At 71.9% G+C, this 56,277-nt stretch carries 50 protein-coding genes, 4 tRNA genes and 2 pseudogenes (1 of these 56 only partly in view); 23 read left to right on the top strand and 33 right to left on the bottom strand.

Annotated features, from left to right (window positions below):
• The 3 genes from ACIRJP_RS30735 to ACIRJP_RS30725 form a co-directional block, all read left to right on the top strand.
• Positions 1–583 carry the end of a helix-turn-helix domain-containing protein gene (locus ACIRJP_RS30735; protein ID WP_404181044.1) on the top strand. The gene continues 653 nt to the left of window position 1, outside the view, so only the last 583 of its 1,236 coding nucleotides appear in the window; the start codon falls outside the window, past its left edge; it ends in the stop codon at positions 581–583.
• 9 nt (positions 584–592) lie between these two features.
• A complete protein-coding gene (gene orn, locus ACIRJP_RS30730) occupies positions 593–1,195 on the top strand; it encodes an oligoribonuclease (protein ID WP_351260684.1) in 603 nt (200 codons plus the stop codon).
• A gap of 126 nt (positions 1,196–1,321) precedes the next feature.
• A tRNA-His gene (locus ACIRJP_RS30725) sits at positions 1,322–1,394 on the top strand.
• 114 nt (positions 1,395–1,508) lie between these two features.
• Here ACIRJP_RS30725 and ACIRJP_RS30720 read toward each other — a convergent pair.
• The 8 genes and pseudogenes from ACIRJP_RS30720 to ACIRJP_RS30685 all read right to left on the bottom strand — a co-directional run bounded on the left by ACIRJP_RS30720 (position 1,509) and on the right by ACIRJP_RS30685 (position 10,056).
• Positions 1,509–2,540, bottom strand: coding sequence for a LacI family DNA-binding transcriptional regulator (locus ACIRJP_RS30720; protein WP_404181042.1), 1,032 nt, complete (start codon positions 2,538–2,540; stop codon positions 1,509–1,511).
• 103 nt (positions 2,541–2,643) lie between these two features.
• Positions 2,644–4,107 (bottom strand): GH1 family beta-glucosidase, encoded by a 1,464-nt coding sequence (locus tag ACIRJP_RS30715; protein ID WP_404181039.1) that lies wholly within the window; start codon positions 4,105–4,107, stop codon positions 2,644–2,646.
• A 95-nt stretch (positions 4,108–4,202) separates the two neighbouring features.
• On the bottom strand, positions 4,203–5,126 hold the full coding sequence (locus ACIRJP_RS30710) for a carbohydrate ABC transporter permease (RefSeq protein ID WP_404181036.1): 924 nt from the start codon (positions 5,124–5,126) through the stop codon (positions 4,203–4,205).
• Positions 5,127–5,141: 15 nt separating this feature from the next.
• Complete coding sequence (locus ACIRJP_RS30705; protein WP_404181033.1) at positions 5,142–6,140, bottom strand: carbohydrate ABC transporter permease; 999 nt, start codon at positions 6,138–6,140, stop codon at positions 5,142–5,144.
• A 173-nt stretch (positions 6,141–6,313) separates the two neighbouring features.
• Positions 6,314–7,642 (bottom strand): extracellular solute-binding protein, encoded by a 1,329-nt coding sequence (locus ACIRJP_RS30700; protein ID WP_404181030.1) that lies wholly within the window; start codon positions 7,640–7,642, stop codon positions 6,314–6,316.
• 590 nt (positions 7,643–8,232) lie between these two features.
• Positions 8,233–8,528: pseudogene (locus ACIRJP_RS30695) on the bottom strand (FadR/GntR family transcriptional regulator); the annotation flags it as partial.
• 17 nt (positions 8,529–8,545) lie between these two features.
• A complete protein-coding gene (locus tag ACIRJP_RS30690; protein WP_404181027.1) occupies positions 8,546–9,493 on the bottom strand; it encodes a spermidine synthase in 948 nt (315 codons plus the stop codon).
• A 119-nt stretch (positions 9,494–9,612) separates the two neighbouring features.
• Entirely contained in the window at positions 9,613–10,056 is a 444-nt protein-coding gene (locus ACIRJP_RS30685) for a hypothetical protein (RefSeq protein ID WP_404181024.1), read from the bottom strand.
• Between the two features lie 243 nt (positions 10,057–10,299).
• Here ACIRJP_RS30685 and ACIRJP_RS30680 point away from each other — a divergent pair, with 243 nt between their 5' ends.
• A complete protein-coding gene (locus ACIRJP_RS30680; RefSeq protein WP_404181021.1) occupies positions 10,300–11,652 on the top strand; it encodes a tetratricopeptide repeat protein in 1,353 nt (450 codons plus the stop codon).
• A 3-nt stretch (positions 11,653–11,655) separates the two neighbouring features.
• On the opposite strand, the gene ACIRJP_RS30675 is transcribed toward ACIRJP_RS30680, so the two are convergent.
• The gene (locus tag ACIRJP_RS30675) at positions 11,656–12,252 is read right to left on the bottom strand and encodes a histidine phosphatase family protein (RefSeq protein WP_404181018.1); all 597 of its coding nucleotides are present in this window, start codon (positions 12,250–12,252) and stop codon (positions 11,656–11,658) included.
• 245 nt (positions 12,253–12,497) lie between these two features.
• On the opposite strand from ACIRJP_RS30675, the gene ACIRJP_RS30670 reads away from it, so the two are divergent.
• From ACIRJP_RS30670 to ACIRJP_RS30640, 7 genes are all read left to right on the top strand, one after another.
• Positions 12,498–13,478 carry a phosphatase PAP2 family protein gene (locus tag ACIRJP_RS30670; protein ID WP_404181015.1) on the top strand — a complete coding sequence of 327 codons (981 nt, stop codon included), beginning with the start codon at positions 12,498–12,500 and terminating at the stop codon, positions 13,476–13,478.
• A complete protein-coding gene (locus ACIRJP_RS30665) occupies positions 13,363–14,550 on the top strand; it encodes a hypothetical protein (protein WP_404181013.1) in 1,188 nt (395 codons plus the stop codon). The genes ACIRJP_RS30670 and ACIRJP_RS30665 overlap by 116 nt, the downstream gene beginning before the upstream one ends.
• On the top strand, positions 14,541–16,151 hold the full coding sequence (locus ACIRJP_RS30660; protein WP_404181010.1) for a hypothetical protein: 1,611 nt from the start codon (positions 14,541–14,543) through the stop codon (positions 16,149–16,151). The genes ACIRJP_RS30665 and ACIRJP_RS30660 overlap by 10 nt, the downstream gene beginning before the upstream one ends.
• Positions 16,148–17,482, top strand: coding sequence for an AAA domain-containing protein (locus tag ACIRJP_RS30655; protein WP_404181007.1), 1,335 nt, complete (start codon positions 16,148–16,150; stop codon positions 17,480–17,482). The genes ACIRJP_RS30660 and ACIRJP_RS30655 overlap by 4 nt, the downstream gene beginning before the upstream one ends.
• Positions 17,483–17,606: 124 nt before the next feature.
• Positions 17,607–17,948, top strand: coding sequence for a hypothetical protein (locus tag ACIRJP_RS30650; protein WP_266732767.1), 342 nt, complete (start codon positions 17,607–17,609; stop codon positions 17,946–17,948).
• 131 nt (positions 17,949–18,079) lie between these two features.
• Positions 18,080–18,808 carry a hypothetical protein gene (locus tag ACIRJP_RS30645; RefSeq protein WP_404181004.1) on the top strand — a complete coding sequence of 243 codons (729 nt, stop codon included), beginning with the start codon at positions 18,080–18,082 and terminating at the stop codon, positions 18,806–18,808.
• Positions 18,799–18,872: transfer RNA gene (locus ACIRJP_RS30640), tRNA-Lys, on the top strand. The genes ACIRJP_RS30645 and ACIRJP_RS30640 overlap by 10 nt, the downstream gene beginning before the upstream one ends.
• A 62-nt stretch (positions 18,873–18,934) precedes the next feature.
• Here ACIRJP_RS30640 and ACIRJP_RS30635 read toward each other — a convergent pair.
• Complete coding sequence (locus ACIRJP_RS30635) at positions 18,935–20,149, bottom strand: M6 family metalloprotease domain-containing protein (protein WP_404181123.1); 1,215 nt, start codon at positions 20,147–20,149, stop codon at positions 18,935–18,937.
• 409 nt (positions 20,150–20,558) lie between these two features.
• Between ACIRJP_RS30635 and ACIRJP_RS30630 the strand changes: the two genes are divergently transcribed.
• Positions 20,559–22,427, top strand: a complete 1,869-nt coding sequence (locus tag ACIRJP_RS30630) for a putative bifunctional diguanylate cyclase/phosphodiesterase (RefSeq protein WP_404181001.1) — start codon at positions 20,559–20,561, stop codon at positions 22,425–22,427.
• 16 nt (positions 22,428–22,443) lie between these two features.
• On the opposite strand, the gene ACIRJP_RS30625 is transcribed toward ACIRJP_RS30630, so the two are convergent.
• Both ACIRJP_RS30625 and ACIRJP_RS30620 read right to left on the bottom strand, forming a co-directional pair.
• Complete coding sequence (locus ACIRJP_RS30625) at positions 22,444–23,547, bottom strand: LLM class flavin-dependent oxidoreductase (protein WP_404180998.1); 1,104 nt, start codon at positions 23,545–23,547, stop codon at positions 22,444–22,446.
• A 109-nt stretch (positions 23,548–23,656) separates the two neighbouring features.
• Entirely contained in the window at positions 23,657–24,460 is an 804-nt protein-coding gene (locus ACIRJP_RS30620) for a decarboxylase (protein WP_404180995.1), read from the bottom strand.
• Between the two features lie 210 nt (positions 24,461–24,670).
• Here ACIRJP_RS30620 and ACIRJP_RS30615 point away from each other — a divergent pair, with 210 nt between their 5' ends.
• The 8 genes from ACIRJP_RS30615 (at position 24,671) to ACIRJP_RS30580 (ending at position 31,715) form a co-directional block, all read left to right on the top strand.
• The gene (locus tag ACIRJP_RS30615) at positions 24,671–25,630 is read left to right on the top strand and encodes a D-2-hydroxyacid dehydrogenase (protein ID WP_404180992.1); all 960 of its coding nucleotides are present in this window, start codon (positions 24,671–24,673) and stop codon (positions 25,628–25,630) included.
• A 167-nt stretch (positions 25,631–25,797) separates the two neighbouring features.
• Complete coding sequence (gene ehuB, locus ACIRJP_RS30610; RefSeq protein ID WP_404180989.1) at positions 25,798–26,700, top strand: ectoine/hydroxyectoine ABC transporter substrate-binding protein EhuB; 903 nt, start codon at positions 25,798–25,800, stop codon at positions 26,698–26,700.
• A 34-nt stretch (positions 26,701–26,734) separates the two neighbouring features.
• The gene (gene ehuC, locus ACIRJP_RS30605) at positions 26,735–27,475 is read left to right on the top strand and encodes an ectoine/hydroxyectoine ABC transporter permease subunit EhuC (protein ID WP_404180986.1); all 741 of its coding nucleotides are present in this window, start codon (positions 26,735–26,737) and stop codon (positions 27,473–27,475) included.
• Positions 27,472–28,116 carry an ectoine/hydroxyectoine ABC transporter permease subunit EhuD gene (gene ehuD, locus ACIRJP_RS30600; RefSeq protein ID WP_404180983.1) on the top strand — a complete coding sequence of 215 codons (645 nt, stop codon included), beginning with the start codon at positions 27,472–27,474 and terminating at the stop codon, positions 28,114–28,116. Before ehuC ends, ehuD begins: the two co-directional genes overlap by 4 nt.
• Positions 28,106–28,975 carry an ectoine/hydroxyectoine ABC transporter ATP-binding protein EhuA gene (ehuA, locus tag ACIRJP_RS30595; RefSeq protein ID WP_404180980.1) on the top strand — a complete coding sequence of 290 codons (870 nt, stop codon included), beginning with the start codon at positions 28,106–28,108 and terminating at the stop codon, positions 28,973–28,975. Before ehuD ends, ehuA begins: the two co-directional genes overlap by 11 nt.
• A gap of 166 nt (positions 28,976–29,141) precedes the next feature.
• Positions 29,142–29,900 (top strand): IclR family transcriptional regulator, encoded by a 759-nt coding sequence (locus ACIRJP_RS30590; protein WP_404180977.1) that lies wholly within the window; start codon positions 29,142–29,144, stop codon positions 29,898–29,900.
• A 74-nt stretch (positions 29,901–29,974) separates the two neighbouring features.
• Positions 29,975–30,048, top strand: a tRNA-Lys gene (locus ACIRJP_RS30585).
• Between the two features lie 131 nt (positions 30,049–30,179).
• A complete protein-coding gene (locus ACIRJP_RS30580; protein WP_404180974.1) occupies positions 30,180–31,715 on the top strand; it encodes an MFS transporter in 1,536 nt (511 codons plus the stop codon).
• 25 nt (positions 31,716–31,740) lie between these two features.
• On the opposite strand, the gene ACIRJP_RS30575 is transcribed toward ACIRJP_RS30580, so the two are convergent.
• The 4 genes from ACIRJP_RS30575 to ACIRJP_RS30560 form a co-directional block, all read right to left on the bottom strand.
• A complete protein-coding gene (locus ACIRJP_RS30575) occupies positions 31,741–33,471 on the bottom strand; it encodes an AMP-binding protein (RefSeq protein WP_404180971.1) in 1,731 nt (576 codons plus the stop codon).
• Positions 33,472–33,497: 26 nt separating this feature from the next.
• A complete protein-coding gene (locus tag ACIRJP_RS30570; protein ID WP_404180968.1) occupies positions 33,498–34,088 on the bottom strand; it encodes a lytic polysaccharide monooxygenase in 591 nt (196 codons plus the stop codon).
• A 155-nt stretch (positions 34,089–34,243) separates the two neighbouring features.
• Entirely contained in the window at positions 34,244–35,815 is a 1,572-nt protein-coding gene (locus ACIRJP_RS30565; RefSeq protein WP_404180965.1) for an SPFH domain-containing protein, read from the bottom strand.
• Positions 35,816–35,840: 25 nt separating this feature from the next.
• Entirely contained in the window at positions 35,841–37,196 is a 1,356-nt protein-coding gene (locus ACIRJP_RS30560; RefSeq protein ID WP_404180962.1) for a peptidoglycan-binding protein, read from the bottom strand.
• Between the two features lie 184 nt (positions 37,197–37,380).
• Here ACIRJP_RS30560 and ACIRJP_RS30555 point away from each other — a divergent pair.
• Together ACIRJP_RS30555 and ACIRJP_RS30550 are read left to right on the top strand one after the other, a co-directional pair.
• A tRNA-Lys gene (locus ACIRJP_RS30555) sits at positions 37,381–37,454 on the top strand.
• 486 nt (positions 37,455–37,940) lie between these two features.
• Positions 37,941–38,535, top strand: a pseudogene (locus ACIRJP_RS30550) (glycosyl transferase); the annotation flags it as partial.
• Between the two features lie 272 nt (positions 38,536–38,807).
• Here ACIRJP_RS30550 and ACIRJP_RS30545 read toward each other — a convergent pair.
• From ACIRJP_RS30545 to ACIRJP_RS30490, 12 genes are all read right to left on the bottom strand, one after another.
• Positions 38,808–39,488, bottom strand: coding sequence for a class F sortase (locus ACIRJP_RS30545; RefSeq protein WP_404180959.1), 681 nt, complete (start codon positions 39,486–39,488; stop codon positions 38,808–38,810).
• Position 39,489: 1 nt separating this feature from the next.
• Positions 39,490–40,098 (bottom strand): hypothetical protein, encoded by a 609-nt coding sequence (locus tag ACIRJP_RS30540; protein ID WP_404180956.1) that lies wholly within the window; start codon positions 40,096–40,098, stop codon positions 39,490–39,492.
• A gap of 127 nt (positions 40,099–40,225) precedes the next feature.
• Positions 40,226–41,014 (bottom strand): HAD-IIA family hydrolase, encoded by a 789-nt coding sequence (locus ACIRJP_RS30535; protein WP_404180953.1) that lies wholly within the window; start codon positions 41,012–41,014, stop codon positions 40,226–40,228.
• A 323-nt stretch (positions 41,015–41,337) separates the two neighbouring features.
• Positions 41,338–42,399 carry a 2-aminoethylphosphonate ABC transporter substrate-binding protein gene (locus ACIRJP_RS30530; RefSeq protein ID WP_404180950.1) on the bottom strand — a complete coding sequence of 354 codons (1,062 nt, stop codon included), beginning with the start codon at positions 42,397–42,399 and terminating at the stop codon, positions 41,338–41,340.
• A gap of 67 nt (positions 42,400–42,466) precedes the next feature.
• The gene (locus ACIRJP_RS30525; protein WP_404180947.1) at positions 42,467–43,264 is read right to left on the bottom strand and encodes an ABC transporter permease; all 798 of its coding nucleotides are present in this window, start codon (positions 43,262–43,264) and stop codon (positions 42,467–42,469) included.
• The gene (locus ACIRJP_RS30520; protein WP_404180944.1) at positions 43,251–44,192 is read right to left on the bottom strand and encodes a 2-aminoethylphosphonate ABC transporter permease subunit; all 942 of its coding nucleotides are present in this window, start codon (positions 44,190–44,192) and stop codon (positions 43,251–43,253) included. Before ACIRJP_RS30520 ends, ACIRJP_RS30525 begins: the two co-directional genes overlap by 14 nt.
• Entirely contained in the window at positions 44,185–45,285 is a 1,101-nt protein-coding gene (locus tag ACIRJP_RS30515; protein ID WP_404180941.1) for an ABC transporter ATP-binding protein, read from the bottom strand. Before ACIRJP_RS30515 ends, ACIRJP_RS30520 begins: the two co-directional genes overlap by 8 nt.
• Positions 45,282–45,989 (bottom strand): phosphonatase-like hydrolase, encoded by a 708-nt coding sequence (locus tag ACIRJP_RS30510; RefSeq protein ID WP_404180938.1) that lies wholly within the window; start codon positions 45,987–45,989, stop codon positions 45,282–45,284. The genes ACIRJP_RS30515 and ACIRJP_RS30510 overlap by 4 nt, the downstream gene beginning before the upstream one ends.
• On the bottom strand, positions 45,986–47,110 hold the full coding sequence (locus ACIRJP_RS30505) for a TIGR03364 family FAD-dependent oxidoreductase (protein ID WP_404180935.1): 1,125 nt from the start codon (positions 47,108–47,110) through the stop codon (positions 45,986–45,988). The genes ACIRJP_RS30510 and ACIRJP_RS30505 overlap by 4 nt, the downstream gene beginning before the upstream one ends.
• 157 nt (positions 47,111–47,267) lie before the next feature.
• The gene (locus ACIRJP_RS30500; protein WP_404180932.1) at positions 47,268–48,038 is read right to left on the bottom strand and encodes a GntR family transcriptional regulator; all 771 of its coding nucleotides are present in this window, start codon (positions 48,036–48,038) and stop codon (positions 47,268–47,270) included.
• Positions 48,039–48,185: 147 nt separating this feature from the next.
• Positions 48,186–49,382, bottom strand: coding sequence for a hypothetical protein (locus ACIRJP_RS30495; protein WP_404180929.1), 1,197 nt, complete (start codon positions 49,380–49,382; stop codon positions 48,186–48,188).
• Between the two features lie 230 nt (positions 49,383–49,612).
• Positions 49,613–50,722, bottom strand: a complete 1,110-nt coding sequence (locus ACIRJP_RS30490) for an ROK family protein (protein WP_404180926.1) — start codon at positions 50,720–50,722, stop codon at positions 49,613–49,615.
• Positions 50,723–50,787: 65 nt separating this feature from the next.
• On the opposite strand from ACIRJP_RS30490, the gene ACIRJP_RS30485 reads away from it, so the two are divergent.
• Positions 50,788–51,915 carry a Gfo/Idh/MocA family oxidoreductase gene (locus tag ACIRJP_RS30485; RefSeq protein ID WP_404181120.1) on the top strand — a complete coding sequence of 376 codons (1,128 nt, stop codon included), beginning with the start codon at positions 50,788–50,790 and terminating at the stop codon, positions 51,913–51,915.
• Positions 51,916–52,068: 153 nt separating this feature from the next.
• On the opposite strand, the gene ACIRJP_RS30480 is transcribed toward ACIRJP_RS30485, so the two are convergent.
• The 5 genes from ACIRJP_RS30480 to ACIRJP_RS30460 form a co-directional block, all read right to left on the bottom strand.
• A complete protein-coding gene (locus tag ACIRJP_RS30480) occupies positions 52,069–52,929 on the bottom strand; it encodes a fumarylacetoacetate hydrolase family protein (RefSeq protein WP_404180923.1) in 861 nt (286 codons plus the stop codon).
• 136 nt (positions 52,930–53,065) lie between these two features.
• The gene (locus tag ACIRJP_RS30475) at positions 53,066–53,836 is read right to left on the bottom strand and encodes a YidC/Oxa1 family membrane protein insertase (RefSeq protein WP_404180920.1); all 771 of its coding nucleotides are present in this window, start codon (positions 53,834–53,836) and stop codon (positions 53,066–53,068) included.
• A 114-nt stretch (positions 53,837–53,950) separates the two neighbouring features.
• Positions 53,951–54,283, bottom strand: coding sequence for a DUF6412 domain-containing protein (locus tag ACIRJP_RS30470; RefSeq protein ID WP_404180917.1), 333 nt, complete (start codon positions 54,281–54,283; stop codon positions 53,951–53,953).
• Positions 54,284–54,448: 165 nt separating this feature from the next.
• Positions 54,449–55,984: a sodium:solute symporter gene (locus tag ACIRJP_RS30465; protein WP_404180914.1), complete on the bottom strand. Its 1,536-nt coding sequence runs from the start codon at positions 55,982–55,984 to the stop codon at positions 54,449–54,451.
• The gene (locus ACIRJP_RS30460) at positions 55,981–56,124 is read right to left on the bottom strand and encodes a DUF3311 domain-containing protein (protein ID WP_404181117.1); all 144 of its coding nucleotides are present in this window, start codon (positions 56,122–56,124) and stop codon (positions 55,981–55,983) included. The genes ACIRJP_RS30465 and ACIRJP_RS30460 overlap by 4 nt, the downstream gene beginning before the upstream one ends.
• Positions 56,125–56,277 lie beyond the last annotated feature (153 nt).

The raw sequence follows: 56,277 nt of genomic DNA, 5'->3' as shown, positions 1-56,277 counted from the left end.
CTACCTCGACAGGTCTTTACCGGAGGAGATCGGCTCCGACCCTCTCGCAGAGGTCGTGGCCTGGGCGCTGGAGCACCTCCACGAGCAGTTCGACGTGGAGACGCTGGCCGCGCGCGCCTACATGAGCAGGCGGACCTTCGACCGCAGGTTCCGTTCGCTCACCGGCAGCGCACCGCTCCAGTGGCTGATCACCCAGCGGGTGCTGCAGGCGCAGCGGCTGCTGGAGACGTCCGAGTACTCGGTCGACGAGGTGGCGGGCCGCTGCGGCTTCCGCTCACCGGTCGCGCTGCGCGGACACTTCCGGCGTCAGCTGGGCTCCTCCCCCGCCGCGTACCGGGCCGCCTACCGGGCCCGCCGTCCGCAGGGCGGTGGCCCGGAGCCCGTGGCCGCGGTGACCGAGCCCGTGGTGCCCAGCCAGGGCAACCCGGTGATCCGGCGCGCCACGGCCGCGGCCGCACCGCCGGGTACGCATGTCGTCACGGCGCCACCGGCCGGCCCGGTCCAGCCGGAGCAGGGGAAACCCGGCCCCGACGCGTACACGACCGGACGACCGACCCTGCCGGGGCAACGGAGTGCCCCGTAGGGTGGGGCCATGAACGATCGCATGGTGTGGATCGACTGCGAGATGACCGGGCTCTCGTTGACGGAAGACGCACTCATCGAGGTGGCCGCGCTGGTCACCGACTCGGAGCTGAACGTGCTCGGCGAAGGGGTGGACATCGTGATCCGCCCGCCGGACGCGGCCCTGGAGACCATGCCCGAGGTGGTGCGGCAGATGCACACCGCCTCGGGCCTCCTCGACGAGCTGGCCGGGGGCACCACCCTGGCCGACGCCGAGGCCCAGGTGCTGAACTACGTCCGCGAACACGTCAAGGAGCCCGGCAAGGCCCCGCTCTGCGGGAACTCGGTCTCCACCGACCGCGGGTTCCTGGCGCGGGACATGTCGGCCCTGGAGGGCTACCTCCACTACCGGATCGTCGATGTCTCCTCGATCAAGGAGCTGGCGCGCCGCTGGTACCCGCGGGCGTACTTCAACAGTCCGGCCAAGAACGGCAACCACCGGGCGCTCGCGGACATCCGTGACTCCATCACGGAGCTGCGTTACTACCGCGAGGCGGTCTTCGTGCCGCAGCCCGGCCCGGACTCGGAGCGCGCGAAGGCCATTGCGGCGCGCGTCGCACCGCCCGCACCGTAGGACCCTGTGAAGCCGCTGGTCATAGCCCTTTCGGGGGTTGGGACCGGCGGCTGAACAACTGGGGCGCGAGCACCCTCTCGGACCCTGTACACTTTTTCTCGGCCGGTCAGAAAAAGACCGGACATGGTGGGTATAGCTCAGATGGTAGAGCACCTGGTTGTGGTCCAGGATGTCGCGGGTTCGAGTCCCGTTACTCACCCTGAGGGGAAGGGCCCCGGTCTTCGGACCGGGGCCCTTCTCGTTTCTGAGTCCCCCTCAGCCGCCACCTCGATCACCACCCCGGCCGCCCTCGCGGGCGACCGTGTGACGGTCGTCACGAGGAGTCGCGGACGACCAGTTCGGTGGGGAGCACGATCTGCGGGCGTTCCTGGGTCTCGCTCGCGATCTCCTTGAGCAGGACGCGGGCCATCGTGCGGCCCATCTCCTCGATCGGCTGGCGCACGCTGGTGAGGGCCGGGTCCATGTGGCGGGCCACCGCCGAGTCGTCGAAGCCGATGAGGGCCACATCGTCCGGGATGCGGCGGCCGGCCTCGCGCAGGACCTGGCGGGCGCCCGCGGCCATGACGTCGGAGGCGGCGAAGACCGCGTCGACGTCGGGGCGGCGGGCCAGCAGCTCGCGCATGGCCCGTGCGCCGCCCTCCTCGGAGAAGTCGGCGGGGGCGATCAGCCGCTCGTCCGGTTCGAGACCCGCCTCCCGGACCGCGGCGCGGTAGCCGTCGAGGCGGCGCTGCGCACCGTGGACGTCCCGGGGCCCGGTGATCGTGGCGATGGCGCGCCGTCCCCGGGTCACGAGATGGGCGACCGCCGCGCGGGCTCCCCCGAAGTTGTCGGAGTCGACCGCGGCGAGCGTTTCCAAGGCCGACCTGCGGCCGCCCATCACGGCCGGCATGCCGAGCTGCTCCAGCAGGTCCGGCAGCGGGTCGTCGGCGTGGACGGAGACCATCAGCACACCGTCGACGCGGTGCGCGGTCAGGTACTGGGCCAGCCGGCGGCGCTCGCGGTCGCTGCCGACGAGGGTGAGCAGCAGTTGCATGTCGGTGTCGGCGAGCGCCGCGCCGACACCTCGGACGATGTCGGAGAAGTACGGCTCGGCGAAGAAGCGGGTCTCCGATTCGGGCACCACCAGGGCGATGGCGTCCGTGCGGTTCGCGGCGAGCGCGCGGGCCGCGCGGTTGGGTACGTAGCCCAGCTCGGCGACGGCCGCCTCCACCGCCTCGCGGGTCTGCGCGCTGACCCGTGGTGAGCCGTTGATGACCCGCGAGGCCGTGCCGCGCCCCACTCCTGCCCGTGCCGCGACTTCTTCGAGCGTGGGCCGGCCACCGCTCCGTACTCGCGCTGCCGTCATGGCTGCCTCCCGTTCGCGGTCAATTTCTCACAGCCGGGTGGCCTGGCCAAGTCCTGGTATCGGCGCCTCCGGCAGCCCGTACGGGACGGGCAGCCGCTCCGCATCACCCTTCTGGGAGCGCTCCCATCCTACGCTGGCGGCGGATGACGCCGGCGTACCAGTGGGCGCTCGCCTTGGGGATGCGGCGCTGGGTGGCGTAGTCGACGTAGACGGCGCCGAAGCGCTTGGAGTATCCGTAGCCCCACTCGAAGTTGTCCATCAGGGACCAGAGGAAGTAGCCGCGTACGTCCGCCCCGGCGGCGATCGACCGCCGCACGGCGTCCAGGTGTCCGCGCAGGTACTCGATCCGCTCGGGGTCCTCCACCCTGCCCTCGGGCGAGACGTAGTCGTCGAAGGCCGCGCCGTTCTCGGTGACCATCAGCGGCAGGCCGGGGTTGTCCCGGGCCACGTCCATGAGGAGCTCGTACAGCCCGTCGGGGTCGATCGCCCAGTTCATGGCGGTGCGCTCACGGCCCTCGGCCAGGTGGAAGGCGACGTGTTCGGAGCCGGGCCACGGGGAGTGGTCGCTGTTGCCGTGGCCGTCGTCGCGCGCGTCGCCGGCGCCGTCGGCGGGCGTGGAGACCAGCGTCGGTGTGTAGTAGTTGACGCCCAGGACGTCGACCGGGCGGGAGATGACCGCCGGGTCGCCGTCGTGGACCAGCTCCGACCAGTCGACCAGGTGCTCGGTGTCGGCGATCAGGTCCTCGGGGTACGCGCCGTGCAGCATCGGGCCGGTGAAGATCCGGTTGCCGACCGCGTCGATCCGGCGGGCGGCGTCCGCGTCGGCGGCGCTGCCGGTCAGCGGGCGGACGTGGTGGAGGTTGAGGGTGACCGAGATCCGCGCGGTGGCGGGGAGGCGGTCGCGCAGGACCCCGGTCGCCCGGCCGTGGGCGAGGTTGAGGTGGTGGGCGGCACGCAGCGCGGCGGCGGGCTCGGTGCGGCCGGGGGCGTGCACGCCGGAGCCGTAGCCGAGGAAGGCCGAGCACCACGGCTCGTTGAGGGTGGTCCAGGTGCTGACGCGGTCGCCGAGGGCCCCGGCCATGATGTCGGCGTAGTCGGCGAAGCGTTCGGCGGTCACGCGCTCGGGCCAGCCGCCCGCGTCCTCCAACTCCTGGGGCAGGTCCCAGTGGTAGAGGGTGGCGACGGGTGCGATGCCCGCTTCGAGGAGTTCGTCGACGAGCCTGCGGTAGAAGTCCAGGCCGCGTTCGACGGCGGGGCCGCGGCCGGTGGGCTGCACCCGGGGCCAGGAGACGGAGAAGCGGTAGGCCGTCAGGCCGAGCCGTTTCATGAGCGCCACGTCGTCGCGGTAGCGGTGGTAGTGGTCGGCGGCGATGTCTCCGGTGTCGCCGTTGCGGACCTTGCCCGGGGTGCGGCTGAAGGTGTCCCAGATGGAAGGGGTCCGGCCGTCCTCGGACGCGGCGCCCTCGACCTGGTAGGCGGCGGTGGCCGCCCCCCAGACGAAGCCGCTGGGGAATTCCGCCGCTTCGGATGCGGCCTTCGGGGCGGTGTCGGGTCGTACGGCAGTCATGCGGGAGCGCTCCCAGGGTGGATGGGCGGGGGGGAAGGAACGGGAGGGGCGGAGAGATGCGGGTGGTGCGGCTTCGGCCCTTGGCGGCGGCGGTGTCAGCCCTTGACGGCGCCGGACATGATCCCGCCGACGATCCGCTTGCCGAAGACCACGAAGACCACGAGCAGCGGCAGGGTGCTGATCAGCGCACCCGCCATCACGATGCTCTGGTCGGGCACGTAGGAGGCGCTCAGCTGGCCGAGGGCCACCTGGAGCGTGGGGTTCTCCTGGTTCAGGGCGAGGTACGGCCAGAAGAAGTCGTTCCACGCCTGTACGAAGGTGAGCATGCCGAGCACCATCATGGCCGGGCGGGCCACGGGGAGCACGATGCTCCACACGACACGGAGGTTGTTCGCTCCGTCGACCTTGCCCGCCTCGATGAGTTCGTAGGGCAGCGCCTCGCTGAGGTACTGCCGCATGAAGAACACTCCGAACGCGCTCACCAGCGTCGGGAAGATCACCGACTTCAGCTGACCGCCCCATCCGATGTCGGACATCATCATGAACAGCGGTACGACGCTGAGTTGGGGCGGGATCGTGAGCGTGGCGACGACTGCGGTCATCAGTGCGCCGCGGCCCCTGAAGCGCATCTTGGCGAAGGCGTAGCCGGCCAGGGCGCAGAAGAAGAGCGTCGCCGCAGTGATGCTCGCGGAGACGATGAGCGTGTTCCAGATGGCCTTGCCGAGATGGGCCTGTTCCCAGGCCGCTCGGAGGTTGTCGAACAGGTTGCCGCCGGGGACGAACGGCGGGGTGGTGTCCAGTATTTCGTCCTGGCTACGGGACGCGGCGACGAGTGTCCAGTACAGCGGGAAGAGGGAGCCGATGCCGACGACGGCGAGGGCGAAGTAGGCGAAGGGGCCGGCGTGGTGCTGGCGGCCCGCGCCCTGCTTGAACCTGCCGCGCCGAGGAGGAGTGCCGGGGGCGGCGGCCTTGGACACGCGGCGGCTGTCCGGGGCGGTGACGGTGCTGGTCGTGGTCATGGGTATCGCTCCCGGTCAGGCCGAGGTCTTGCGCACGGAGCGCCCGACGAGCCAGTTGATCGCGGCAATGAGCAGCAGCAGCGCGAGCATGGCCCAGGCGACCGCGGCGGCCGGACCGAGGTGTCCGAGCTTCCAGCCGTAGTTGTAGAGGTAGACGCTGAGCGTCTCGTACTGGTGCTCGTTGCCCCCCTGCGCTCCAATGGTGCCGCCCTCCAGGAGCAGCGGCTCGCCGAACAGCTGCATCGACCCGATGGTCGAGATGACGATCGTGAAGAGGATCGTCGGCCGCAGCGCCGGGATCGTCACCTTGCGGAACTGCTGCCAGCGCGAGGCGCCGTCGAGCGAGGCGGCCTCGTAGAGGTCGGACGGGACGGCCTGCATCGCGGCCAGGTAGATCAGGGCGTTGTAGCCGGTCCAGCGCCAGATCACGATGACCGAGATGGCGATCTTGGACGACCAGTGGCCATTGGCCCAGTTGGTGTCGCCGAGACCGATGAAGTCCAGGGCCCAGTTCAGCAGGCCGCCGTCGGCGCGGAAGACGAGGGCGAAGACCAGGGCGGCGGAGGCCACGGAGGTGGCGTACGGGGTGAGGATCACCGTCCGCCAGAAGGTGCTGGCGCGCAGCTTGTAGTTCAGCAGGTGGGCCAGGCCCAGCGCCACCAGCAGCTGCGGGACGGTGGAGATCACCCCGATGACGAAGGTGTTGCCGACGGCCGTCCAGAACTCCGGGTCCTGGAGGATCCTGCTGAAGTTCTCCCAGCCGACCCATTCCATCCGGTCGAGGCTGATCATCTCCACCCGGTGCAGGGCGATCCAGCCGGTGTAGAGGAGGGGGTAGAGCCCGAAGGCGCCGAAGACGAGGAAGAAGGGTGCGATGTAGGCGTAGGGGGACGCCTTGTCGTCGAAGCGCCACAGCCGGCTGCTCCATGCCTGGCGGCCGGGGGACATGGGCTTCGGGACGCGACGGTCCGGCTTCGAGCCGGGTGCGCCCCGGGCGGGGATCGAGGTTGCCACAGGTGGGAGTCCTTCCCTGGGGTGTGCCGACACCGCAGGGGCAGGCCGGAGTTCTGGTCAGGTCCGGCGGTGGTGTCGGAGTCCGTGCGCGGGGCCGGCGGGGAGGTGCGGCCCCGGTGCGGGTGGGCCGGGACGCGGATGTGGGGTCCCGGCCGCCCGCATCGATGGGGAGTTCAGCCGATCACCTTGTCGATGGCCTCCGTGGCGGCCTTCCAGGCGTCGTCCGGCTCGGTGCCCCGCTGCTCCATGTTGTTGATCTGGGTGGAGATGCTGTCCTTGATGATGCCGTCCTTCGGGCCAAGCACGGCCGCGGGGATGATCTGGGCCTCCGCGGCGTAGATCTCACCGATGGGGGCGTTGTTGAAGTACGCGAGCTCGGCGCTCTTCACCTCGGGGAGCTCGTAGGCACCCTTGTTCGACGGGAAGACACCGACGGCCTTGAACACGGCGGCCTGCTGCTCGGGGGCGGTCAGCCACTTGACGAGCTTCTTCGCCTCCTCGACGTTCTTTCCCTTGGCGGGCACGGCGAGGAAGGAGCCGCCCCAGTTGGCCGCGGTCTCGCCCGGGGTGCGGGCGATGTCCCACTTGCCCTTGAACTCGTCACCGGCGTACGTGGCGATCTGCGCGGCCATCCACGCGGGGCAGGCGACCGTGGCGACCGTGCCCTTGCGCAGTGCGGCCTTCCACGGGTCCTGGAACTGGGCCAGGCCGGCGGTCAGATCCTTCGCGGCGGCCTCGGCGGCGAGGTTCCAGCCCGCCTTGACGCCGGCGCTGTCCTTGTAGATCGCCTTGCCGTCCTTGGCGTAGTACTGCTCCTCGTTGGAGGAGACCACGCTGTTGTACATGGCGCTGGCGGAGTCCATGTAGAAGGTGCCCTTGGGGGCCTTCTTCTTGTACTCCTCGCCGAGCTTCAGGTAGTCGTCCCAGCCCCCGGCGACCTTGGCGGCGACCTCCTCGCGGTCGGCCGGGAGACCGGCCTGCTCGAACAGGTCGCGGCGGTAGCAGAGCGACATCGGGCCGATGTCGGTGCCAGCGCCGATGACCTTGCCGTCGTCGGTGGTGGCCTGCAGCGCCTTCCAGTTGACCCACTGGCCGGAGTCGATGGCCCCGGCCAGGTCGGCGAAGGCGTCCGCCTTGGTGTCTACGAGCTCCTTCACCCGGCCGACCTCGATGCCCTGGATGTCGGCCAGCCCGCTGCCCGTGTTGAGCTGCTGGAGGAACTTCGGGTAGTAGACCTGCTCGTCGGCGGTGACGTTCTCCTTGACCGTGACGTTCGGGTGCAGTTCGTGGTATTTGGCGAAGAGTCCGGCCTCCTTGTACCCGAACTGCCCGAAGTCGGCGACGGTCAGCGTGATGTTCCCGTTCGCGTCGGGGCCGGTGCTGCCCGACTGGTCCGAGTCGCTGCTGCAGCCGGTCAGCAACAGGGCCGAGGCCGTCAGGCCCGTGGTGGCCAGGACCGCGGCTCTGCGGCTCCGGCCGGTGACGGTGCGGGTGATGCGCATTCCACTACTCCTTGTTCCGGGGTGGGACGTTCCGGGGTGACGTCCTGGGGAGGTGTTCCGGGGGCGAGGCGTTCCTGGGCGGTGCGTCTCTGGGCGGGGCGTTCCGGATGTGTTCCGGTGTGTTCCGAGTGAGGGGGAGGGCGCGCGCGGTGCCGTTCGGGCGGGAGGGCCGTTCAGCGTGGGAGCGCTCCCATGCATCGATGTCGGAAGGTTCCTGCCTCGAAGGGGTGGGTGTCAAGAGTTGAAGACGCTTCCGTTGCCCGAGCGTGTCCGGCAAGTCACGGGACCGTGTCCTGCCGAGGGCTTGCCACAACCCGTATGCGCCGCCCGGGATTTCATGCTGTCCGGGGAATGCGCAGGTCGGAGCCATGCCGGGCAGGACGCACCGCGCGCCGGCCGCGCCGGACCCCGCGTCCGCGCCGGCCACCGGCAGCGGTTCCCGTCATCCGTGGTTCACACCGGCCCGCCCGCCGGAAGGTGAACGGGGCGCCAGGCGGCGGGGCGGCCGCGGGCACGTCCGCCTTCTCTCTCCGAAGCCGCTCTCCGGCGACCTTCGGAATCGGCCCACGCCCTGCAGGGACGGCCCGCGCCTACGCCCGCCGCAGCCCTCTGGAGTCGGCCCGCGCCTGCCCCTCCCGCAGCCGGGCCAGCGTGGATTCGAGTTCTGTCTGCGCGGCCCGGCCCGCCGATTCCGCGTCCCCGGCCACCACGGCCCGCACCAGCGCGTCATGGACGGCATCGCCGTGTCCGGGTCCTCGCGGCGCAGGCCGAACAGCTCCACGAGGTCGATCAGTGCGGGCGCGAACTCGCCGAAGAGGTGGGCGAGCACGGGATTGTGCGCGGCGGCCACCACGGCCCGGTGCAGCGCGATGTCCGCGTCGACGAACTAGGCGATGGGCGGGTTCAGCCGAAGGCCGAGGGCGGCGGTGCCGGGGACGGCTTGGCGGCCGCGTCGCTCACCGCGGCCGCGCCGCCGGTGAAGTCGGCCAGCGCCCGCCCGTGTTCGACGCGTCCGGGATGCGGATCGGTCGCCACCCGGCGGGTCAGCTCCGCGACCTTCAGCGGCAGGTCCGAGGCGAGCAGCACGGCGTTGCCGAAGCGGCGGCCGCGCCACACGGCCGGGTCGGCGGCGAGCGCCAGTTCCGGGAAGACCGTGGCCGCGGTGGCGATCTGGCCGCGCAGATGGGTCAGCGGCGGCCCGTCCGCGAGGTTGGCGACGTAGCTCCCGCCGGGCTTCAGGACGCGGCGGACCTCGGCGAGGAATTCGGTGCTGGTGAGGTGCGCGGGGGTGCGGGCCCCGCTGAAGACGTCGGCGATGACGAGATCCGCCCAGCCGTCCTGGATCTTCCCGAGCCCGGCGCGGGCGTCGGTGGCCCTGACCCGGATCCTGGCCTGCGGGTCCAGCGGCAGTTCCCGGCGGACCAGTTGGACGAGGGCGGCGTCCACCTCGATGACCTGCTGGGTGGAGCGGGGCCGGGTCGCGGCGATGTAGCGGGCGAGCGTGAAGGCGCCGCCGCCCAGGTGCACCACGTGCAGGGGCTGTCCGGGGGGTGCGACGAGATCGGCGATGTGGCCGATCCTGCGCTGGTACTCGAAGGACAGGAACGTGGGGTCGTCGAGATCCACATGGGACTGCGGGGCGCCGTCCAGCGTCAGCGTCCAGGCGTGCGGCCGCTCCCGGTCGGGCACCAGCTCGGCGAGGGAGCCGTCCACCGGTTCGGCGAGGGGCTCCGCCCTGCGTCCGGCGCGCCCGGCACCACGTTCGGTCCTGCTCCCGGTCCTGCCGTCGTCCTTGCGGTCGGACCGCTTGCGGGAGCCCGCACCCCCGCCCGACGCTCCTCGACGTGCCACCGCTGCTCGTGCCTGCTCACTGCTCTTCGCTCCGGACCGGTACGGAACCGGCCGTGCCGGGGAAACCCGCCCACCTGCCCATTATGGGCGCGGCCGGGAAGCCGGCGGTCGGCGCACGGTCAGCGGCAGCTGTCGGCCGCCTCGATCAGCCGGGCCGCCTGGTCGAGTGCGGCCCGCAGCACGGCCGGATCGGTGACCGGGGCGTCGCCCTCGGGCGGCAGCAGCCAGCCGCTGCCGGTGACCGGCGGCTCGGCGGGGATGCGCAACCCGCGGCCGGCGGTCTGCGTACAGGCGCTGCCCGGTACGTCCCACTCCTCGGCGGTCCCGGGCGGCACGAGGAAGCCGAGGGTGTCGCAGGTGCCGTCGTGCAGGACCGGGCCGATGTCCCGCTCGGCGTCCCGGCGCAGGATGTCCACGGCCTCCAGGCCCTGGCGGGCCGGGACCGTCACCAGGTCGCAGGGCTCGGCCCCGGGACCCTCCGTGGACGGGGGCGCCGCGACACCCGTCGCGGCCGGGCGCGTCGCAGTGGTCCGTGCGTCGGTCTCCGTGCCGGGATGCAACAAGGGACCTCTCCTCTCATCGCCGGGCGGAGTCGGTTTCCGTCTCCGCATGGACCAACGCGCCGACCGCGTCAAGGGCTACGGTGCCACGCCGCCGCAAAGGGTGGCAGTTCATGGCGGATCGCGGGCGAGATGCCCGACTTTGCCCGGAAACGCTCTGTGTGCGGCCCGTCACAGCAGGTACGTTTTGCTCCGCCGGGGACACCGGAAGCAGGAACCCCGGCTGCGGAAGAGAGGTTCCGGTCCATGGTGTCGACAGGGGCAGTTCCCAACCTCGCCTTCCGGCGGCTGCGCGGACAGCGCTCCGCCGGGGAGTTCGCTGCCGCGGTACGCAGGTCCGCCCGTGAGATCGGCGAACAGGTCGCGTGCGACGCCCGGTACATCGGACGCGTGGAGTCCGGGGAGATCCGCTGCCCGAACTACGCGTACGAACGGGTCTTCCTGCACATGTTCCCCGGGAGGACCCTGGCGGACCTGGGCTTCTCGCCGCGCGAAACCGTGCGCGGCCGGGCGGCGCGGGCTATCGCCGGATCCCCCCCGCCCCCTGTGCTCCACAGCGACACCGACGAGGAGAGCGACGTGCTGCGTCGCGTATTCATGACGAGCGGCACCACCACGATGGCGGCCGCGACCCTGGGCCTGGGCGGCACGCCCGCCGCTGCCGCCGTCCTGCCCGACCCGCGCCGGGTCGGCGAGAGAGAGGTCGGCGCCGTCGAGAAGGCGGTGCGGCAGATCCGGCTGCTCGACGACCGGCACGGCGGCGACGGCCTCTACCGCAGGGCGTCCCGGCCGCTGCGGGCGGCGTACGCGCTGCTCGACTCCGGGACGGCCACCAAGCGCTCCACCGCCGACCGGCTGCATGCCGGAGCGGGCGAACTGGCCATCTCGGTGGGCTGGCTGGCGCATGACTCGGGCCGGTACGAGGACGCCCGCTCGCACTACGCGGAGGCGCTCGCCACGGCCCGGGTGGCCGGTGACGCGGCGCTGGAGGCGCACGCGTTCTGCAACACGTCGTTCCTGGCCCGGGACACCGGGCGGCCCCGCGAGTCCGTGCGCGCGGCGGAGGCCGGGCAGCGGGCTGCGCAGCCGCTGGGCTCGCCCCGGCTGCTGGCGCTGCTCGCGCTGCGCGAGGCGGGGGGCCGGGCGGGGCTCGGGGACCGTACGGGCTGCGAGCGGGCGATCGGCCGGGCGTACACCGCTTTCGGGCGCGGGCCCCGCGATGCCGATCCGGAGTGGATGACGTTCTTCCGGGAGGCGGAGCTGGAGATGCTCCAGGCGCAGTGCTGGTCGGCGCTGGGCGACTGGTCCCGGGCGGCCGGGCACGCGCTGCGGGCCGTCCGGCTCCAGGACCCGCACTTCACCCGGAACCTGGCGCTGTACCGGGCCGAGCTGACCTGGGACCTCGCGCGGGCGGGCCGGGCCGCGGAGGCTGCGGCGGCGGGCCATCAGGTGCTGGACCTGCTGGACCGCGTCCGGTCGACGCGCATCCGGGCGATGCTGGCCCAGGCGGCGGGGGTGCTGGTGCCGCAGCGGGGTGCGGCGGAGGTGGGGGAGTTCCTGGAGCGGTACGCGGAGGTGGCGGAGGCCGCCACCTCGTAGGCTTCAGCCGTCCAGGTGGCCGGTGTCGTTCCAGCGCTCGATCGCGGGTGCGCCGTACGCCCATCCCAGCACCGACAGCGACGTCGGGTCGAGCCGGATCCGCGCCGCGAACGACACGTCCTCGCCGAGCCACCGCGCCCCCAGCGCCCGCAGGATGTGGCCGTGGGCGAAGACCAGCACATCGCGGTCGGCCGAGCGGGCCCAGTCCACGATCTCGTCGGCGCGGGCGGACAGCTCGGCCAGGGTCTCGCCCTCCGGCACCCCGTCGCGCCAGATGAACCAGTCCGGGCGGGTCGCCTTGATCTCGGCCGGGGTCATCCCCTCGTACGCCCCGTAGTCCCACTCCATGAGCGCGTCCCACAGCTCGGCCCGGTCCGCGAAACCCGCGATCTCACAGGTCTCCCTGGCCCGTACCAGCGGGCTGGTGCGCACCTGAAGGCCCGGCAGGTCCGCCCACGGACCGCGCCGCAGCCGCTCGCCGAGGAGCTTGGCCCCCGCACGGCCGGTGTCGAGCAGCGGGATGTCCGTCCTGCCGGTGTGATTGCCCCTGACGGACCATTCCGTCTGGCCGTGGCGGGCGAGCAGGATACGCGGTGCCATGACGGCTCTCCCTGAACTGAGGTCTGAGGCCGGAGATCGGGACGCGGCGGATCATCCGGTTTTCCCATCATCTCGCACATGATCGCGAGGCAACCTCAGGGGCCCGGCCGACGTCCCACTCTGCGCGGAGAAATGTTTACGCGCACGGGGCTCCGGAACGGACCCCCGGGGAACCCCGACCGACGCACGCCGTACGGTTGAACGCCCGCCGTCGGTCGCATGAACACATGATGGAGAGCTTCCGGATGCAGCATGCCAGCACCGCACCCGTGCCGCGCCCGAGGCTTCGCTGGTGGACCGAGCTGCCACTGCTCGCCCTGGTGTACGGGGCTTATTCGGCGGGACGGCTGGTGGCGCGCGGTGACGTGTCCACCGCCATCGACCACGGCCTGAGCATCCTGCGCCTGGAGCAGACGCTCCACATCAACCTCGAACATCCGCTCAACCGGCTGTTCACCGCGCACCCCTCGATAGGCATACCCGCCGACTTCGCGTACGCGTCCCTGCACTACCTCGTCACCCCCGCCGTCCTGGTCTGGCTCTTCCGCCGCCGCCAGGAGGTGTACCGCCGAGCCCGCACCTGGCTGATGACCTCCACGCTGTTCGGCCTGATCGGCTTCACTCTGCTGCCCACCTGCCCGCCCCGGCTGCTGGAGGCCCGGTACGGCTTCGTCGACACGATGGCGCAGTACAGCTCGTACGGCTGGTGGGGCGCGGAGGCCAGCGCCCCGCGCGGCATGGGCGGGATGACCAACCAGTACGCGGCGATGCCGAGCCTGCACGTCGGCTGGGCGCTCTGGTGCGGCATCCTGCTGTGGCGCCACAGCAAGAACCCGTACGTCCGGGCCGCGGGCGTCGCCTACCCCCTGCTCACCACTTTCATAGTGATGGGCACGGCCAACCACTACTTCCTCGACGCGGTCGCGGGCGCCGCCGTGATGGGCGTCGGAGCCCTGCTGGCGCGGCCCGTGATGCGGCTCGCGGACCGGGTCCAGGCCCGCTTCCCGCGGGTCGCCCCGGTCGCAGAGTCCCCGAATGTCAGTGCCGGATGCAAGACTTCCGCGGGTGAGCGAATCCCTGGCCAGCGGACCACCTCCGCAGACTCCCCGGATGCCGCGGCATCGGCCGACGCAGACGCCTCGGCCGGTCGCGCACCCCGGACCGATCCCGGCGCCCGCGCAGGAGCGGGAGCGGCCGGCGACGACGCTCCGGCAGCGGCTCGCTGAGCTGCGGGGACCGACCGTCCCACCGCGTCCGCTGGACGCCCGCGCGCTGGCCGCCCTCGCCGCCAACCCCGGCTGTCGGCGCCGCGCCCTGCTGGACGGCGCCGGGGTGGACAAGGCCGCGCTGGCCTCGGCGCTCGGTTCGCCGGCCCCCTTCGGGCAGTCGCAGTTCGCGTTCGTCCGGGGCAACGCCTTCGAGGCCAGGGTCAAGGCCGACGGCGGTACGGAGCTGATGCGGCTGCTGCACGAACGCCTGGGCGGCTCCGGCGCGGCGCCGCGCGAGGTCTCGGTGCCCGATCTGACGGCGGCGGGCCCCGAGGGCCGCGCCGCGCGTACGGCGCTCGCGCTGCGGGAGGCGACCGAGGCGGGCGGCTGGGCGCTGCTGGACCACCCGATGCTGGCCCTGGAGGTGGCGGGCTCCCCCGCCTATCTGGAGCCGGACGCGGTCGCGGTGCACCCCGACGGCACATGGACGGTCGTCGAGATCAAGTCCTTCCCCATGATCGACGGCTCGGCCGACGCGGCGAAGGTCGGCGCGGCGGCCCGGCAGTCCGCCGTCTACGTGCTGGCGCTGGAGCGGATCGCGGAGCTGACCGAGGGCGCCGAGGTCGACCACCGGGTGCTGCTGGTCTGCCCGAAGGACTTCTCCAACCTGCCCACCGCCTCGGTCGTCGACGTGCGCAAGCAGCGAGCGGTCACCCGCCGTCAGCTCACCCGGCTGACCCGGATCGAGGACATCGCGGCGGCCCTGCCCGAAGGCACCACCTTCGACCCCGAATGCCCCCGCCAGCAGCTCGACGCCGCGGTCGAAGCGGTCGGCGCGGCGTACGCCCCGGAGTGCCTGGCCGCCTGCGAGCTGGCCTTCCACTGCCGGGCGAAGGCGCGCGAGGCCGGTGCGGTGGAGGCGCTGGGGCGAAGTGTGCGCGGTGAGCTCGGCGGGCTGACCACGGTGGGCGAGGTGCTCGCGGCCGCCGCGGGCAAGGAGGGCGACGCGGCGGACCCGACGGTCGCCGCGCTGCGGCGCGCGGCGGCCCTGCGCGCCGAGGCTCTGACGGGCGGTCCGGCATGTCGCTGATCAGCACCCTGGCCCGGCTGGAGGCCGTGGAGAGCGGCCGGGCCCAGCCGATGGCCACGGTCCGGCACCGCCATCTCACCGACCGGCCACTGGTCCTGGTCCCGCTGACCACGGCCGGCGAGGCGGGCGCCCCGCTGGGCGCGCTCGTCGGGACGGACCGGGAGGCGCCCCGGCTGCTGGCGGTCTCGCAGCCGCGCGACCGGGATCTGCGGTTCGCGTTCCTCGCCGAGCTGGCCGAGGCGGTGCTGCCCCACATCGAGGCGTACGAGGACGTCGTCGAGCCGGCCGAGCGCAACGAGACCGATCCGGAGACGGGGAAGAAGGTCAAGGTCGAGGTCGAGCTGTGCGCGGACGCGCCGCAGCTGGTCGTGCCGAGCCGGGCCGGCATCGAGTTCGTACGGCTGCTGGGCCGCTCGATGCGGTTCCGCCGCACCGCCGAGGACGACCCCGACACCCCGTACCCCGCCCCCGCTCGCGTCCCGCTGCTGGGCCGCTGGCTGACGCACTACGGGGAGCGGGCCAGGGTGCCCGGCTCCTCCCTGCTGCTCGCCGCGAGCGATCTGCTGAACCGGCACTGGGCGACCGGGCAGAGCAGCCTGGAGGATCAGCATCTGGGCGCGCTGCTGGCCTGGATCGACGCCCCGGCGGGCGAGTCGGGCGCCGCGGCGGCGCTCCGAGCGGAGCTCGAGCGGGACGGCGAGGGGCAGTTGCTGTGCCCGCCGGCCGGTCCGGCCACGGACCCGGCGTTCGACAACCGGCTGCTGGCGCCCGCCATCGAGAAGTACGACCGGGCGCGCACCTCGCTCGCGGCCGCCGAGGACGGTCTGGCGGCCGATGCCCGGCTCGGCGAGCTGACCGCCGCCGAGCGGGAGATCAGGGCGCTGCTGGCCGGTGTGATGCGGCCGACGTGGGACGCGGTGTGGCGCGGGCTCGACCTGCTGCGGGAGCTCCCCGAGGGGGCCAGGTCCGAGGATCGCTGGACCAGGGACCGCTGGTCGTTCACCGGTCACCGGGACCGGGTGCGCTCGGGCGAGCCGCCGCAGCCGCGCCGGGACGACGCGGTGACGGCGGCGCAGAAGCTGGCCTCGCGCGAGACGGCGCAGGCCCAGCTGGAGGCCCAGGAGGCGCTGGACGATCCGCTGGTGCTGGCCGGCCGGCGGCTGGCGGGTGAGGCGTTCGTCTCCGAGGTGGCGGAGGTGGAGATGGCGTACAGCGAGTCGAAACGCCCCTCCCCGCGCCCGCTGGTCACGGTCCGTACGGACGAGTACCCGCATCTCGGCGAGCGCACGAAGGTGTACCGCTCGCTGGACGGCAAGCCGCAGACCGCCGAGTTCGTGGCGTACGCCGAGCCGGAGGGCGGGGGCGCGCCCCCGCTGGTGCTGCGGATCCTCGACCGGATGGGCCGCGGCAAGGAGCCCGCCCCGGGTTCGGTGCCGGAGCCGGGTGACCGGATCGCCTGGACGCTTTTCGAGCACGATCAGCGCGGCGGCCCGAAGCTGCCGGACCCGGAGGAGACGCCCTGGACGCACGGCGGCCCGCCGGGTTCCGCTGCCGGGCATGCCGAGAGCCCCGATCCCGTGACCGCGGAGGACCTGTTGTGACGGCCGTATTCGACCCGGGCGCCCAGGCCGCGCGGGCGACCGACGCGATCCTCGCCGATACCCTGGGCGGCACGTCACGCGGGATCGTGGTGGACTCCCCGCCGGGCGCGGGGAAGTCGACGCTCGTGGTGCGCGCCGCGCTCGAACTCGCGTCGGCCGGGCATCCGTTGATGGTGGTCGCGCAGACCAACGCCCAGGTCGACGACCTGGTGGTGCGGCTGGCCGAGAAGGACCCGGGGCTGCCGGTCGGCCGGTTGCACAGCAACGACACCGATCCGTACGACAGGGTGCTGGACGGCCTGGCCAACGTACGGAAGTCGGCGAAGGCCGCCGATCTCGCCGGGCTCGACGTGGTCATCTCGACGGCCGCGAAGTGGGCGCATGTGAAGAACGTCGAGCCGTGGGGCCACGCGATCGTGGACGAGGCGTACCAGATGCGTTCGGACGCGCTGCTGGCCGTCGCGGGGCTCTTCGAGCGGGCGCTGTTCGTGGGCGACCCGGGCCAGTTGGACCCGTTCTCGATCGTCGGCGCGGACCAGTGGGCGGGGCTCTCGTACGACCCGTCGGCGAGCGCCGTCTCCACGCTGCTCGCGCACAATCCCCAACTTCCGCAGCACCGGCTGCCGGTGTCGTGGCGGCTGCCCGCGTCCGCCGCGCCGCTGGTCTCGGACGCGTTCTACCCGTACACCCCGTTCCGCAGCGGTACGGACCACGGCGACCGGCGGCTGTCGTTCGGCGTGTCCTCCGACGGCTCGGCCCCGGACCGGGTGCTGGACGAGGCGGCGGAGTCCGGCTGGGGCCTGCTGGAGCTCCCGGCCCGGCACACCCCTCGCACCGACCCGGAGGCGGTACGCGCGGTGGCCCTGGTGGTCCGCCGGCTGCTGGACCGGGGCGGCGCGGCGACCAGCGAGCGCTCGCCGGACCCGGTGCCGGTGACGGCGGACCGGATCGCGGTCGGCACCGCCCACCGCGACCAGGCCGCGGCGGTACGGGCGGCGCTCGCGGAGCTGGGCGTGAGCGGCGTCGCGGTGGACACGGCCAACCGGCTCCAGGGCCGCGAGTTCGATGTGACGGTGGTCCTGCACCCGCTCTCCGGCCGCCCGGACGCCACCGCCTTCCACCTGGAGACGGGCCGCCTCTGCGTACTGGCCTCGCGCCACCGGCACGCCTGCATCGTGGTGTGCCGGGCGGGCGTCACCGAGCTGCTGGACGAGCACCCGTCCACGGAGCCGGTCCAGCTGGGCGTCACGGTGAAGTTCCCGGACGGCTGGGAGGCGAACCATTCGGTGCTGGCACATCTGGCGGAGCACCGGGTGGCCTGGCGGCCGTGACCGCCGCCCCGGCTCGTGCCCCACGGGTTCACGAGCCGGGGCGCACGGCCGGGTGCCGGGCCCTCTTGCGGAAGGTTGGACAATGGAGGGTGGCCATCGGGCCGACCCGAGGAGGAAACACCACATGCCACAACCCGAGCGGAACGAGCGGCAGCGGCTGCGCCCCGCACCCCTGCTCTTCGAGCCGTCGGCGGCCGTCGCCGATCCCGAGCACTTCTTCGATCTGGAGTCGATGGACGATCCGAGGGAGTTGCTGTCCCGCGCCACCGAGCTGACCGTGGCGTTCCGGGCCGCGACCGACCGCGCGGTCGAGTTCCAGGCGATCGCCGCCGCCCAGCTCGCCGATCCGCGCCGGTTCGACCGGCTCACGACCGCGGACATCGCGCGGCGCGCGGAGTGGACCGAGGACTACGCCAAGAAGATGGTCGAGTTCGGCCGGAGCCTGCTGGGCGGTTCCACGCCCTGACGGCCCGGTCCTGACGCGGGGTAGAACCACTGGCATATGCCCGAGCGCAAGATACTCCTCCTCACCCCGGCCTGTCCCAATTTCCGACAACTCTCGGAATCCGCCCGATCACTCCCGGTAGACATTCCCGTATGACCGCATGGCTGCCCGACAACTCGTCCCTGCATCACGGCGACGCCTCCCACCACCGCGCCGACGCCTTCACCGTTCTGCGGAACCAGGCCGCGAACCAGACGGCACACGTCACGGCGGCCGGTGCCGCCTGGCTGGCCGGGGCCGCCGCGTATCCCCGCTCCACACTGGCCCAGTGGGAGGCCCATCCCTCCTCGCCCGGGGTCCTGCCGTGCGGGTCGGCCTTCGACGTGGTGAACGTGCCCACTCTCTTCGGGCGCCGGATGCTGGAGCACCTGTGGTCCGACGGCCCCGGCTCCGGGCCGGTGGCCACGCACCGCGGCCGGATGCTGCTGTTCGCCTCGCCCGGCACCGCCCAGCGGCTCCCCTCGCTGCTCGACTGGGAGGAGTGGGGCGGCGGGCCCGGGCCCCGGGCCGCCATGGGCCCGCGGGGGCACGACGACGAGGGCGAGGGCGACGGCAAGATGCCGCCGCTGCTCTGCCACGGCACCGGGGACGCGGTGACCGTCCCGCCCCTGACCTGTACCTCCACCACACCCGGCCCCCGCTGGCTGGTCGCCCCCTACACCCGCAGCCCCTGGTTGCCGGGCCCCGATGTGCTGCTCTGGGCCTGTGTCCGGGTGACCAGGTCGACGCCCTCACCGGTGGCCCCGCCGGCGGTCAGGAATTCGATTTTTCCTCCCGCCGATCCGGATGCTAATGTCTACGACGTCAGCAGGCGCCGCTAGCTCAGTTGGTTAGAGCAGCTGACTCTTAATCAGCGGGTCCGGGGTTCGAGTCCCTGGCGGCGCACAGACGGAAGAAGCCCCTCGCGGAAGCGGGGGGTTTCTTCGTGTTCGGGCTCGTGGGACGCCTCACGTGCCGGTGGTGATCCGGACCGTCCAGGCGCCCGACGGGGTGCGGTCGGCGACCTCGACCTTCGTGTGCGCGTCGGGGATGCTGTACGTCTCGCCGACCCGCAGCGGGGCGTCCGCGAGCGGCGCGTAGACCGAGCGGTCCCAGCAGGCATCGGTGCGGGGGTGGGTGTCGATGACCTCGACCGGGCCGCCGCCGGACGGCGTTCCGTTGCGCACCCGGTAGAGCAGTACCCCCTCGGCGCAGGTCGTACTGTCGTTGCCGGTGGCGCTGCGGGCCTCGATGACCACTGCGCTGCCCTCGCCGGTCCTGATCACCGCGAGCCGGGTGCCGAGGGAGGCGCCGGGCGCGGGCGCCGCGGCCATCGGCTCCAGCGTGATGTCCCGGCTGCTCTGGACGCAGATCACCTGCCGGCGGTCCAGCCAGCCCAGTTTCCACTTGTGCCAGCCGAAGAGGTCCGGCGCGAGTCCGAACTGGCTGCCCATCACGTCCCAGTCACCGACGTAGGTGTCCCAGTCGCCCTTGCCGTCGGCCGGCCGGTGGTAGAGGTCCGGCAGGTCGAAGACGTGCCCGGTCTCGTGGGCCAGCACATTGTGGTCCGGCGGGTGCTGTTCGAAGACGGTGACGACGCGGCGGATGTCCGTGCCGTCGGCGTGCAGCGGCTGGTTGAAGTTGACGACCTTGGTGGCGTCGGAGTCGACGCCCGGGGCGTCCGGGTCGGCGACCAGGTAGACGATGTCGTACCGGGAGAAGTCGACCTTCGGATCGGCCGCGGCCATGGCGTCGCGCAGATAGGAGCTGCGTCGCTCGTTCTCCCAGTCCCGCCGTATGCCGTACCGGTCGGACGTCTTGGGCATCCGGGTCCACTGCCGCATCGGGTGCGGGCGCAGGGTGAACCTCCCGTACGAGGCGCGCCGGAAGAACTGGGTGGTGGCGGGGAAGTAGTCGGCGGTGAGCTCGGCAGGGGTGGCGGCGGGGCGGTGGTCCGGGAAGGAGAGGAAGACCATGACCGCGTCGAGGGGATGGTCGGGCCGGGGATAGGCGCCGTTCCAGTCGCTGACGCCGAGCGAGTGGTGCGCTTCGGTCCGGGGCAGGGCGCAGGGCCCCGCCTCTCCGGTGGCGGCCACGGCGGGCCCGGCCACGAGAGAGGTGGCGACGAGCGCCAGGAGCGAGGTCAGGGCGGCGGCCACACCGCGCAGGCTCGGCGTCTCCACTCCCCCGGCCCTGCGCTGGCGCGGCACGTCCACCTCCGGGTGCGAGCTACGGTCACCCACTCACCCTGTGATGGTTCGGGGCTTTCGTCCTGTTGAGTTGACCCGGTCGAGTCAGCGGCCGACCGGAGCCCCAACCCTCACGGAGAGTCATAATCGATCACCGAGGCATTACAGGGAAACGCAATCGCTCAGAAGTGATCCGTTACGGGCAAATCGGAACCTCGCGTGAATGGCCCATGCGGGGCGCTCTCAGGGCATGCAAGGGTCGGACGCTGGAACGGCCGACGTACCAGCCTCTATGCTTCACCAGGCTTTCCCGCGTGGTTTCCGCCTACGACCCAGGCGCTCCGCGCGGCGGGCCAGTCCGGCCACACCTGTTCAGGACAGAACTGCACGGCGGGAGCGAACGGTGAGCGGAACCTGCGAAGGGCGCGGGCCCACGGCGGGCACACCCCGGTATTCCGCAGGGCCACCGACCACGGAACGTCACGCTCCGTGTCCTTCCGCCGGGGCCGTCGGATCCGAGCCGCATGGCTACCGGGCCGCGTTCCTGGCCGCCACGCTGCCGATGGCCGTCGTCGATCACGAGGGCCTGGTCGTCACCGCCAACGAGGCCCTCGGCGGCCTCCTCGGCCGCTCCGCCGCGACACTGGCCAGCCAGTCCGCCGCCGATCTGCTCGACCTGGCGGCGGACGGCCGCACCTGGCACGCGTACCGCGAGGTGCTGCACGGGCGGCGTTCACGGTTCCGCTGCACCCGCCGGCTCAAGCACCCCGACGGGCGCGCGCTGTGGGCCGAGGTCACCGTCGTACCGATGCCCGAGCGGGAGGCCGGCGCGGAAGGCGGCGCCGGACCCGGCCGGGTGCTGCTCTCCGTCTCGGACATCAGCGACCGGCGCGAGCTGCAGAAACGACTGCGCCACCTCCAGATGCACGACCCGGTGACCCGGCTGCCCAACCGGACGCTCTTCTTCGAACGGCTCTCGGCCGTCCTGGAGACCTCGCCGCACGACGACGGCTCCTCCGGCCGCGGCCGGGTCGGGCTCTGCTATCTGGACCTGGACGGCTTCAAGGCCGTCAACGACACGATGGGCCACCGGATCGGCGACCGGCTGCTCACCGCCGTCGCCGCGCGGCTCACCGACTGCGCGGCCCAGGACGGCCCGCACCGTGACGGCGCCCATCTCGTGGCGCGGCTGGGCGGCGACGAGTTCGCGATCCTGGTGGAGGACTCGGCCGGCACGCAGCAGCTCACCGATCTGGCCCGCTCGGTCCTCGCCGCACTCCAGCAGCCCTTCGACCTGGCCGGGCACCGGATCTCCGTCTCCGCCTCGATCGGGGTCGTGGAGCGGGCCGTGGCCGGCACCTCCGCCACCGGTCTGATGCAGGCCGCCGACACCACGCTCTACTGGGCGAAGGCGGACGGCAAGGCCCGCTGGACGCTCTTCGACCCGGAGCGCAACGCCCACCGGATGACCCGGCAGACGCTCTCGTCGACGCTGCGGCCCGCCGTGGAGAGGGGCGAGTTCACCATCGAGTACCAGCCTCTGGTCTGCATGGCGGACGGAGTCGTGCGCGGGGTGGAGGCCCTGGTCCGCTGGAACCATCCCCAGTTCGGCATGCTGTCGCCGAATCGGTTCGTCGCGATCGCCGAGGAGGACGGATCGATCGTCCAGCTCGGCCGGTGGGTGCTCCAGTCCGCCTGCCGCCAGGCCCGGCGCTGGCAGCTGGAACACCCCGCCGATCCACCGCTGTTCATCAGCGTCAACGTCGCCGTACGCCAGGTCTGGGACTCCGACCTGGTCACCGATGTCGCGGAGATCCTCGCCGAGACCGGCCTCGATCCCTCGCTGCTCCAGCTGGAGCTGACCGAGTCGGCAGTGATGGGCTCGGCGGGCCAGCCGATCCAGGCGCTCCGGTCGCTCAGCAAGATGGGGGTGCGGATCGCCATCGACGACTTCGGTACCGGCTACTCCAACCTCGCCTATCTGAGCCGGCTGCCGGTCTCGGTGCTGAAGCTGGACGGCTCCTTCGTGCGCGGCTTCCGCTACGACGACGGCGTCCACCCGTCCCCGGCCGACGAGACGATCGTCGAGGCGATGGTGCAGCTGGCGCACCGGCTGGGCCTGACCGTCACCGCGGAGTGCGTGGAGACGGCCGGCCAGGCGGAACGGCTGCGCAGGATCGGCTGCGACACCGGGCAGGGCTGGCTGTACTCACGCGCGGTCGCCCCGGAACGGATCGGCGAGCTGATCGGCACCCGGCCGATGCAGGGCTGACCGGGCGGGAACGCGGTCAGGCCGTGACCGTGGGCAGTCCGTACGCGTCCGCGATCAGCTCGTAGCTGCGCAGCCTCGCCTCACCGCCGTGGGCGTTGGCGGTGATCATGAGTTCGTCGGCGCCGGTGCGCTTGGCCAGGTCGTCGAGGCCGGTGCGGACCTCGTCCGGCGTGCCGTGGACGATGTTGGTGAGCCAGCCGTCGACGAACTCGCGCTCCATCGGGCTGAAGGCGTACGCCTCCGCCTCCTCGGGCGTCGGGACCAGGCCGGGGCGGCCGGTGCGCAGCCGGACCATGGACAGGGCGCCGGAGAGCACCTGGCGGCGGGCCTCGCGTTCGTCGTCGGCGGCCAGGGCCGAGACGCCGATCAGTGCGTACGGGGCGTCGAGCACCTCGGACGGCCGGAACGACTCCCGGTACAGGTCCAGCGCCGGGATCGTGTTCTGGGCCGAGAAGTGGTGGGCGAAGGCGAAGGGCAGGCCCAGCACCCCGGCCAGCCGGGCGCTGAAGCCGGAGGAGCCGAGCAGCCAGACCGGCGGGCGGGCCGGCGACTGGACGCCGCCCTCGGCCGTGGCCTGGACGGGGCCGGGGACCGCGTGGATACGGGCGTAGGGGTGGCCGTCGGGGAAGTCGTCGTCCAGGAACCGGGTCAGCTCCGCGAGCTGCTGCGGAAAGTCGTCGGCGCCCTCGCTCAGCCGGTCGGTGCGGCGCAGGGCGGCAGCCGTCGCACCGTCGGTGCCGGGGGCGCGGCCGAGGCCGAGGTCGATGCGGCCGGGGGCCATGGCCTCCAGGGTGCCGAACTGTTCCGCGATGACGAGCGGTGCGTGGTTGGGCAGCATCACGCCACCGGAGCCGAGCCTGATGCGCTCGGTGTGGGCGGCGAGGTGGGCCAGGATCACGGCGGGCGAGGAGGAGGCGACGCCGGGCATGGAGTGGTGTTCGGCGACCCAGTAGCGGTGGAACCCACGGCGCTCGGCGAGCTGTGCGATGTCCACGCTCGTGCGCAGCGCCTGGGTGGCGGTGCGGCCCTGCCCCACGGTCACCAGGTCCAGCACTGAGAGCGGAACGGTGGCCGTTCCCTCCGCCTTGCCACGGATCTCGTCGCCTCGAATCTCGTTCACGCCCTGGCCTCTCCGGTGATACGCCTACGTCTGGCTCGTACGTCCGGCTCGTACGTCCGGAAGCAAATAACGGGAGGTTGTCTCCGGTTATTCCCTTACGTCTCCACGGCTATTCCCGTACGTCTCCGGGCCCCGCCCGCCGCCCGCTGTGCGCTCGCTCCCGGCCCTCGCCCCAGGAAGCCACCGGGGCCGGGGGCGCCTCCCGGGCCGCGAAGATCCGGCCCAGCCTCGGGGACCACGCGCGGCGGCCGGCCAGGCGGAGCCCTTCGCGGACCGCGACCTGATTCCCGGTGAGGACCGGCTTGCCGAGGAGCTCCTCCAGCTCCGCCTCGTGCCCGGCGGTGTGCAGCGCGGTGTCGGGCAGCAGCACCGCGTCGGCCTCCGGCCGGTCGGCGGCGACGGCGAGCTCCTTCACCCGGTCCAAGTCCCAGGCGGCGGCCTCGGCTGCCGATCCGAGCGAGGCGGCCCGGGTGAAGGCCGCGTCGATGCCCGCGGCGTGCAGGAAGTCGGCGAACAGGGCGGTGATGCCCTCGGGGTAGGTGGAGGCGACGGCGACCGGGCCGGCACCCAGCTCCCGTACCGCGTGGGCGAAGCCGAACGAAGCACTGGAGGCGGGCACACCGACCGCCCGCGCCAGGGCGGCCGTCTGTTCATGGGCGCCCTCCCATCCGTACAGGAAGCTGCCGGCGCCGCTCGCCCAGACGACGGCCTCGACCCCGGCACGTCGCAGCTCCTTCACTCCGGCGGCCAGGTGCTCGGGCGAGCCGGTCCGGATCAGCGCGTCGATTTGGTAGGCGTCCTCGTCGACATCGGTGCGGTTCACCACCAGCCGGACGGCGTCGAGCAGGATCTCCATCCGCGGGAAGTCGTCCTCCGCGAAGTGGCCCGGGTAGAGAAATCCGACGGTCGTCATGTCCGCCCTTCCTGTTCCTGTCCGGCCTGACTGATCGCACCCTTTCTCCCTCACTTTCTCCAAGTATTCCCCCATATGTCGTGACCTCTACTCCGACCTGTTGACGGGAGCGGAGGCGGGTGCAAGCGTGGTCGCACCCGCCTCCCGGGCGGGACCGCACCTCCCGGTCGGGAGCACCCCTCCCCAGACGCAGCGGAGCGACCGTCTCTCATGTCCGAGCCCACCCTGCTCGTCCTGGACACCGACCCGTCGCCGCGTCTCGGCCGGCTGACCGGCCGGGCCCGGATCCGGTACACGGACGAGGCCGGACTCGCCGCTCGGCTCCCCGAGGCCGACGTGCTGCTGGTGTGGGACTTCAGCTCCGACGCGGTGCGGGCCGCCTGGCCGGGCGAGGGACCGCGTCCCGCCTGGGTGCACACCGCGAGCGCGGGCGTGGACCGGCTGCTCTGCCCGGAGCTGGCGGCCTCCGACACGGTGGTGACCAACGCCCGGGGCATCTTCGAGCGGCCCGTTGCCGAGTACGTGACCGGCCTGGTGCTGGCGTTCGCCAAGGACCTCCCCGGCACGCTGGAGCTCCAGCGGCGGCGGCAGTGGCGCCACCGCGAGAGCACCCGGCTCGCGGGCGGCCGCGCGGTGGTCGTCGGCGCGGGCCCGATCGGCCGGGAGATCACCAGGCTGCTGATCGCGCTGGGGGTCCAGGTGGCGCTCGTGGGGCGCACGGCGCGGCGCACCATCCACGGCACCGAGGACCTGGACCGGCTGACCGCCCTGGCCGACTGGGTGATCTGCGCGGCTCCGCTGACCGAGTCGACCCGCGCCATGTTCGACGCCCGGTTCTTCGGACTGATGCAGCCGTCGGCCCGCTTCATCAACGTGGGGCGCGGACCGCTGGTCGTCGAGGACGATCTGGCCGAAGCGCTGCGCAGGCGCTGGATCGCGGGCGCGGCGCTCGATGTGTTCGAGCGGGAGCCCCTGGAGCCCGGGAGCCCGCTGTGGGACGTACCGGATCTGATCGTGTCGCCGCACATGAGCGGCGACACGGCGGGCTGGCGGGACCGGCTGGGCGAGCAGTTCGTGGCGATGTACGAACTCTGGACGGCCGGGCAGCCCCTGCCGAACGTGGTGGACAAGCAGCGCGGTTACGTCCCCGTGCGGGAGCCGGGCGAGTGAACCGTCCGGGCCGTCCGGCGTGGTCCGGCACCGGCCACCCGGGACACGGGAAGGTCACCCTCCGGCCACTTTTCGGTTACATGCCCTCGCTTCCTGCATAGACGTCCGGGATCGGGCAGGCGCCACCCCTGTCCGGACTGTTCGATCCCCCCAGGAGATTACGAACCATGGCTGACTTCCCGAACCTGTCCCGCCGGGGCTTTCTGAACCGATCGGCGGCCGTGGGCGGCCTGCTCGTCGTCCCCGGTCTGCTCTCCGCGTGCAGCAAGACCGACGCCGGTTCCGCGGACGGTGCGGGAGCGCTCGAAAAGCTCCGCAAGCAGGGCTTCGTCCGGGTCGCGTACGCCAACGAGGCCCCGTACGGCTATCTGGAGGGCAAGGAGCTCAAGGGCGAGGCGCCCACCCTGCACCGGGAGATCTTCAAGGCGCTCGGCGTCGACGAGCTCAAGCCCACGCTCTCCGAGTGGGACGGGCTGATCCCCGGGCTCCAGGCCGGCAAGTACGACGTGGTCAGCGCCGGGATGGCCATCACGCCCGAGCGCTGCGCCAACGCCCTCTTCTCCGAGCCCGAGTTCATCTCGCCGACCGCGCTGATGGTGAAGAAGGGCAACCCGAAGAAGGTCACCGACCTGGCGTCCGCGAAGGACGCCGGGATCACCGTCGGCGTGATGTCGGGCGCCGTGGAGGGCAAGTACGCCGAGGGCGCCGGCATCGCCGGGGACCGGATCAAGACGCTGCAGAAGCCGCAGGACGGCGCCGACGCGGTCAAGGGCGGCCGGATCGACGCGTTCCTGCTCACCGGCATCTCACTGCGCTGGCTGGCGAAGACCAACCCGGAGACCGAGGTCACCGAGCCCTTCGTGCCGGAGCTCGACGGCAACAAGCAGTACAGCCCCGGCGGCGCCGTCTTCCGGAAGGGCAACGAGGACCTGCGGGACGCCTTCAACCGCGAGCTGAAGAAGATCGTCTCGGACCGGTCGCGCTATGTGTCACTGCTCCAGGAGTACGGCTTCTCCGGCACCGAACTCCCGCCGGCCACGCTGAAGACAGCCGACCTGTGCAAGGGCTGACCGTGCAAGCGCCGACGGGGACGGACCGCAGCGCATGAGCGATTTCTTCTCCGCCTTCTTCGACGAACTCCCGCAGGTGCGCTCGGGGTTGTGGGTGACCCTCGAAGCCACCGTCCTGGGCTCGCTGGCCGCGCTCCTGCTGTCGTTCGTCCTCGGCCTGATGTCGGTCAGCCGGCTGCTGGTGCTGCGCGGCACCTCACGCGTGGTCGTGGAGTTCTTCCGCGGCACCTCGCTCTACATCCAGCTGTTCTGGCTCTACTACGCGATGCCGGCACTGACGGGGTACCAGCTGGACCCGCTGCTCTGCGGAGTCGTCGCCTTCGGCCTCAACTACGGCGCGTACGGCGCCGAAGTGGTGCGCGCGGCGATCGGCTCGGTTCCGCGCGGCCAGTACGAGGCCGCCGTCGCGCTGAACATGTCGCCGCTGCACCGGATGCGGAAGGTGGTCCTTCCGCAGGCCTGGGTGCAGATGATCCCGTCCTTCACCAATCTGCTGATCCAGCTGCTGAAGTGCACCCCGCTGCTGTGGCTGATCTCCGCGGCCGACCTGATGACCGTGATCCAGCAGCTGCGCGACCGTACCGGTGAGACGCTCACCGCGTACGTGACCCTGCTGGCCCTCTACTTCGTGCTGGCATACGCGCTGACCCTGCTGATGAACCTGCTGGAGCGGGGCGCCAAGCGGCGGCTCGGGCTGCCCACCGGCACGGGTTCGCTGCTGCGCAGCCGCAGCGCCACCGAGGCCGTCGCCGCCGTCCCGGGAGGTGCCCGGTGAACAACGGCTTCGACTGGAACGCGGCCGGCGACGCCCTGCCCCTGCTGCTCGAAGGTTTCCGGGTCACGCTGCTCGCGACAGTGCTCGGCACGCTCGTCGCCGCGGTCCTGGGGCTGGCCGTCGCGGTCGCCGGCCGGGCCCCGAGCAGGCTGGTGACGGTGCCGGTCCGGGCCGTGACGGAGTTCGTCCGGTCCACCCCTCTGCTCGTCCAACTGGTGGGCGCTGCGGCCCTGTTCACCTCGATGGAGCCACTGACGGTCGGCATCGTGGTACTGGGCATCCACTACGCCGCGTACACCTCCGAGGTGTACCGCGCCGGGATCGACGGGGTGCCCAAGGGCCAGTGGGAGGCCTGCCGGGCGCTCTCGCTCGGCCCCCGGCGGACCTGGCAGGCCGTGATCCTGCCGCAGGCGGTGCGCAATGTGCTGCCCGCGCTCGGCAACTACGCGATCTCGATGTTCAAGGAGACCCCGTTCCTCGCCGTGATCACGGTGCAGGAAATGGTCTTCGAGGCCCGTAAGTACGGCGCCGACCACTTCGCCTACACCGAGGCGTTCACGCTCGCCGGCCTGGTCTTCCTGGTCGCGAGCTACCCCACCTCGCTGCTGATGAGAAAGCTGGAGAAGCGCCTTGGCCACTGAACCCCTCCCCCTGCGCAAGACGAAGGGTGCGGCCCCCGCGGCCCCCGCGGCCCCCGCACCGGCCGTCGCACCGGCCGCCGCGCCGGAGACCGGCCATCCGCTGGTCCGCTTCGACGACGTCGTGAAGCGGTACGGCGACCACGTCGTCCTGGACCGGCTGAACTTCTCGGTGCGGCGCGGTGAGCACGTCACCCTGATCGGGCCCAGCGGCTCGGGCAAGACCACCATCCTGCGGCTGCTGATGACGCTGGAGAAGGTCAGCGACGGCGTCATCTGGGTGGACGGCAGCCCGCTGTCCCACATCAGGACGCCCGGCGGGGCGCTGAAGCCGGCGCCCGAGAAGCATCTGCGCGAGGCGCGCAAGAAGATCGGAATGGTCTTCCAGCAGTTCAATCTCTTTCCCAACATGAAGGTGCTGCAGAACATCACCGAGGCGCCGGTCAACGTGCTCGGCAAGGACCGTGAGGAGGCGGAGACCCGGGCCCGGGAGCTGCTGGACCTGGTCGGGCTCTCCGCGAAGATCGACGCCCACCCCTCCCAGCTCTCCGGGGGGCAGCAGCAGCGGGTCGCCATCGCCCGCGCCCTGGCCATGGAGCCGGAGATCCTGCTGCTGGACGAGGTGACGTCGGCGCTCGACCCGGAGCTGGTGGCCGGGGTGCTGGAGCTGCTGGGCGACATCGCCAGAAACACCGACATCACCATGCTCTGCGTGACCCATGAGATGAATTTCGCCCGGGACGTCTCAAAGACGGTACTGATGTTCGACTCCGGGCGGGTGATCGAATCCGGTCCCCCGGAAAGAATCTTCACCGAACCGGAGCACGAACGTACGCGCGAGTTCCTCGACGCGGTGCTGTGACCTCACTCTTTACCGAAAGCCAATGACTTTGGCATATGCCATACGGATGCGCCCCAGCTCACCCGGGTGGGGCGCTCCGCCGAGTCGCCGGCAGCCGCCCCGTAGCGGGGGCCTGGCGGCTATCGTCAGGTCAGAGCTTGCGGTAACAACCTGGTAGGGGGAAACCGTGGCATTGAAGCCCGAACCGACCGCACCGTTCCATTCGGTGCAGTACGCCCTTCGTGTTCTCGAAACGGTCTCCAAGCACGGCAACGGTGTGACGGACACCCAGATCTCCCGCGAGACGGGACTGCCCAGCGGCCACCTCACACCCCTGCTGCTGACGCTGCGCCGCGAGGGTTATGTGGAGCAGGTCACCGACGGCGCGTACGTCATCGGCGCCTCGCTCCTGCTCCTCGGTTCCGGCCCGGCCCGCAGACAGGCCCTGGAGTCCAGGCTCCAGCGGATGCTGGCGCAGCTGCGCGACTCGGTCGGCGCGGCGGTCTACATCAGCCGGTACGTCGACGGTGAGATCCGGGTCACGCAGTACGCCGACGGCCCGCTCACCCCCGCGGTCAACGAGTGGGTGGACTTCCGGTCGGCGGCGCACGCCTCGGCGGTCGGCAAATGCCTGCTGGCCCAGCTCGACCAGGACGGCCGCCGGGACCACATCTCGCGCCACAGGACACCCCGGCTCACCTCGCGGACGATCACCAACGAGAAGGTGCTCTTCTCCAAGCTGGACAGCCAGCCGGCGACGGTCCCGGTGCTCGACCTCCAGGAGTACGCGGTCGGCACGGTGTGCGCGGCGGTGCCGCTGACGGCCGGGTCCTCGGCGGGCTGTCTGGCACTGTCGCTGCCGATCGAGGACGCGCACCGCCTGCGCTCGGCGGCGGACACGCTGAACCGGCGGGCGGCTCCGGTGCTCCTGTCGATGGCGCTCTAGGCCGTCCGACGGGGGCTCGCGGCCGGGGTGTCATCAGCACCCGTCCGGACCAGGTATTATTTTCGAGTCAGCAAGCGCCGCTAGCTCAGTTGGTTAGAGCAGCTGACTCTTAATCAGCGGGTCCGGGGTTCGAGTCCCTGGCGGCGCACAGACAACGCACTGGGCGGTTCACGTACACACGTGAACCGCCCAGTGCGTTTTTTGCTGCCCGTCGAGATGTACGACCGTTTTACACATTCGTACTAGACAAGTGTTTTAAACGCTCGTACATTTCTTGGCATGACGAACGCTACGAGCACCACCGCCGAGCGCGGCTACCTCGCCGGCCGCCGGGAATGGACCGCCTTCGTGGTCCTCCTGCTGCCCCTCCTCCTCGTCTCGATGGACATCTCCGTCCTCTTCTTCGCGATCCCGTCCATCGACCGGGACCTCGCCCCCAGCGCCACCCAGCAGCTCTGGATCTTCGACGTGTACGCCTTCGCCCTGGCCGGCCTGCTCATCACGATGGGCTCGCTCGGCGACCGGATCGGCCGTCGCAAGCTGTTGCTCCTGGGCGCGCTCGCGTTCAGTGCCGCGTCCGTCGCCGCCGCGTACGCCGACAGCCCCGAGATGCTGATCGCGGCCCGCGCCCTGCTCGGGGTCGGCGGGGCGACGCTGATGCCGTCGACCATGGGACTGGTACGGAACATGTTCCGCGACGAGCGGCAGCGCGGCCGGGCCGTGGGGATCTGGTCGGGCGCCATGGCGGGCGGCATCGCGCTCGGCTCGGTGCTCAGCGGGGTCATGCTGCAGCACTTCTGGTGGGGCTCGGTCTTCCTGATCAATGTGCCGGCCATGGTGCTGCTGCTGGTTCTGGTGCCGGTACTGGTCCCCGAGTTCAAGGACCCGAACCCCGGACGGTTCGACTTCCTGAGCGTGCCCCTGTCGATGGGATCCGTGCTGCCGGTCGTCTACGGCGTCAAGGAGAGCGCCGCCCATGGGCTCGATGTGCGAAACGCGCTGATCATCGCCGCGGGGCTGGTCGTCGGTCTGTTCTTCGTCCGCCGCCAGCGCGGCCGCTCCGACGCGATGATCAGCCGGGAGCTCTTCCGCCACCGCGGCTTCGCCGCCGGGATCGGGCTGAACGCGCTCGCCGCGTTCGCCATGATGGGCTCCTCGTTCTTCACCACGCAGTACCTCCAGTCGGTGCTCGGCATGAGCACGATGGAGGCCGCGCTGTGGTCCCTGGCACCGTCCCTGGCGGTGGGCGCCGCGGCCCCGACGGCCACGGCGATCGCCCAGCGCACCGACCGCGCGCGGGTCATCTGCGCAGGCTTCGTCATCGCCGCCGCCGGCTTCGCCCTCCTCGCCCTGACCGGTACGGACTCCCTGTGGCTGCTGCTCGGCGGCTGCGCCGTTATGAGCAGCGGCATCGTCACCGTGATGGCGCTCGTGTCGGACCTGGCGCTGTCCACGGCCCCTCCGGCGAAGGCCAGTTCGGCGGCCTCGCTGCTGGAGACCGGCCAGGAGTTCGGCGGTGCGATGGGCATGGCCCTGCTGGGCGCGGTGGCCACCGCCATCTACACCGCGGACATGCCGGACTCCGCTCCGGAGACCGCCCGCAAGACCCTCGCGGGTGCGGTGGCCACGAATGACGGTTCGCTCATCTCGGTCGGGCGGGAGGCCTTCGTGCACAGCATGCAGTACGCCTCGGTCGCGGGAGCGGCGCTGCTGCTGGCGGGGGCGGTGCTGGCGGGGGTACTGCTGCGGCGGAGGGGGGCCGCGGGGGACGAAGCCGCGAAGGCCGCGGTGCGGGAGGAACCGGCCCTCAACTAGGGCCTCTCGTGCGGGCCCACCCTCCTCACCGCTGTGTCCTCGATCGCCGGACGGGCCCGCACCCCGGGCCGTCCGGCACATTCCGTCCGTCCGGCGGCCGGGAGCAGAACTCGGCACGCCCGTGTGCCTCGTACTCACACAGCAGAGCGCTCAACTGCCCGTCGCCGAACGGCTCGTACCCGGCGCCGGATCCTTTCCACCACACGGGCCCCTCGCACGCGAACCCCTCCTGGCGCAGCCGAACGCGGTGCACCTTGTTCGTCGCCGTCACCGGCATCGACGGGACGATCCGTACGAAGCGGGGGGCCATTTTCGTACCCAGGTCCGGCTGCGCGGCGAGGAACGCGGCGAAGGCGGACGGGTCGAAGGCCGCTCCCTCCCGCAGGGCGAGCGCCGCCATCACCTGGTCCCCGGCGACCGGGTCCGGCACCGCGTACACCGCCACGGCTGCCGCGTCCTCCCAGCGGGCCAGGATGTTCTCGATCATCGCGGCGGCCAGGTTCTCGCTGTCCACCCGCAGCCGGTCGTCGGTGCGGCCCGCGAAGTAGAGGAAGCCGTCGGCGTCCCGGAAGAAGAGGTCCCCGGTCCAGTACCAGCCGCCGCGCACCCGCTGGGCCTGTGCCTCCTCGTTGCGCCAGTAGCCCTCGAAGGGCGTGTGCCCCCGGTTGACCAGTTCACCGATCGCCTCGGCCCCGTTGGTCAGCCGGCCCGCCCCGTCGAAGACGGCGGCGGGCCGCTCCTCGCCGGTCTCCGGGTCCACGACCGCGAGATCGTCGCGGGCCGACGCCTTGCCGATCGCCCGCTCCGGGGTGTCGGGGGTCCGCTGGACCGCCGCGCCGCCCTCGGAGGAGCCGTAGCCTTCGACCAGCCGCACCCCGAAGCGCTCCCGGAACCGGGCCGCGTCAACCGCGCCGGCCTCGGTGCCGAAGCCGAGCCGCAGCGGGTGCTCGCGGTCGTCCGGGCGTTCGGGGGTGGCCAGCAGGTACTGCACGGCGCGGCCGACATAGGTGAAGTACGTCGCCCCGTGCGCCCGTACGTCGTCGAGGAATCCGGAGGCCGAGAAGCGGCGGCGCAGCGCGACGGCGGCCCCGGTGGCCAGGGCGGGCGCCCAGTCGGCGATCACCGCGTTGCCGTGGAACATCGGCATGCAGATGTAGTGGACGTCCTCGCGCCGGACGCCGAAGTGGTCGACGAGCGACTGTCCGGCCGCCGCCAGCCGTCCCTGGGTGCAGATCGCCGCCTTGGGCGCGCCGGTCGATCCGGAGGTGAAGTAGAGCAGCATCCGGGTTGTGGGCCCGATGCCCGTGCGGGCCGTGTCGCCCGGTTCGGCTCCGGCGTACGGGGCCAGGAGTTCGGCGTACGCGTCGGTGTCGGTCACCAGCATCCGGACGCCCGGCAGGTCCAGGCCGTCGAGCAGCGGCAGGTGGGCGCGTTCGGTGACCAGGACCCGGCAGTCGGTGTGCAGGATGTCGCGGGCCAGTTCGGCGCCGCGCCGGGTCGGGTTGATCCCGGCCACGGCGGCCCCGGCCAGGGCCGCCGCGCTCAACCAGAGTGGGAATTCAGGGGTGTTGTCCAGCAGTACCCCGATGTGCGGTTCGCCGCCCGTCGGCAGCAGATCCGCCAGGAGCGCGGCGCGTGCGGCAGCGCCGGAGGCGACCTGGTGATGACTGAGAACGGTGTCCTGGTATCTCAGTCCGGGCCGGTGGTCGCCCCATTGGCGCTGTACGAGCTCCGCAACGGTGCCTGCGCTCCTCATGGCGCGGCACGATAATTGACTACACGTCAGAACTGAACATCGGAGCAGGCATAGAACGCGTTCGATGTGTCAGCGATGTTCCAGACGCTCAGGATGATGTGCTTCCCGCTCTTCTGGGTGGGGATGGTGCCCTGCTGGGTCAGGGTCGCCGGGGGCTGCTTGCCGCCGTACGGCACCGTCATGAAGGGCTGCGATTCCAGGTCGGCCCTGGTGAGCGGCTTGGTGGGGTCCCAGCCGTCCTTGGTGATGTAGTAGCGGAAGTCCGTCGTGGCGTGGCGTGCGGTGAACTGCCAGCGGAAGCTGAAGCCCTGGCCGGCGGTGACCTGGGTGGCGGGCCAGTTGCCGCCGCGCGGGTCGTCCAGCTGCGCGAACTCACCATGACCGCCGGAACAGATCCTGCCGTCGGCCGGACCCGCCGCCGGGAAGCCCTTCGGACCCTCGACGCTCTGCGGCTCCCACTGGATGTTGCCGCATCCCGTCACCGTGCCGTTGGCACAGAGCTTCTGGCGACTGATGGGGTTGTCGGTGTAGCCGTGGCTGCCGGCGCTGCCGGTCGCGAACATCGAGACGCCCGCGATGGCCAGGCCGACCACGGCCGCGCTTGCCCTTTTACGCATTGCTGTCGCTCCTCAAGAACGTGGGGGAGGTTCCATGAGCTGTGCTGCGCGCGCTTTGCGGTCTAGACCAAGGCTTAGATTATTGACGGGATATGAACATGTCCAGACCAATGAGAGTTGGATTCCGCTTGGCTGCGCGGCCTCCCCCGTGGCCCTCAGGCGCCCTCCCCGCCGCTGCGTCCGGTGTAGAAGGCCACCGTCAAGTCCTTGACCAGGGACTTCCGTTCGTAGTCGTCCAGCTCCACGATGCCCCGCGCGGTCAGCCGGTTGACCGTGTCGTCGACCGCGTCGACCACCGAAGTCAAGACGCTGTCCCGGTGCTTGGCGTCGATGGCCGCGATCCGGCGGCGCTGCATGGCCGCGGCGACCTCCGGCGCGTACTCGATCCCGGTCGGCTGGGCCGAGTACACCTCGATGCCGACCGGCTCGCAGTCCGCCTTCAGCATCCGGGTCAGCGCGTCGCCGACCGCCTCGGCGTTGCGCAGGGTGTGCGCGTCCTCGTGGAAGGCGTCGGCGGGCAGCTGCGAGAGGACCCGGGCCATCGCCGCCTCGACCTGCTCGCGCAGATACGCCTCGTGGTCGGCGACCCCGAGCGCCGCCCGCACGGTGTCCTTGATCCGCCACACCACGAGGACGACGACGCGCAGCGCCGTGCCGTTGGCGTCCACGGCGGGGAGCGGTTCGCTGCGCCAGTGCCGCAGGCGTACGTCGACCCGGCGTCGCAGCAGCAGGGGGCTGATCCACATCAGCCCGGTCCGCCGCACGCTCCCCCGGTACTCGCCGAACAGCGTCAGGACCCAGGCGTACCCCACCCGCCCCCGGCTCAGGCCGCCGAGCGCGAAGAGCACCACGGACACCAGCGCGGCGAGCGCCGCCCAGGCGCCGAGGCCGATCCCGTCGTACGGATGCGAGCCGAGCCCGAACCGGGCGAGCGCGGCGGCGGGCAGCGCGCCGGTCCGCCAGAGCACGGCCCCGCCGGCGGCGGACCCGGCCAGTGCGACGAGCAGCGCGATCCAGCCGGGGAGGGCGGGGCCCGGCCGCTCGGCGAGCCGTGGATCGCCGACCGGTGCCGGCCGGGTCGGGGGCCGCACCTGGGGCCCCCTGGACACCGGCGGGCGCCGCACCCCCGGCTGCGGCCGGTCGCCACCGGCTCCCCGTCGCAGCACACCGGCGGGGAGCGCGGTCGTGTCGGCAGGGAGCGCGGTCACGTCGGCGCGCTCGGCGTCATCGGCGTCCTCGCGGAAGAGCAGATGCACGGGGATGGACGCGGTCCGCTCGTTGGCGATGACCGCGTGGTGCCGCCCGGCCCCCCACAACGTGTCGCCGGACTGTTCGGCCCCGTCGCCCCCGGATACCGGAAGCGAGTCGAAGACGGCGTCGGGGGCCGTGCGGCGCCGGGGAGGCGCGTCGGCGCCCGCCACCGACCCACCCGGCACCGGCGCGGATACGGCACCCGCCACCGGGAGCGACACCGACACCGAGGCCGATGTCGCACCGAGCCCCGGATCCCGGTCCTCACCCGGGACCAGGTCCAGCACGAGGTCGACCACGGAGTCCGGCCCGGGATCCGGCCCCGTGTCCGGACCCTCACCGGCCCCCTGAGCCGCACCCGGAACCGCCGCCCCGGCGGGCTCGTCCGGGCCCGTCGCCCGGACCGGCCCCCGCTCCTTCTCCCGCCGCCCGCCGTTCTCCGGGGTTCCGGAGCTGTCCGACACCGTGGATCGCATACCCGCCTCCGTCATGTGCGTCGTGTCACCCGAAGAGTCGCCGCCAGGTCTCCGGACCGGGGTAGCCGTCGGCCGCTCCGCCCCGCCAGCCCTGAGCCCGTTGGAAGGCCTCGACGTTCCGCCGGTCCGCCTCGGTCCACCGGGGCCCCGGCCCCGAGGTGTAGTGCTTGCCGAAGCCCTTCTTCACCAACTGCTTGCCGAGCCTGCCGACATGGCTGTTGGACTGACCGGGCCGGAAATAGCCACGCCCTGGGAACTTCGAACCTGGTTTCGAGTCGCCGTGGCCGGCGCCCGTTCCGCTTCCGCCCCCGCTCCCGTTTCCGGTGGCGGGAATGTCATGGCCGGTTCCGTTTGCCAGGAGCCGCCAGGTGGCGGGGCCGGGGATGCCGTCCGCCTCCTTGCCCTTCCAGCCCTGGGCCTTCTGGAACGCCTGGGTCGCCCGCCGGTCGGCATCGCTCCAGCCCGGACCGGGGCCGACCTTGTAGAAGCGCTTTCCTCCCCGCTCCACGAGCATCCTGCCGAGCCGGGTGACGTAGGTGTTGCTCGCGCCGGGGCCGAACTTCGCGGCGCCCGGGAACGCCTTCACCGACGAATCACTGCCGGCACTTGGGCTGATGAGGCCCTTGTAGCGGTAGGCGATGTAGTTGCCGGAGTTGGTCCAGTACGCCATGGGCGTCGTCTTCTTGCGGGTGTGCGGCTTCGTCTGTTCGTACGCCGTGTAATGGGTGTGCGTGTAGTCGGTCCAGCCGCCGAAGATCGTGACGTGGGAGCCCTTCGAGGGGTCGGCCGGATTGTGGAAGAGCAGGATGTCGCCGGGCTGGAGCTCCTCCCGCGCGATCTTCTTGCCGAACTCGGCGAGACTGCCGGTCCACTCGTTGCCGGGCAGGTTCCAGGCCATCGAGACGTAGCCGGAGCAGTCCTGCCGGTAACCGTCCGCCCAGTACTTGGTCATGCTGTACGGAACCTGCGCGGACACCCACTTCTTCGCGCGGTTGATGATGTCGGCCCGGCTGCTCTTGCGCAGCTTGGGCGTGGTGGTCGTGGACGAGGGCGGGCCCGCTTCGCCACCGCCGTGCAGCGGCCCCGGTCCGCCCTGCGGGCTGTCCCCTTCCGCGTCGGCCGGGGCGGTTCCGGTCGCCTCCGCCGTCCGGTCGCCCGTCGCACCCACCGCGCTCGCGGCGCTCGCCGCCTCGGTGACGCCGCTGCTCAGCACCACTCCGGCCGCGGTGGCCAGCACCAGGGCGCGGCGGGCGCCGTGTGCGGCCGGATGACCTCCGTACCGCATGGGCAGTGCACTGGCGGCGGTCCGCCGCTGCGCGGCGCACCCCGCACAGGTGCAGTCGATGGCGGGCACGTACTCCTCGAAAGCCGGCACAGTCATGCGATTCCCCTCCGCACTCGTCAAGATCTTTGGGCGCATCTGCACGGGCGCCAGTGTCTCAACTCTCCTGACATATCGCATTTTGACGGACAGAAGAGAAAAAACGACCATCCGACAGGCCGCGATGGACGGTAAATGGTCAGGAGCACCCCCCGGCTTCGGGTAGAGTTCTCCAGGTCAGCAGGCGCCGCTAGCTCAGTTGGTTAGAGCAGCTGACTCTTAATCAGCGGGTCCGGGGTTCGAGTCCCTGGCGGCGCACGCAGGGTCAAAGCCCCCTCACCAAGCGTGAGGGGGCTTTGCTCGTTCGCGAACCCCTCGCGCCGAAGCCTCCCGCACTGAAGCCTCGCGCCGGGCCTCCGCCCCATGACGCCACTCACAGCGCCGCCTTTGACCACTACCCGCACAGGCGCCGCACAGCCTTCGCGCAGCTGTCACAGCGTCACCGTCCGGTCACTCGGTGGCGGGAAATCGGACAGCCTACCTCTTGGTCATCGGCCCCAACCAGTCTGATGGGCCGTGCAGTTGGGGACTGCAGAGGGGAAGTCCCGGTTGTCCGCAACGCGGGGTGGGCCCCCGCTCGGGGGCTGGTGTCGAGGGGCATCAGAGACGGACCGGAAGGGCGGGTTCCGTGGCCGAGCGGATGGCCGCCCGCCCGTCATGTCGTCCGCGGCGACCGACGGGGAATCGCCGCGGCCTGGACGACCGACCATTCACGCACCGACCATGCGTGCAAGGGGATGACCCATGGCGTCGACGCCGACAGGCGCCCGGCAGAACAACGACCTTTCCCGGACCACCCTGCCCCGGATACCGGCACAACCGATACCCGGGGAACGACGCCGGCAGCCCGAGGAGACGCGTTACGACTACGAGCACTGCAGCCGGCTCGCCGGGCCAGTGACCGGGCCCGGCCGCGACCGGCCGTACCGGGTGCGGTACCGCTCGCTGCTCTCGCAGGAACCGCGCCGGATCCGCGCGGCGCTCCTGCTGGGCGCCGTGCCCCCACTCCGGTCGCGCGCGACCCGGTCGCGGTCGTCCCGGAGACCGGGCCCGCGGTGCCGCATGCGGACCGCGGCCTCAAGGGTCCTCGTCACCATCTCCAGGGGCTCCTCGCCCGGGACGAAGGAGGTGCGGAAGGCGACCCTGGTGCCACCGCACCAGGGCGAAGCACGGCAGCCACAACGCCTGGCTCGACGCGCACGGCGGCGGCCACGAGTTCTTCGCCTCCGTCGACACCGACCACGTGCCACTGCCCAACTGTCCGGAGCGGATGCCCGGCTACTTCCGCGACCCGGACATCGGCTTCGTCATCGGCCCACAGGTCTACGTCAGCCACGACGGCTCGGGGTCGGGGCCGGGACCGGAGACGCAACCCGCGAGCAGCAGCACGGCCCCCCGCCACTGCCACCGCACCCGCCCGGACCGGGCCCGTCCGCACTCCCCGCCGGCCGTCGTGACTGCCGTGCGTCCACTCCCTCTCGGTGCGGGCGTCGGTGCGCTGCCGCATCCGTTCCATCCGGGCACAGGGCTTCTGTCCGCATCTCCCGAACGCCAGGAGTGATCCATTACCGACGCGCCGTCAGAATCCTTCCACATCAAGGGGGTTCGGCTTCACTCGTGGTCGCCCGTGGACTTCTTGCCGGTCAGGTAGGCCGAGACGACGACATTCGCGTCGTAGGAGTGCGTCGCCCGGTCGAAGGTGCCGCCGCAGGTGATCAGGCGGAGCTCCGCCCGACCGGCCTTGCGCGGGCCGTACGCCTTGTCGGCGTCGAAGCGCGCCCGGGTGAAGACCTGGACGTCGTCGACGGTGAATTCGGCGACGGTTCCGTCGGCGCGGGTGATCTCGACCTTGGCGCCGGGGCGGGCCGCGCTCAGCCCGTAGAAGACGGCTGGTCTGGTCTCGGTGTCGACATGGCCGACCATGAGGGCGGGGCCCTTCGCGCCGGGCTCGGCGCCGTCTTCGTACCAGCTGACGGTCTGGGCCTTTTCGAACGAGGGCGGTTCGATCGCCCCGTCCTTGTCCAGGCCGCGGGCGACCACGGGTGCCTCGACGCCGATCGACGGGATCTCGATCCGCTCCGGCGCCGCGCCCTCGATCGGGTCGTGCGGCGGGGGCATCGGTACGCCGAGGGGGCGCCCCACCGCGGCGATGTCCCCGGTGGTCGGGGCGGAGCCGGCGCCGGTGCCGTCGGTGATGCCTCGGCCCCAGAACCACAGGCCGAGCAGCAGGACGGCCCAGACCACTCCGGCGAGCAGCCTGCCGTGGCCCGCGGTGCTGTCCGGGGCGGACATGTCAGTCCGAGACCGGACGGCGGCGGCGACGCGCGCTGCGGAACGCGACGGCGACGGCCGCGACGGCGGCCAGGGCCAGCCCGATCACCGCGTGGATGGTGCCCGGGCCCTGCTGCTCGGCCTCCCGGTCGGTGATCAGGGCGGTGCCGCCGCCGCCCGCGGCGACCGGGGCGAGCGGGGTGGCCCGGCCCCGGTCGACGACGGTGACCGTGCCGGCGGCCTCGGCGCCCTTGTCGGCCTCGGCACCCTTTTCAGCCTTGCCGGCCTTTTCGGCCTTGTCGTCCTTGCAGGTGATCCGGATGCCGTGCTCGCCCGGGGAGGCGTCCGAACTGATCCGGGCCTCGGCGAAGAGGCTGCCGTCCGCGGCGGGCGAGAAATGCGCCTCGGAGACGAACACCTCGGACTCGCCCGTGGCCTCGCGGCCCTTGCAGCCCTCCAGCCGCAGATCCGTCTCACCGCCCGGCCCGACGGAGGCCGGGGTCACCGTCAGTGAGGTGCGGCCTTTTTCCTGGGCGGACCCGGAGCCGGAGTCGGCCAGTGCGGCGGAGGCCGGCACCAGGGTCGCCGCGACCACCGCGGCGGCACAGAACGTGAGGGTTGTGGAACGCATCGTGAACCTCCTCAGTGCAGGTTCACGCCTCCGGAGGGATTCCGCATCCGCAGGAGCGCGGGGGACAGGTCCGCGCGGACCGCCCGGAACCCTCTCCCGCCCCCTTGGCGGCCGTGCCCCGCCGGGCTCAGCCCGCGTCGACGAGACCGACCAGGTCGGCGATCGAGTCGACGACCGTGGACGGCCGGAAGGGGTACTTGTCGATGTCGGCGACCGTGGTGAGACCGGTGAGGACCAGGAAGGTCTGCATCCCCGCCTCCAGGCCGGCCAGCACATCGGTGTCCATCCGGTCGCCGATCATGGCGCTGGACTCGGAGTGGGCGCCGATCGCGTTGAGCCCGGTGCGCATCATCAGCGGGTTGGGCTTGCCCGCGAAGTACGGGGCCTTGCCGGTGGCCTTGGTGATGAGGGCGGCGACGGACCCGGTGGCGGGCAGCGGGCCCTCGGCGGACGGGCCGGTCTCGTCGGGGTTGGTGCAGATGAAGCGGGCTCCGCCGTTGATCAGCCGGATCGCCTTGGTGAGCGCCTCGAAGCTGTACGTGCGGGTCTCGCCGAGGACCACGTAGTCGGGTTCGTGGTCGGTGAGGACGTAGCCGATGTCGTGCAGGGCGGTGGTGAGGCCGGCCTCACCGATGACGTACGCCGTGCCGCCGGGCCGCTGGTCGTCCAGGAACTGGGCGGTGGCCAGGGCGGAGGTCCAGATGTTCTCCACCGGCACGTCCAGGCCCATGCGGCTCAGCCGGGCGTGCAGGTCGCGGGCGGTGTAGATGGAGTTGTTGGTGAGGACAAGGAAGGGCAGTCCCGAGTCACGCAACCGCTTGATGAAGGCATCCGCTCCGGGGATCGGCGTCCCCTCGTGGATCAGGACTCCGTCCATGTCGGTGAGCCAGGATGAGATCGGCTTGCGCTCTGCCATGTGTGGGACTCCTGCCGTACGCCGTGTGCGGGGACGCCGGCGGCACCGCGTTGTGCAGCGCCGACGCCCCCGATTTTAGGCCGTTCGTTCGATGTGCCGGAACGGCCGGATCACGCGGGTGTGAGGGTCACTCCGTCGACCGCCCAGAACCAGTTGTTCCCGCCGGTGTACCGGAAGCGGACCCGTGCGGTGGTGGCTCCGACCGAGACCTGGAGGGTGAGCGACGCCCCGGGGCGGGGAGTGAAACGTGGGACTAGACCCGTTATCCTTTCGCGATGATCCGCCGGAGGTCCATACCCGTGCCGTGAGTCCTCCGGCAACGGTCAGCTGCCGGTGGCCGACTTCCAGGCCTCGACGTAGCTGTCCAGGTTGGTGTCGATGTCCGACCACTCGGGCTCGAAGACCTCCACCCCGTCCATCAGCTTCGCCAGCTCGATGGCGTTGGCGTCGGTGCCCTTGACGTCCTTGCGGGCGGAGAAGCCACCGCCGACCGCGCTGACGTCCTTCTGGGCCTGCTCGGAGAGCATGAAGTCGAGCAGCTTCTTGCCGTTGGCACTGTGCGGGGCCTTGTTCACCAGCCCGGCGGCGTACGGCAGGGCGAAGGTGGTGGACTTGCCGCCCTGCTTCGCGGGGAACCAGATGCCGAGGTTCGGCATGTCCTTGGACTGCGCGAAGTTCATCTGGACGTCGCCGTTGGCGGCGAGCAGCTCGCCCTTGTCGACCTTGGGGGCCAGCTTGCCGGTGGAGGCGGACGGGCCGACGTTGTTGGCCTGGAGCTTCTTCAGGTACGCCATCGCCGGCTCCTTGCCGCCGAAGTCGTGCATGGCCTTGATGAGGACGGCGGTGCCGTCGCCGGCGACCCCGGGGGTGGAGTACTGGATCTTGTTCTTGAACTTTCCGTCGAGCAGCTCCTCCCAGGTGGCGGGCGCCGACTTCAGTTCCTTCCTGTTGTAGATGAAGCCGAAGTAGTTGTTGACGACCGAGGTCCACTTGGAGTCGGACGCCTTGTCGGCGCCGTCGACCTGGTCGGAGCCGGCCGGGGCGTACGCGGCGAGGAGGCCCTTGCTGTCGGCCTGCTGGATGAACGGCGGCAGGGTGACCAGGACGTCCGCCTGGGTGTTGGACTTCTCGCGGGCGGCGCGCTGCACCATCTCTCCGGAGCCGCCCTCCACGTACTTGACCGCGATGCCGGTCTTCTTCTCGAAGTCCTTGAACACCTTGTCGTACCATCCGTCGCCGTTCTCGCCCTTGAGGCCGTCGGCGCTGTAGACGGTGACGACCTTCTCGTCGGAGGCGGCCGAGGAGCCGCCGCAGGCGGAGAGGGTGGCGGCGAGGGTGAGGCAGCCGGTGACGGCGGCTATGGGCTTGAGGTGGTTCTTGCGCATGGCAGTCGTATCTCCTGGATGTCGGCCGGAAGCCGGCCGGAGGTCGGTACGGGGAGGTGTTCGCGTGTCAGCGGTACGAGGCCCTGGTGCGGATCCGGGAGACGCCGAGCAGCACGAGCAGCGTCGTTCCCATCAGGACCACGGCGACGGCCGCTCCGGTGAAGAGCGAGCCACGGTCGGTGGCCGCGAAGATCTGCACCGGGAGCGGTGTCCAGTCCGGCGGGTAGAGCATCATCGTGGCGCTCAACTCGCCCATGGACAGCGCGAAGCAGAGCCCCGCCGCCGCCGTGAGGGACGGCAGCAGGAGCGGCAGCTTGATGCGCCACAGGACGTAGCCGGGGCGGGCGCCCAGACTGGCCGCCGCCTGCTCGTACATCGGGTCGAGACGGACTATTGCCGCCGAAACCGACGAATAGGCGAACGCCGTGACAAGAATGGTGTGCGCCAGGATCACGATCCAGCTCGTCCCGTTCAGCAGCATCGGCGGCTTGCTGAACGCGACGAGCACGGCGAGCCCGACGACCACCGATGGCACGGCGACCGGCAGCATGAACAGCGCGTCGAGGAACCTCTTGCCGCGCCTGCGCAGCGAGGCGGCGGCCAGCGCGGCCCAGGAGCCGATGGTCAGGGCGAGCAGGCTGGCACTGACGGCCGTGATCAGGCTGGTGGTCAGCGCCTGGAGCGAATCGCCGCCGGTCGCCGCCGCGTAGTGCTCGGTGGTCGGCCCGGAGGGGAAGGCGCCCGACCAGTTGGTGGTGAACGACGCGGCGAGGATGACCAGCAGCGGCACCGCGAACAGCGGGACGAAGAGCACGAAGAACACGGCCCAGATGGCCCATTTCCCCGTACGGCTATGCACCAACACGGCGGCTCACCATCCGATACAGGGTGTAGAGGCCGACCGAGATCGCGATGTTGACGACGGCGACGACACAGGCCGCCGGGTAGTCGGACTCCAGGATCGCCTTGCTGTAGACGAGCATCGGCAGGGTCGTGACTCCCTTCGCGCCGGTGAACAGCACGATGCCGAACTCGTTGAGGCACATCACGAGGACGAGGCTGCCGCCGGCGGCGAGCGCGGGGAGCGCCTCGGGGAGGATCACCTGCCCCACGATCCGGGCCGGCTTCGCGCCCAGCGAGGACGCCACCTCCAGCTGCGCGCTGTCGAGCTGCGAGAACGCCGCGAGCAGCGGGCGCATCACGAAGGGCGTGAAGTAGGTGATCTCGGCGAGCAGCACGCCCCACGGGGTGGTGAGGAAGGCGAAGGGGCCACTGGACGCCCCGGTGAGGTCCGTCCAGACGCCGTTGGCCATGCCGACGTTGCCGTAGATGAACAGCAGGGCGAGCGTGATCAGGAACGACGGGAAGGAGAGGAAGACGTCGATGAACTTGGCGACCGCCCGGCCGCCGGGGAACGGCACGAACGCGATGACCATGGCCAGGACGAAGCCCAGCACCAGGCATCCGACGGTGGAGCCGACCGCCAGCCAGACGGTGGTGGTCAGCGCCGAGCGGAACGATCCGGAGGCGAACACCTCGCCGTACGGGGCGATCGAGGTGCCGCCCTCGTCCGGGCTGACGGACTGCTGGACGACGAGGGCCAGCGGGTAGAGGAAGACGAGCGCGAGGACGGCGACGGGCGGCAGCGCCCAGACGAAACGGGGGACGCGGCGGGCCTCGCGGGCCGGGGCCTGCGGGCCGGACAGGTCCGGCTGCTTGCCCCCGCCGGTGCGCCGGCGGGGGGCCGTCGTGCCGCCGATGACCGGTGCGACGGACTGCGCGGTGCTAGCCATCGGCCCCTCCCCCGGCTCCCGGCGCCGCGCCGGCGGGCAGCAGTACCGCGTCCTCGGCCGCGAAGTGCAGCGTGACCCGGTCGCCGAGCGCCGGTGTCTCGCGCAGCTCCTTCAGGTCCGCCTTGACCCGGTGGCCGTCGACGTCGACGTACAGGCGGTGGGTGGAGCCGCGCCACTGGACCTCGGCGATGGTGCCGTCCAGCGCGTTGGGTCCGTCGCCGAGCCCGACCAGGTGGGGCCGGACGCACAGGGTGGCGGTGGCGCCCCGGGAGACCTCGCCGGTCGGTACGTCGAGTGCGCGGCCGGCGAAGTCGACGGTGTCGGTGCCGTCGGCGACGGTGACCGGCAGCAGGTTCGCGTTGCCGACGAACGAGGCGGTGAACTCGGTGCGCGGGCGGCGGTACAGGTCCTGCGGGGTGCCGCAGTCCTGGAGCCTCGCCTTGTCCATGACCGCGATCCGGTCGGCGAGGGTGAGCGCCTCGACCTGGTCATGGGTGACGTACAGAATGGAGACGTCCGGCAACTCCCGGTGCAGCCGCGCCAGTTCAGCGAGCATTCCGGAGCGCAGCTGGGCGTCGAGGGCGGAGAGCGGTTCGTCGAGAAGCAGGACACCGGGCCGGATGGCGAGCGCGCGGGCGATGGCCACGCGCTGCTGCTGGCCGCCGGAGAGCTCGCGCGGATAGCGCTTGGCGTAGGCGGCCATGCCGACCATTTCGAGGGCCTCGGCGACCCGTTCGGGAATCCCGTCCTTCGCGGCCTTGCGGGCCTTCAGGCCGAAGGCGACGTTGTCCTGGACCCGCATGTGCGGGAAGAGGGCGTACTGCTGGACGACCATGCCGATGCCGCGCTTGTGCGGCGGCAGCCCGGTGACATCGCGGTCGCCGAGGTACACCCGCCCCGAGGCGGGCCGCACGAATCCGGCGACGGCGCGCAGGGCGGTGGTCTTGCCGGACCCGGAGGGGCCGAGCAGGGCCATGACCTCGCCGGGTTCGACGGTCAGATCGAGCCGGTCGAGGACGGTGTTCCCGCCGTACGCGACGCTGACCTGGTCGAACCTGATTCCGCTGCGGACGGACCGCTCTCCGCCGGTCATGCCTCGGCCCGCGCGATCAGGTCCGGGAGCTCGGCGACCGAGCCGAGCACATGCGTGGCGCCGTTGCGGGCCAGCTGGTCCCTGCCGTGGGCTCCGGTGAGCACCCCTGCGACGATCCCGGCGCCGGAGCGCACCCCGCTGAGCATGTCGTACGAGGTGTCGCCCGCGACGACGACCTGCTGGACGCCGTCGACGGCGCCGGTGCGCAGGAAGGCGGCGAGGACCATGTCCGGGTGGGGGCGGCCGCGCCCGCCCGCGTCGGCCGGGCAGAGGGTGAGGTCGACCAGGTCCTGCCAGCCGAGCGCGGCCAGGATCGCGTCCTGGGTGGTGCGGGCGAATCCGGTGGACAGGACCACGGTCCGGCCCTCGTCCTTGAGCCGTTCGATGGCTTCGCGGGCGCCGGGGAGCGAGGCGATGCGGCCGCCGTCGACGAGTTCGCCGTACGCCTCCTCGAAGGCGGTGTTGGCCTGCTGGGCCCGGTCCTCGTCGCCGAAGAGGTGCCGGAAGACGGAGATCTTGGACTCGCCCATGGTGGCGCGCACGTAGTCGAGCTTCTCGGCGTGGTCGGCGGAGCCGGGCTCGACGCCGAGGCGTTCGGCGGCGGCGGAGAACGCCTGCTCGACGAGGCCGCCGTCGGCGACGGTGGTGCCGGCCATGTCGAGGACGATCAGGTTCAGCTTCTCGGTGTTGCTCAACTTCTTCACCAGCCCAGTTCGTCGGCGGTCGTTTCGGCGATGGCGGGCGAGCAGGTCATGCCCCGGCCGCCCGGCCCGGTGACCAGCCAGACGCCGTCCCGCACCTGCTGGCGATGGACGACCCGGCTGGTGTCGGTGCACTGGGCGTAGACCCCGGCCCAGCGGTGGCGGATCCTCGGCAGCGGGCGGCCGAGGAAGGACTCGACGACCCCGGTGAGGTGCTCGTACGGCTCCTCGACGGTGTCGAAGGAGAAGGGGTGCTCGTACTCGTGGGTGTCGCCGATGGTCAGTCCGCCGTCCCGGCGCTGCACCATCAGCAGCTGCATCCGGTGCGCCGCCGCGGTGGGCGCCTGCGCCTGCTCGGCGTTGAGGGTGTCCAGCGCCGCACTCCGGTAGGCCGGGTAGTAGCGGAAGCTGTCCGCGTCGGCGACGGAGGTGGTGAGCGGCTCGCCGAGCGGGTCGGTCTGCATCATCTGGAGGCGGACGCGGCGGACCGGCAGATCGGGGCCGGCCAGCTCGCGGACGAGCCCGCCGAGCCAGGCGCCGGTGGCCAGGATCACCGCGTCGCCGGTGTGCACGTCGCCGTGGTCGTCGCGGACGGAGGCGGTGCCCACCACCTCGCGTACCTCGCGGCCGCCGAGGAAGGTGTACCTGCCGGACCTCGACAGCTCCCGCTTCAGCGCGAGTTGTGCGGTGCGCGGCTCGACCGCGGCGTCCCGCTCGCACCACAGGGCGGCGGTGAAGTCCCCGCGCAGCGCGGGGTTGACCGCACGGGCCTCGCCGGCCGTGAGCAGCTTGTAGCCGCGGGCCGCCGCGTCGGGCCGGGCGACGGCCGCCTCGGCGACGGCGGCCTCCAGCTCGGTGCGGAGCGGGGTGAGCGAGCCGCAGGCCCGGAAGCCGAGGTCCGGGACCCGCGCCCCGATGCCCTCCCAGAGCTCACGGGCGCGCAGCGCGGTCTCCAGCTCCTCGCCGCCGGCCCGGCCGCTGACCCATATCTGTCCGAAATTGCGGAGCGATGCCCCGCGCGCCTCGCTCTCGCGCTCGATCTGTACGACCTCGTGGCCGCGGTTCACTGCGTGCCAGGCGTGCATGGTTCCCACCACGCCGGCTCCTACGACGATGACTCTCACGACGGCTACGCTCCTCGGGGCGGGTGGCCCGCACGGATCCGTACGGCAACGGGACGGTGAACTGGACCCCAAGCTTGGCCTAGACCCGTTACGTTCCCGTTATCCAAATGAGTCGATTCGCGGAGCTGCGCGGTCGGTCGTGTGTGCGGGCGGTTGTTCAGCGGCCGTCCTGCGGGCCCAGGTGCGCGGTGAAGGAGAAGCGGTCGCCGCGGTAGAGGGTCCTTACGCGCTCCAGCGGCTTCCCGGCGGTGTCGCGCGAGATCCGGTGGATCAGCAGCATGGGCAGTGCGGGCGGCGTACCGATGAGCAGCGCCTCGCGCGGTGTCGCGAGCACCGTCTCGATCCGCTCGTCGGCATCGCCGAAGGGGATGCCGAGCCGGTCGCGGAGGTAGGCGTAGAAGGACGAGTCGGGGTCGAACCCGGTGGCCAGATCCGGTACGCGGGCGACGGAGACGTATGTGCTCTCCAGCCCGACCCGGTCGTCGTCGGCGAGCAGCACCCGCTCCAGGTGCCAGACCGGCTCGCCGCGCTCCACCCCGATGTCGGCGGCGAGCGCCTCGGGGCAGGGGAACCGCTCCAGCCCGATGAGGTGACGGCCCGGCGTGCGGCCCTGGCGGCGTACGCCTTCGGTGTAACTCGCCAGCGAGAGTGGCTGCTCCAGCTTGGGGCCCGCGACGACGGTGCCGCGCCCCTGGCGGGCGAGCCGCCCTTCCAGCAGAAGTTCCCGCAGCGCCTGGCGCACCGTCTCGCGCGAGACCTCGTAGCGTTCGGCCAGATCGCGTTCGGTGGGCAGCATGCCGCCCTCGCCCAACTCCTCTATGAGGACGGAGACATGGGCCTTGACCGCGTAGTACTTGGGAATACGGCCGTGCTCCGGGATGCCGGAACGGATGGGTGCGCCAGGTGCCTGGTCGTGCGGGTAGTCCACGGCCCGATGGTGGCAGACGGACATGAACAACGGTGAACGTCCGGGCACGGGAAGTTCGGTTCAGGCGGCTCGGGGGTCCAGGACCTGGGTTCGGGGGCGGCCGGCCCGGGGGCTTGGGTTCGGGGCGCGGGGGCGTGAGCCCTGGGTTCAGGGGTTCGCGCGGCGCGGTCGCCGGGCCCTGATCACCATCGCCCCGCCACCGATCAGGAACCCGGTGACGGTGATACCGGCCGCGGGGACGCTGCCCGGGCCGGTCGCGGCCAGCTCCGGGCGGCCGCTCTGTTCCGGGGTGCGGCCGGGTCCGGCCGGCCGGGGCTCGCGCGAGGCGTCTCCGGTACCGCCGACCTCACCGGTCGCGGGTGTCTCGCCGGTCTCGGTGGTCCCGGCCATCTCATCAGTTTCGGTCATCTCATCGGTATCGGCGGTCTCTGCGCCGTCGCCGTCGCTCTCGTCGACGACAACAGTGAAGGGGTAGTCCTCGGACTGGCCGACCCAGGCCCCGTCGTCCTTGCCCGACTTGCCGGCCGTGCCGCTCACCGCGCGCTGGCGCTGGACGATGGCGGCGTTGGCGGTCATCCGGCCGGGGCTGGTGTCGGAGGTGAACGCCATCCGGACCTCGACGGTGACGGTGCGGCCCGCCGGGACGGTGAAGCCGTCGAAGGAGTCGCCGCCCTCGCCGCCGAAGACGCCGATGTGCTCGTCCTGGTCGGTGGTCTCCCAGGTGACGCGGTGTTCCGTGCCGGGACTGCCCTGCTCCGAGAACTTCAGCTGGATCTGGTCGGCGGTCACCCTGCGGTCCTCGTCGGTGAGGACGAGCACGGGGTGGATGCCCCGGCACGACTCGGTCGTGGTGTTGGTCAGGTCCAGGAACCAGGTTCCGTAGCCGCCGCCGGACACGTACGTGTCCGGGCCCCCGTGGATGCGGGTGCTGATCGGGAAGTCCTTCGCCTCAGGATCACCGCAGGCGGGCTGCTGGTCGGCAGTGGTGGCGCCGGGCGGCGAGACCGGGGTGGCCGAGGACGCGGCCGAGGCGGGTGCGACGGATGTGCCGCCGAGGACGACGCTCGCCGCGACCAGCCCGAGCGCGAATCCGTGCCGGGTCCGCCCGGGGGACGGAGGGGGTGAGGGCGAGGGAGGGCGCGCGTGGGCGGTGAACACCGGGATGGACGTGGCCGCGGCCAGGGGGATGGCCGTGGGACTGGCGGTCGGGACCGACACGGGGCCGGCGGCGGGGATGGAGTCGGCGACGCGGCCGGGCGTCGAACCCGGTACGCGGCCCGGTGTCGATCCGGCCGGTGCGGCGGCCCTGGAAGGCTGTCCGGCCGTGGGCGGGGTGGGGGACATCTGGGGGACCATCCTTCGCTGCTCGCGAAACGGTCGGCTCACCCCGTGCGCCGGAGTTCACCGGTTCTGGGCCGCGACGCTGCCACGCACGCGCGAGACGGCTCGCTCCGACATGCCGAGGGACCGCCCGGCCGGCCCCCGGATTCCGCCCGGCCGGCCCAGCCGCCCCGCCCTCACCCCGCCGCCCCCGCCCCGCGCCTCCGCGCCCGCTCAGGCCGCGCTCACGCCGCTCACGCGCCGCCGGCCCGCCCGAAGAGCGGGGCCAGGATCAGCTGGGCGGCCCCTTCCGCGACCGGCCGGTCGCCCCCTCCCGCGGCGGTGACCGGCACCGGGGCGTCGATGCCGCCCAGCCCGGCGCGCTCGTCGATCACGGCCCGGACGCCCCGTACGTAGGTGTCGGGATCGGCGGCCACCGTACGGCCGCCGAGCACCACCCGGTCGATGTCGAGCAGCCCGACGAGGTTGGCGGCGCCGGTCCCCAGCACCCTGGCGGCCTCCGCGGCGTCCCCCCGGGCGACCGCGGCGAGACAGAGCGCCTCGATGCAGCCGCGCCCCCCGCAGCCGCAGACCGGACCGTCCAGCTGGACGGTCTGGTGCCCGAACTCGCCGGCCGCGGTCCGGGCCCCGCGATGCAGCGCCCCACCGAGGACCAGCCCGGCCCCGAGCCCGGTCCCGAGGTGCAGGTAAACGAAGTCGCCGCCGTCACCCGCCGCCCGCAGGGCGAGCCCGAGGGCGGCGGCGTTGGTGTCCTTGTCGACGACCACGGGCAGCCCGGTCCGTACCGCGAGCGCGTCCCGCAGCGGATAGCCGTCCCACTGCGGGAACCCCGTGACGCGGTGCAGCACCCCGTCACGGTGGTCGAGCGGGCCCGGCACCGCGACGCCGACCCCGAGCACCTGCCGCTCCCCCGGCCCCTGGCCCCCGCACCGCACCGCGGTCACCGCGTCCGCCGCCGCCGCGAGCACCTCGTCCGCCGGGGCGCCGAGGTCCAGCGGGGCGTTGCGGCTCGCGGCGACCGCGCCGGACAGGTCGACGAGCACCACCGTCAGCTCGTCACGGTCCAGGTGCAGGCCGACCGCGTACCCGGCGTCCGGCACCAGTCGCAGCACGGTGCGCGGCTTGCCGCCGGTGGAGGCCCGGTGGCCGGCCCCGGCCGCCAGGCCCTCGGCCCGCAGCCGGGCGGTGATCTTGCTGACGGCCTGAGGCGTCAGCCCCGTGCGCTCGGCGAGTTCGAGCCGGCTGATGCCGCGCTCGCCCGCCGCCCGCAGCAGGTTCAGCACCAGCGCCGCGTTGTGGCTGCGCAGCGTCGGCAGGTTCGCGCCGCTATTGCTCCTGTTCACGGCACCATTGTCGCCGCCGCTTGCACTATGGCAACAGCGTTGCTTAAGTGGCGGACATGACTGGCATGACTGGCACGAGTGGCAACGCGACTCATGAGACGCCCGGACCGTCCGAGACCCCGCTGCGGGTCGGGCTCGTGGGCTACGGTCTGGCGGGTTGCGTCTTCCACGCCCCGCTGATCGCCGCGACCGACGGTCTCGTCCTCGACACGATCGTCACCTCGAACGAGGAGCGACGGGCGCAGGCGCGCGCCGAGTTCCCCGGCGTACGGTTCGCCGCGTCGCCGCAGGAGCTGTGGAAGCGGGCGGACGGCCCCGACGCGCTCGATCTGATCGTGATCGCCTCCCCGAACAAGACCCATGTCCCGATCGCGACCGCCGCGCTGGAGGCCGGTCTGCCGGTCGTCGTGGACAAGCCGGTCGCCGGTACGGCGGCCGAGGCGCGGGGGCTCGCGGCTCTGGCCGAGGAGCGCGGGCAGCTGCTCTCGGTCTTCCAGAACCGCCGCTGGGACAACGACTTCCGCACTCTCGCCCGCCTGCTCGCGGACGGTGCGCTGGGCGACGTACAGCGCTTCGAGTCGCGCTTCGAGCGGTGGCGCCCGCAGCCGAAGGGCGGGTGGCGCGAGTCGGGTGACCCGCAGGAGATCGGCGGGCTGCTGTACGACCTGGGCAGCCATGTCGTCGACCAGGCGCTCACCCTGTTCGGACCGGCGGCGCTGGTGTACGCGGAGTCCGACGTACGCCGTCCGGGCGCCGCCGCCGACGACGACACGTTCATCGCGATCACCCATGTGAACGGGGTGCGCTCGCATCTGTACGTCAGTGCCACGACGGCCCAGCTCGGCCCGCGCTTTCGCGTGCTCGGCCGGAGTGCCGGCTATGTGAAGTACGGTCTCGACCCGCAGGAGGCCGACCTGCGCGCGGGGCTGCGTCCTGCGGCGGACCGGCCGTGGGGCGAGGAGCCCGAGGAACTGTGGGGCCGGATCGGCTCGGGCGAGTCCCCGCTGACGGGCGGCGGCACCCCGGTCCGCACGCTGCCCGGCGACTATCCGGCGTACTACGCGGCGGTCACCGCGGCGCTGCGCCGCAAGGGCGAGAACCCGGTGACCGCCCTTCAGGCGGCGGCGGCCCTGGATGTCCTGGAGGCGGCCCGCCGCTCGGCGAGCGAGGGCGTCACCGTGAACCTCTCGTAACGGCAGCCGCGCAACGGAAGACGCGGCGAGAACGCGGCGGGGCTACGGCAAGGACGCGGGGGCTGGGACGCGGGGGCAGCACGGCCACCGGCGGCCCAGCCCGGCGACCGCACCGCACCGCACACCGGGCCCCGCCCCGTCCCCGCGCACCCGTTACGCGTCCTTGAGCTCCTGCCGCTGCCGTCCCAGCCCGGTGATCTCCAGCTCCACGACGTCACCCGCCCGCAGATACGGCTTGGGCTCCGGCTGGCCGAGGGCGACCCCGGCCGGCGTCCCGGTGTTGATCACGTCACCCGGATAGAGCGTCATGAAGTGGCTCAGGTACCGGACCACCTCACCCACCGGGAAGATCTGGTCGGCCGTGGTGCCGTCCTGCTTCAGCTCGCCGTTGACCCAGAGCTTCAGCGGCAGCGCCTGCGGGTCGGCGACCTCGTCCGCCGTCACCAGCCAGGGCCCCAGCGGATTGAACGTCTCGCAGTTCTTGCCCTTGTCCCAGGTGCCCCCGCGCTCGATCTGGAACTCGCGCTCGGAGACGTCGTGCGAGGTCGCGTACCCGGCGACGTGCGCGAGCCCCTCCTCGGCGGATTCCAGGTAGCGGGCGGTGCGCCCGATGACGACCGCGAGCTCGACCTCCCAGTCGGTCTTCACGCTGCCGCGCGGCACCAGCACCGTGTCCTCGGGCCCGACGACGGTGTCCGGCGCCTTGAAGAACAGGATCGGCTCGGCGGGTATCGCCGCGCCCGTCTCGGTGGCGTGGTCGTGGTAGTTCAGCCCGATGCACACGATCTTGCCGATCCGGGCGAGCGGCGGGCCGACCCGCAGCCCCTCGGCGTCGAGCACGGGCAGCTCGCCGGGCGCGGCCGCGGCGGCCCGTACCCGGGCGAGCGCCGACTCGTCGGCGAGCAGGGCACTGTCGATATCGGTGACTATTCCCGACAGGTCGCGCAGGGTTCCGTTCCCGTCCAGCAGCGCCGGTCGTTCAGCGCCTGCCGTACCCACACGAAGCAGCTTCAACGGTCTTTCTCCCCTTGTTCGAGATCGGGCCCGTCGGATGGGTGGCGGCCACCGCAGGCTTGTCCGATCGTCCAAGACGTCCGATCACTCCGCAAGACCCTGTTCACACACTGGACCGGTGCAACCGCCGCCCCGATTACGCCGCGGTGGCCATGGCGGCCCCGGCGGCCGGCATGTCGCGGTACAGGACGGCCCGCTCGATCGCGGTCCAGGTGGTGCTGGTGACGACGTACAGCGCGGCGGCGAGCGGCACCACGGCCACGGTGAAGAGGGTGGCGAACGACATCAGCGGCATCAGCTTCGTCATCGCGCCCATGCCGGGCACCGGCTGCCCGTCGGGGCCGGCGGCCGGGGTGACCGGGTTGGCGGCCATCTGCCGCTTCGTCCGCCGGTAGTTGAACGTGGCCACGACGGCGACGATCGCGAACAGCCCGAGGTAGACCAGGCCCTGCGCGCCGAAGAGCCCGCCGTGCGCGAGTGCGTCCTGCCACCGCTCGCCGAGCGGTGCGTCGAAGAGCTGGTGGCCGAGGAGCTCGTTGGGGTCGCCGCCGATGTTCTGGCTGGAGAAGAGGTGGTAGAGCAGGAAGAAGGCGGGCATCTGCAACAGGCTGGGCAGGCAGCCGGAGAGCGGCGAGACCTTCTCCTCCTTGTGCAGTTCCATGAGCGCCTTCTGCATGCGCTCGGGGTTCTTGCCGTGCTTCTTGCGCAGTTCGGCGATCTGCGGCTGGAGCCTGGTGCGGGCCTTCTGTCCCCGCGCCGCCGCCCGGGACAGGGGGTGCACGGCGAGCCGTACGAGTGCGGTGAACAGCACGATGGCGGCGGCGGTGGACGCGGTCTGGAAGAGCGGGTGCAGCGCATCGGCGAGCGCGCCGACCAGGTCGGCGAATGCGGACATGAAGACGGACATGAGTGAGCCCTCCGGGGGTCTCGTCGTGCCGGGAGCAGAAACGGACTCGGCATGACGAACCGCGTGGGGCGCCCATGGCGCACCTACCGGGGAAGTGGCTGCTGCTGCGAGCCCCTACGCGGCCGTCGGAAGGGCACGGCCGGGGGCTCGGGGGCGCCGGCGCCCCTTGGCGTCCGGATCCCGCTGCGGCAGGAACGCGGTGCGATTCTCCCGGTCGCGGATGGCGGTGCGGACCCGGGTGCGGGGCACCGGGGCGGCACAGCGGGCGCTGATGACCGAGGCGACGGCGAGCGCGGAACCGGCGGCGGCGGTAGCGGCGAGCGCGACCGCGGCGGAGAGGCTGCCGCCCTCGGCGAGGAGGACCTCGGTGATGAGGAAGAGCAGCAGTCCGGCGGGGCGGAGCAGCCGGGCGAGGCCACTGCGCAGACGGCTGGTGTCGCCGCTCATCGGCCCCTCCCTTCTTCCGCTCGCGGCCGGTCGGCCGGTTCCGCGCGCCCGTGCCATTCGCACAGACGCGCGCTTTATGCTCTCCAGCCGTTATACACGATGGGTCCGGCGCACCTGACCGTCCGAGGTAGGCCAATGGCCGGTGAGCGGTCGGTCAGTGGCCGGTCAGTGACTGGTCCCCGCCGGAGCCCCGTCGGGTTCCGCCTCCTGTTCCGGGACCTCGATCTCGTCCCGCGCGAGCACCTCCTCGTCCGGCCGGTCATCGTGTTCGCGCGGCCCCGCGTACGTCACCGCGAGCGCGACGGCGAGGTTGGCGCCGAGCGCGACGATGCCCGCGTTCACCCCCCACACCGGATCGTTCTCCGTGAACACGAACCCGCACACCACACCCACACCGACGACCAGCCCGCTCATCGCCCCGAGCAGGGTCAGCCGCCGCCACATCAGCCCCAGCAGCACCATGGGAAGCAGCTGCGCCATTCCCTCGTACGAAATGAGGGAGAGCCGCACCAGGGTGTTCGGCGCGGTGTACGTGAGCACCAGCGCGATCACGCCCGCCACCACCACGACGGTCTGCGCGGCACCCTTCTGCCGCCGCTCCCAGCGCGGTACGAGCGAGAGCACGCTGCGTCCCCACATCGTGCCGATGACCAGCATGAAGACGGCCATCGGCACGATCGAGGAGAGAGCCGCCGCCACCCCGATGACGCCGACCGCCCAGGCCGGCAGCGAGTCCACGACCAGCTTGAAGAGGGCCAGGTTGGACTCGGCGCCGACGAGCCCCGGCACGACGAAGAGGGCCGCAAGGCCGAGCAGCATCGGCACGAAGAGCAGCACGTTGTAGGCGGGCAGCAGCATCGCGTTGCGGCGCAGCACGTCGGCGTTCTTCGCGCCGAGGTAGCCCGCGACGGTCGTCGGGAAGATCACCACGGTGAGCGAGTTGAGGAACGAGGTGGTGATGAACCATGCCTGTCCGAGCCCGCTGTCCCCGTGCCCGGGGAAGGTCAGCCACTCGCTCTTCTCGGTGACGATCCGGTCGAGGAAGGGCCCGTACCCGTCGAAGTAGTGCATCGGAACGTAGATGGCGAGGAAGCCGAGCGTCGCGATCACGAGGACGTCCTTGAGCACGGACACCCACGCGCTGCCGCGCAGCCCGCTCACCACGACGAAGCCGGTGGTGACGGCGAAGGCGATGAAGTAGGCCTGGTTCAGGCTGATGGCACCGTAGGAGATGGTCGAGACGACCACGCCCATGCCGGTGATCTGGAGCTGGATGTACGGCAGCAGGAACACGGTCGCGAGGACGGCGACGAGCGCGCCGAGCCAGGGCCGGCCGAAGCGGTGCGCCACCATGTCGGTGATCCCGACGAGTCCGTGCTTGCGCGCGTACGCCCAGAGCATCGGCCCGACGACGTAGCCGATGGCGTACCCGCAGGACATGTACGCCACCACGTAGAGCACCGGCGCCCCGTAGTTGTAGCCCCAGCCCGCGGCGCCCAGGTAGCTGAAGCTGGTGTAGCCCTCGCCGGCCATCAGCACCCAGATGAAGACGGTCCCGAGGCTGCGCCCGCCCACGGACCACTCGGCGAGCCCGCCGCCCTCGCCGGTCCCCTTCCGCCGCCCGCGCGTCGCGAGCAGCCCGAGGGCGACGGTGGCGACCATGAAGACCGCGAAGACGCAGGTCGCGACGGTGGCGTTCACCGGCGGTCCCCCCGCCGGGTCAGCCATACGGCGACGGGGGTCAGCAGGGTCGCCCCGAGCAGCCACACGAAGAGGAACGGCAGCCCGAGGATCACCGGGTGGACCCGGTTCACGAGCGGCAGCACCCCCAGGTAGAGCATGTAGGGGACCAGCAACCACAACAACTGCGGACGTCGTCTGAGCACGTCAGGGAACCTTAGAAGCCGTTGTCGTACCGAGAGGTTCGGTTGCGGGTCGAACTTGGGTGCCCGGTTGAGTGATCGGCTCGTGGCCGGGGAATGAAAGCAGGGCCT

The sequence above is a fragment of the Streptomyces sp. NPDC102437 genome (genome assembly GCF_044765565.1).
Taxonomy (GTDB): Bacteria; Actinomycetota; Actinomycetes; order Streptomycetales; family Streptomycetaceae; genus Streptomyces.
The sequence above is the reverse complement of the archived record's forward strand: the minus strand, read 5'-3'. Positions and strand labels throughout refer to the sequence as shown.

Excerpts from the sequence above, each read along its gene's own strand:
- orn (WP_351260684.1), top strand. The coding sequence starts at position 593 with ATGAACGATCGCATGGTGTGGATCGACTGCGAGATGACCGGGCTCTCG.
- ACIRJP_RS30720 (WP_404181042.1), bottom strand. The coding sequence starts at position 2,540 with ATGACGGCAGCGCGAGTACGGAGCGGTGGCCGGCCCACGCTCGAAGAA.
- ACIRJP_RS30715 (WP_404181039.1), bottom strand. The coding sequence starts at position 4,107 with ATGACTGCCGTACGACCCGACACCGCCCCGAAGGCCGCATCCGAAGCG.
- ACIRJP_RS30710 (WP_404181036.1), bottom strand. The coding sequence starts at position 5,126 with ATGACCACGACCAGCACCGTCACCGCCCCGGACAGCCGCCGCGTGTCC.
- ACIRJP_RS30700 (WP_404181030.1), bottom strand. The coding sequence starts at position 7,642 with ATGCGCATCACCCGCACCGTCACCGGCCGGAGCCGCAGAGCCGCGGTC.
- ACIRJP_RS30680 (WP_404181021.1), top strand. The coding sequence starts at position 10,300 with ATGGTGTCGACAGGGGCAGTTCCCAACCTCGCCTTCCGGCGGCTGCGC.
- ACIRJP_RS30675 (WP_404181018.1), bottom strand. The coding sequence starts at position 12,252 with ATGGCACCGCGTATCCTGCTCGCCCGCCACGGCCAGACGGAATGGTCC.
- ACIRJP_RS30670 (WP_404181015.1), top strand. The coding sequence starts at position 12,498 with ATGCAGCATGCCAGCACCGCACCCGTGCCGCGCCCGAGGCTTCGCTGG.
- ACIRJP_RS30665 (WP_404181013.1), top strand. The coding sequence starts at position 13,363 with ATGCCGCGGCATCGGCCGACGCAGACGCCTCGGCCGGTCGCGCACCCC.
- ACIRJP_RS30660 (WP_404181010.1), top strand. The coding sequence starts at position 14,541 with ATGTCGCTGATCAGCACCCTGGCCCGGCTGGAGGCCGTGGAGAGCGGC.
- ACIRJP_RS30650 (WP_266732767.1), top strand. The coding sequence starts at position 17,607 with ATGCCACAACCCGAGCGGAACGAGCGGCAGCGGCTGCGCCCCGCACCC.
- ACIRJP_RS30645 (WP_404181004.1), top strand. The coding sequence starts at position 18,080 with ATGACCGCATGGCTGCCCGACAACTCGTCCCTGCATCACGGCGACGCC.
- ACIRJP_RS30620 (WP_404180995.1), bottom strand. The coding sequence starts at position 24,460 with ATGACGACCGTCGGATTTCTCTACCCGGGCCACTTCGCGGAGGACGAC.
- ACIRJP_RS30615 (WP_404180992.1), top strand. The coding sequence starts at position 24,671 with ATGTCCGAGCCCACCCTGCTCGTCCTGGACACCGACCCGTCGCCGCGT.
- ehuB (WP_404180989.1), top strand. The coding sequence starts at position 25,798 with ATGGCTGACTTCCCGAACCTGTCCCGCCGGGGCTTTCTGAACCGATCG.
- ehuC (WP_404180986.1), top strand. The coding sequence starts at position 26,735 with ATGAGCGATTTCTTCTCCGCCTTCTTCGACGAACTCCCGCAGGTGCGC.
- ACIRJP_RS30580 (WP_404180974.1), top strand. The coding sequence starts at position 30,180 with ATGACGAACGCTACGAGCACCACCGCCGAGCGCGGCTACCTCGCCGGC.
- ACIRJP_RS30575 (WP_404180971.1), bottom strand. The coding sequence starts at position 33,471 with ATGAGGAGCGCAGGCACCGTTGCGGAGCTCGTACAGCGCCAATGGGGC.
- ACIRJP_RS30570 (WP_404180968.1), bottom strand. The coding sequence starts at position 34,088 with ATGCGTAAAAGGGCAAGCGCGGCCGTGGTCGGCCTGGCCATCGCGGGC.
- ACIRJP_RS30565 (WP_404180965.1), bottom strand. The coding sequence starts at position 35,815 with ATGCGATCCACGGTGTCGGACAGCTCCGGAACCCCGGAGAACGGCGGG.
- ACIRJP_RS30560 (WP_404180962.1), bottom strand. The coding sequence starts at position 37,196 with ATGACTGTGCCGGCTTTCGAGGAGTACGTGCCCGCCATCGACTGCACC.
- ACIRJP_RS30545 (WP_404180959.1), bottom strand. The coding sequence starts at position 39,488 with ATGTCCGCCCCGGACAGCACCGCGGGCCACGGCAGGCTGCTCGCCGGA.
- ACIRJP_RS30540 (WP_404180956.1), bottom strand. The coding sequence starts at position 40,098 with ATGCGTTCCACAACCCTCACGTTCTGTGCCGCCGCGGTGGTCGCGGCG.
- ACIRJP_RS30535 (WP_404180953.1), bottom strand. The coding sequence starts at position 41,014 with ATGGCAGAGCGCAAGCCGATCTCATCCTGGCTCACCGACATGGACGGA.
- ACIRJP_RS30530 (WP_404180950.1), bottom strand. The coding sequence starts at position 42,399 with ATGCGCAAGAACCACCTCAAGCCCATAGCCGCCGTCACCGGCTGCCTC.
- ACIRJP_RS30520 (WP_404180944.1), bottom strand. The coding sequence starts at position 44,192 with ATGGCTAGCACCGCGCAGTCCGTCGCACCGGTCATCGGCGGCACGACG.
- ACIRJP_RS30515 (WP_404180941.1), bottom strand. The coding sequence starts at position 45,285 with ATGACCGGCGGAGAGCGGTCCGTCCGCAGCGGAATCAGGTTCGACCAG.
- ACIRJP_RS30495 (WP_404180929.1), bottom strand. The coding sequence starts at position 49,382 with ATGTCCCCCACCCCGCCCACGGCCGGACAGCCTTCCAGGGCCGCCGCA.
- ACIRJP_RS30485 (WP_404181120.1), top strand. The coding sequence starts at position 50,788 with ATGACTGGCACGAGTGGCAACGCGACTCATGAGACGCCCGGACCGTCC.
- ACIRJP_RS30475 (WP_404180920.1), bottom strand. The coding sequence starts at position 53,836 with ATGTCCGTCTTCATGTCCGCATTCGCCGACCTGGTCGGCGCGCTCGCC.
- ACIRJP_RS30470 (WP_404180917.1), bottom strand. The coding sequence starts at position 54,283 with ATGAGCGGCGACACCAGCCGTCTGCGCAGTGGCCTCGCCCGGCTGCTC.
- ACIRJP_RS30460 (WP_404181117.1), bottom strand. The coding sequence starts at position 56,124 with ATGCTCTACCTGGGGGTGCTGCCGCTCGTGAACCGGGTCCACCCGGTG.